The sequence below is a fragment of the Gallintestinimicrobium propionicum genome (genome assembly GCF_025567525.1).
Taxonomy (GTDB): domain Bacteria; phylum Bacillota; class Clostridia; order Lachnospirales; family Lachnospiraceae; genus Gallintestinimicrobium; species Gallintestinimicrobium propionicum.
This window is the reverse complement of record NZ_JAOQJY010000019.1, coordinates 1-57,671: the sequence shown is the minus strand read 5'-3', so window position 1 is coordinate 57,671 and position 57,671 is coordinate 1. Positions and strand designations below refer to the sequence as shown.

The window sequence follows — 57,671 nt, the reverse complement described above, 5'->3', positions numbered from 1 at the left end:
ATATTCTTTTTTCGACAGCTTGGCGTCCTCTTTGGAGATCGCGCCCTCTGCAACTGCCAGAATTGTAAATCTGCTGCCGCGGTTATGCCGTTCGTTGATTTTTTCCACAATCTTGTCGATATCGTAAGGAATTTCCGGAACCAGAATGATGTCCGCGCCGCCCGCGATACCGGCATTTAAGGTCAGCCAGCCAACCTTGTGTCCCATAACTTCTACGATAAATACGCGTCCATGGGATGCCGCCGTCGTATGGATGCAATCCAGCGCATCTGTTGCGATGTTGACCGCGCTCTGGAAGCCAAAGGTCATATCCGTTCCCCAGAGATCGTTGTCGATGGTCTTGGGCAGCGTTACAATGTTCAGGCCTTCCTGACGCAGCAGGTTCGCTGTCTTATGTGTGCCGTTGCCGCCGAGGATTACCAGGCAGTCCAGCTGCAGCTTATAATAGGTCTGTTTCATCGCCGCCACTTTGTCGACACCGTCTGCGCCGGGCTCACGGATCAGCTTGTAAGGAGTACGGCTGCTGCCAAGGATTGTGCCGCCCTTTGTCAGAATACCCGAAAAATCGTCATAGGTCATCAGACGGAACTTTCCGTAGATCAGTCCCTGATAACCGTCCTGAAAGCCATAGATTTCAACGTCTTCCGTGCTGTTGTAAAGCACCTTTGCCACGCCTCTCATCGCTGCATTCAGTGCCTGACAGTCACCGCCGCTGGTCAGCATACCTATTCTCTTCATCCCAAAGTCCTCCTTCTCTGTGCTGCGCCCTCTGCAGCCATCATTTAACTAGAATTATATAATATTTTAAAAATATGTACAAGTGACTGTAAAATTTTCGCTTGCATATTAGAGATTTTTCGGCTAGAATGATGATGTTGTAAAAATATATGGAGAAGTACCCAAGTGGCTGAAGGGTCCGGCTTCGAACACCGGTAGGCTGTAACAGGCGCGAGGGTTCAAATCCCTCCTTCTCCGTACCATGGGGCTGGGTTCGTTTTATGAACCCAGCCCTTTTGCGCACCCTTGCCACCCGGCAGGCATACTCTAATAGCAAATCACCTGCCGCCAAAGCCGATTCTTATGACTTTCTTATGGATAATCCCCGAGGCCGCGTTTCTCGCCCTCTCCCTTTCCCTGGATACATTTGTCGCCGGGCTTTCCTACGGAAGCAGCAAAATCCGTCTTCCTCTGGTCTGCGCTGTCACTGTCAGCCTGGTCTGCTCGGGTGTCCTCTGCCTTTCCATGCTTGCCGGATCCCTCGTCCGTCCATTTCTTTCCCCTATCGCAGCCCGACTGATCTGCTTTTTACTGCTTGTCTGCATGGGCACCCTTCGGATTCTCGATCAAGCGATCAAATCCTTTCTGTGCCGTCACGATGGCTTTTCCAGAAATTTCATGTTCCGTGCCCTGCATTTCCAGTTTTTTCTCTCCGTCTACGCCGATCCCTGCAAGGCGGATGCCGACGCCTCCAAAAGCCTTTCTGTCCCGGAATCCGTCTGCCTCGCCCTCGCGATGTCCTTAGACGGTGCTGCAGCAGGCTTCGGTGCAGCCCTCGGGAATCTAAATCCTGTCGCCGTTCTTTTCTTTTCCCTCCTATTCGGATTTACAGCAATACAAGGCGGCTTCCTGCTTGGAAACCGCCTTGCACAAAAAACTCATTTTTCTGTTGACTGGCTCTCCGGAGCCCTGCTGATTCTGCTGGCATTTTTGCGGCTGATCTGAAGCAGAGACTGTGTGTTCTCTTACTTTCCGGATAAATAAACCGCACAGGATGCGCCCGGCAGGATAATTTCGTCTTTACGGATCAGTTCTTTTCCGTTCCAGGCAAAAATAACCAGCGTGCCTTCTTTATTGCATGCATTGACGATCAGATCCGTCCCCGGAATCTGCAGAAGATGCCGAGGCCAGTTGCCCGTCGCCCATTCGCCGAGGTAACGCAGCTTTCCGTCTATCGAAAATGCAGACAACGTATTCGCGCCGCGGTTGCAGACAATCACCGTCTTCTCATCCGCCATGCAGATTGTTCCCGGATAGTTTGTTCCGTCAAATCTGCTCGTCTTTACACACTCGCTACAGCCACCGTTTTCCCAGCGGCGCAGCGTACCTCCCAGCTCCTGAGCGCTGAGCAGCTTTCCGGATTCTTTCTCCGGCAGCAGCTGACGCGGTCCCTCACCGGTCGGCAAAACCAGCGCTTCCAGTTCTTTTTCCGGCAGTCCGTCTTTTAACTCGTAACGGTAAATCCGGTCACAGCCAAGATCTGCAAGGTACAGAATGTTATCCTGCTCGCTGACCCAGTGCGCATGCGGGCAGATTTTTTCTGTCTGTGCATCGATCATGCCAGCACCCGGACTGCGATGCCAACGGATTTTCTCGAGATCATAATCCACTGCAAAGAAATCCCCGGTTCCATAGCAGCTCGCATACAATGCCTTTTTCCCGGCATACAGATGGCACAGCTCTCCACCCGGAAGGAAAATCTTTTTGCCGGTCGGGACAGGAATCCCATCTTCCGAAAGGCGGTACTGATAAATGTAAGCGTGTTTTTCTCCGACCAGTTCCGCAACTGTATACAGGAAGCCTCCATGCAGCAGGCTAAAGGACGGACTGTCTCCCTGCCGGATTCCGCCGGTTATTTCTGTATGCACTTCCCCGGTTTCCGTATTTTCAAAAAGCTTTACCGCAAGCAGGTCACTGCCCGTTTCTGCACCGTAACCGCTGCAAAGCAGCCTGATTTCCTGTTCCATGATTCCTCTCATTTCCGCGCACGCTTTTTGCGCATGCCGAGTTTGTGTCACGTGTGCGCAGACACAAATCTCACGATTGAAAAATTATATTTTTCAATCTTCCTCCGTCAGGTCAGATCCAGATCGGTGTCAAGCCACCAGCGCAGGACATCCTGGATCTTCGCATCCCAGTATTTCCACTGATGGTCGCCGCTGGATTCTTCCAGCTTCATCTCGTAGCCAAGCTCTTTCATATATTCCCATGCTCTCTTATTTCCCTCGTACAGGAAATCCTCCGTGCCGCACCAGCTGTAGAGTCTGGGAATCGGTTTCCCGGAGGTCTTGAGCTTCTTTGCAAGCGCCATCAGATCGTTATCAGAGCCTTCCAGCTGCTCCAGAGAACCATAAATTCCTCTGAACAGAGCGGCATCCCGGGTATCGCCATCCAGATGTCTTCCAACATCCTCTATAATATCCAGACAGCCGGACAGAGATGCTGCTGCTCCAAATGTCTCACTTGCACCAAGGCCAAGCTTCCATGCGCCGTAGCCACCCATCGACAGGCCTGCTGCCAGATTGTCTTCTTTTTTATCCGACATCTGCGGGAAAAATTCTCTGCAGATTTTTGGCAGTTCCTCGGAAATATAGGTCCAATAACGCATTCCGTAGGTTGTATCGGTATAAAATGCAAGATGTGTGGTGGGCATAACAACTGCAATCCCAAGCTGGCTCACATAACGCTCGATAGAGGTTCTGCGCTGCCAGATTGTCTGATCGTCGCTCATTCCATGCAGAAGATACATGGTTTTTAACTTACCTTCCGCACCTTTTCCCTCCATTCCGATCTGTCCGTTTGTCTGCTGCGACAGAATCACGTCCGCTGACGTACACATCCCCAGTACATCAGAAAAGAAATTCACATGTAAAAGTGCCATTTTTATCCTCCTCTTTTTGCCCTTTCAGGGTTATTCTCATGCAATTATTATCTTCTTCCCTCCCGCTTTCGTCAAGATAGTTTCGAGAAGCGACTTTTTTAAAAAAAGATTGACAAATTCTGACAATTCCATGTAGAATAGAACACGGATTTCGGAGAATTCCGTATTCCTGCCCAGATAGCTCAGTTGGTAGAGCAGAGGACTGAAAATCCTCGTGTCACTGGTTCGATTCCGGTTCTGGGCATTTTTTATTTGAATTTTAAAAAGGTTTCAACTCTGTACGGAGCTGAAACCTTTTTTGGTGGGTGAAGCATTTTTCTATGGAAAAGGACAACAAGTACACCGTCTCGTTTTGCGCATCATTGTCCAAACTTAGTGTAAACTCTTTTTCTATAATCGGCAACTTAAATTCTATGGATTTCAGCCACTGACCATTCTCTTTGCGTTCTTCGTAAATCTGCACATTATCCACTAACTGCGACAGGAACTCCCGTTTCTCTACTTCGTTCATTTGAGCATACAATTTATCAAAGAAAATGAGTGCCTTATAAATGTTATCCCCTGTAATCTTATCTGCCAGCAGAGAGCGTTTCTTAGCCTTTGCAGATACCAGCAATTCCTCTGCCTTGCGGTCAAAAAATTTGACCACAAGTTATATTTGTTTATCCGTCAGCAAAAGTAATCTATCTATTACCGGATGAATAATTGCGGTTTCTATAATCTGGTTAATTGCACAAAGTTTCTTTCCAGCATCTTTACTGGATGCTCCGCAGTGATAAACCAGTTCTGTCTCCTCACCATAATCAAGTACAATTAACCTGTCATGACAATCGGGATTAGGCTTAATTTGAAGAGAAGGATATTCATTTTGAAAATCTGTCACTAAAGATTTTGTAAGAAACCCCTTCCCACCTTTTCCATTTTCTGTGAACAAAACAACCTCCACACCATCAGCCTTCTGAGAAAGATGTTGTAATGACTTTGCATTCATATAATCATCTACAACATAGATTGATTTCTTTGCTTGCTGATAGATTTCTATGTAAGCAATGTCAGCCTCTAACTTCTGTCCTTTATAAATCACAAAATTCTTTTTGTCTTTATCGGTAATAAAATTATCTGCTAAGATATTCACATCTTTTTGAATTGAATCTACCTTATTCTCCATTCGGTCCTGCCTCTCCGTTATTGTTCCAACCTTTGCTGTTAAAAGATCCATTTCATTTCTGGTAACAAACTGCTGATTCTGCCTAATATAGTGACGCATCTCCCTAAAAGTACGCATAATAAATATACTCTGTTGTTCCGCTAATTTTCCACGAAGAACTGTTGCAAGCATATAAATTCCTTGCTCTGTAAATGCGTATGGTAAATATCTACGTCCGCCTTCCTGTCCAGCAAAAAATCCTTTTTCCGTGAGGTCACAATTTGTGACCTCACGGAATCAATTTCACCATTAGATAGTCGAAACATAAAATCTTCCGGAAATCTTTCTATATTTCTTTTTACTTGTTGATTTAACTTTTTTACTTCATAGCCATAAATTTCTGCCAAATCTTTATCCAACATTACCTGCTGTCCACGAATTATATACACTTTACTACGAATATCATCTGTAGTAATCAATTCTTTTGTTTCTTCCATTCTTCCTCCAAACAAATCTGTTGCAATTTCTATAAGCTGCTTATATCGTTCCATTATCGTGAAGCCACAAATTGGGATTTCACAGGTTAATCCTCCACTATACTCTCCATCTGCTCCAACTTCTGCAAGGCTTTCATATACGCCATTAATCTTTTATACTGCTCATCTCCAAGGCTGTGAATCTGTTTCAAAATTCTAATATCCGCTCTGGTAACTTCATAATCCATATCTGCATCTTTGTATTCTGGATCAATTCCTTTTCCTGTCAAAAGCTGTTCGGGAGTAATCTCCAATGCATCACATATAGATAACAGGCAGTCCGCTTTGGGATTTGTCTTTTTCTTCTTCCAGTCACTAATGTTACTTGTTGCAATCCCGGTCCTTTTTGATAGTTCCAACTGAGTCATGTTCTTCTTTTCCATCATATAAAAAATTCTTTCACTGATAATCATGATTTTTCCTCCATCAACATTCCGTATATATCCGTATTTATAAATTTATTCATCCGTCTATACGGTCATATTATCATGCTGCAACTTTTCTTTCAATAGAGATTTTTGTATTTCTGAACTTTGTTATATTCTTCTCTTTATATAGCTCCGTGTACAACTGTCTTATTCTTTCCCTACGAAGATAAAAATCCGGATCAGGCAAATTATCCAAGTCCATTGCTTCCGCATACTTTGCTACCATTTCTCCAATAAAATTTGCTAAATTGCTCCATACATCTCTTTCTTTTAAAACCATTCAAATTTGTAAATATTTCCTAAATGCTTTTGTGAACTTTTTCCTTCAAAAACATTACAAATTGATATTTGGTTTTTTGAAAATTATTGTTCTCAAGTTTCTATCAAATCGAGTAGAAGGCGGTGATTAGCCGCCGTCCTCTCACACTACCGTGCATACCGTTCGGTACACGGCAGTTTCAATAGTTAGCGTGCATGGACTGATAGGCTGTGGCTAAATCATAAAAGCCCCAGTTTATCAGCCTTTCTTTATTCAGCGCCCAAATCACAGCTTTGTTATTACTGATATACCAATACATTCGTAAAGTAAACGCACCATAGCAAGTACCTTTTTCCATCCGTTTATATCTGCAATAATAGTCTCATACTATACACAGTCAAAAAAGTTCAGTACTGAACTTTTTTGACCAGCGTCAGGAGGTTAGACTATGAGCACTCAAACCAGTTTCGTTGCAGAACAGTTTCGACTACAGCAATGGGCAAATCAGATCAAGGACTGTCAGAACCGTCCCTCTGATATGAAAGTGGATGCCTGGTGCCAGGAGCATGGCATAACAAAAGCAAATTATTACTATCGCCTGCGGCGAGTCCGGGAAGCCTGTCTGGAACTCTGTGAACCGTCCCCTTCTTTCGTGGAACTCACAGCATCTACAGAAAGTATGCCGATTAAAGGCTCCCATACACATTCCTCTGTAGCTGCAGCACTTCATACAGAAAGCGGAATCACGATAGCTCTCTATAATGACGCTTCACCGGAGTTCCTCAGAAATCTGATAGGAGCAGCCAGCCATGCTGAATGATGCTTCAGGATTTCAGAAAATATATCTTGCTACCGGATACACGGATCTGCGCAGAGGCATGGAAGGACTGGCAAACATCATTCGTTTCCATTTCCATTTAGATCCCTATGACAGAAATACCCTGTTCCTGTTCTGCGGCAAGAGAACATACCGTATCAAGGGACTCCTGTTGGAGGAAGATGGTTTCCTGTTATTGTACAAACGGTTAGATACCGGTGCTTTCAACTGGTCAAGGAGCAAAGAAGAAGCACTGGCAATTACTCCGGAACAGTACGCGATGCTCATGCAGGGACTGGAGATTGTTGCCAGACACCCGATAGAGCAGACAGAGGATTCGAAGAAACTCTTTTAAGTTTTGTCCATTTCGCAGAAATTTTTTGTGGACAGTTTTATCTCGCTGGACTTGCAGTCCGCTGTTTATTCACAATGATTCTGTTCTGTCACCCATGCGGCTGGGAAGGCAGGGCAATTGTGGACAACAGTACTGAAAATCTGAAAGGAAGCAGTGATTGCTCAGGTTTTCAGTACTGTTCCACCGTCATAATGACGAAGGGAAAACAGCCACCGGCTGGCGGAAATGTGGCATATCTGCTATAATGGCTCCAATAAGAAAAGGAGCTCCACTATGGCAGTCAGATACACCGAAGAACAATTGAATACCGTTGACAAGTCCCTTCTGATCCAGATGGTTCTGAACCAGCAGGAACAGTTGGAGACCCTAACCGCCGAAGTCCGTTCCCTCAATAGGAAGATGCAGCTGATGATGGAGCAGATGGTTCTGGCAAACAGAAACTGATACTTTAGTAAATGGAATTTTCAGAGTATAATGAGTTTATTAGAAAATTGAAAGCGGGTGGTTATCATGACATTAGATAGTGTTTTGACAGGTATTGTAACAGGTGTTGTAGCATCCATTATTATAATAGTGATGCAGACAATCTTTGATTACATTAAGCGAAAGAAATATGAGATGTTTCATTTTTATGAGTTCGATTCATTTGATATAGATGAATGTGCACCTCCTGAATATTTAAGGGAATCAGGCAATGCAGGACATACAAAAGTCAAAATGGAACTTCCATTTGATATGAAATGTGTTCAAGTATTTCTTAAGAACGGGCTGATTTATGAAGATTTTAATGTTCCTGCTAATTCGCCAATTTGGATTTGTTGTGATTGTAGTATCGATGATTTACTCGGGTCTGATGAAGAAATTGGTTTTACAATGAAGTGTATAACAACTCAGAATGAAAAGAGAGAATACGAGTATAAAAAGATTTATACCATGTTAGAAAAACCTATTCGATATGCACTCAAACTTAAGAAGCAGCATTTCACTCTAGCAACAGAATTACATTGATCAAAAAATGTTAGCCTCGGTGGAGAAATCCATCGACTCCCAAAACTGCGGATCCATTAAATTCAGTTCCGTATCCATATCTTCTGCTGTCGCAATTACAGTTGGGACCTTCACAATGACTGTCATGGTAACCGTTCGTATCATATTTTGTATAATCATTATTCATAAATCCCATCCTCTCTCTCTAATAGATGTTCATGTTTATTTGTTAATATAAAAATAGCACACTTGTAGTCCAATAAAAAGGACTCATAAGTCGTGCTATCTAAACTAAGTTCAATTGTCCAATTCCCGATTGGATAATTTCATTCTCTCCGTCTTTGTAAGCCATATAGAACTGCCGCATTCCCGCAATATTGCTTCTTGAGAAACCTCTTCCGTATTCTTCTGTCAAATATAATGACAAGGAATCCAGGACTTTTGCTCCATACTTAGCTCTTTCTGCTCCCTGTTGTTCCTGCTCTACAATATATCTTCCCAGCAAAAAACTGGTAAGAACCGTAATTGCATTTGCTATTTGTCCCATATTACTTCTGAACTCTTTCCACAACACCGCTAACAAGTCCCTCAACCGCAGTCAGTTTTTTCTTATGAGAATTTACAGTATATGCCGGCTGAAACAAGTCTGTATTTATTGCATTTTCCTCATCTTTCTTTTCTTCCGCTTCATTTTCCGACCATTCATAGAGTACTGCTGCCATATGCTTGCAGTTTCTACCATCTAATGCATAAGGACATGAACAATACATATCTGTAACTTCTCCATTACTTAAGGATATCTCTACTTCATAGTCCTCTGAACCTATTACATCGGCTCTTATAATATCATCTGATATTTCATATTAACACCATCTTTTTTCAATAATCAAATGATGAAAAAATGCAATTTCTTTATATCCATCCATATCAGACACCCTCATCTCTATCTCCACCATTTTATCCTGCCAGTCAGTGTCCTTATGAATCTCCTGATTTTGTTGCATATCCCAGAAGGTTCTCATACCAAGTGTCTTCGTAATCACAAGTTCCGGACACCATTTCTCAATATCTGCATCCTCATAATAATGAATAGCTCCATATTTGGAAGTCATCCCATCATTTCCATCAAGCAAGCTATGTGCATGCTCAAAATCATTTAAAAGTACAACCATCTGCATAACTCTTCCTGCACGGTTATGTTTCACAATCGAAATCTTTCCATCCGTTTTCAGAACCCTCGCAAACTGCCTAACAATATCCTCTCTGTCCTGTGCATACTCTAATACATTGTGGCAGATAATCATATCAAAGGACTCATCAGCAAATCTGCGCAGTTCATCAGTACTTCCGGTAATTTGTGTATACTGGTTATCTGCCCATCCTTCCTTTACACTATCTTCATCAGGTTCAATGGCTGTTACATCATTATGCTCTGCCAAATAATTTGCAGTTACTCCGATACCACTGCCGAAATCAAGTATCTTCTTATCACAAATGTCTCCTAATTGTTTCCAGACAATTCGCTTCATGAGACATTCCCAAGGTTGTAACTCTGTCATTTTTTTACTCACCATACCAGCTCCATTTCATCTTCCATTTTCGCAAAGCCGTATCTCTCATACAACGGTCGTCCCATATACGTTGCCTCTAATGCAATCTGTAGCACACCCTGTTCCTTCGCATCCTTTACCAGCAAATCCAATGTGTGAATTGCAATTCCCTGTCTTCTATATTCCGGTGCAGCATACATATTCATAATATACGCCTTTTTACCAGTCGGATTATGATATGTCGGCATCACCTGATAAAAACTGACACCACCTGCACCGACAAATGCCCCGTTATCATACACCAAATATGCAATATGCTCTCCTGTTTCCAACGCACGCCTATAATATGCATATGATTCTTTCTCCACAACGAACATATCCTCATCATCTGGCAACTTATTTGCTGCACGAAGCACAATTATTCTTGTTCTTACCAATTCATCGATATCTTCCATTGTTGCTCTTTTATATACAAATTTTTGTATCATTCTTCACCTCTGTCACTACCTCAAAACTCCGGCAATTCCAAAAATATAACCTCATTCTCATTTGCTACACCTGTATATATTTTGTCTGAATACTGTCCTATTGAACAATAATGATTCATAACATACCTTGCTGTGTATGGCATTTCCAGTTCATCCAATTGTTTTAGAGAAAACCAGTTCAATTCTCCTTCATTCGAGACCAAATCATCACTAACTTCTTCATTAAGCATTGCGAAAAAATAGTAATTTTGTCTTATCTCCCCTTTCGTTCTTCGTAAGGTAACATATCTAAGAGAAAGATTCCGAATATTATCTTCACAAAGTCCTAGTTCCTCATTCATCTCTCTTAATACACAAGCCTTTGCATCATTTAGCTCAAATTCTTCAAAATGACCTCCGGCAGAACCTGTCCATACATCACTTACAACTCTTCCGCCCTTTCTGAATAAGAGCAGTACTTTATCATCCTTTAATAAGTAAATTGACGTCATATTTCTTAACTTTCCTGTCATAACTCAAACACTCACTTTCTGCCCCAATGATTTAGGTGTATACATATTTCATATATCAATCCACTGTATAAATGCGGTTTTATCTGAACTGTTATAACCGGCATTTCGATAGAAATTCAATGTACTTTCTTCCTTTGAACCTGTAAGCAACATCATCTTGTAGCAATGATTCTCTTCTGCAATTTTCTTGGCAAAATTTAGGCAATCTGCAGCATAACCTTTCTTTCGATACGCCCCATGTGTTACCACATTTTCATCCAATCTATATCTTAAAGTTCCATCAGCCCGTTTTCATCAAAGTAATAAATATTCTCTTTTTTATAACCATACTTTGAATCTGGAAATGATATGTGCGGTTCAAATGTAAAATACTTCACATCGCCAAGCTTCGTCACATTACCTTTTTCAATGTAAACTCTATCACCTTTGGTTTTTACAATGGAATGCCCCAGATTGCCCATAAAATCAAGATTCAAAAATCCATTTTCTACGATGTACTTATTCATATGATAGTACAATTCCTCACAGGTTGTTTCCTTCGTGGCAAAACGCAATAATTCTATATGTAATTTTTCTTCCATCTGCAGACCGCTTTTCCATTCCGGATTTTCAATCAGCCCTATTTCCTCTACAACCTTACCATTTTCCACAATAATAGTTCTCGCATAGTCTCCCCAGATATTACCTGCCTGCGGACTTAAATCAATGGTTATAATATCGTTATTTCCTATAACTCTATCCGAAGTTACATACTGCTTACCAGATACAGAAACAGTTGTTTCATCTCCTGCAAATACAAATGCACCAACATCCCAATACCAGAACGAATCTGCACCCAACTCTAACAGTTTTTCCTCACATAACTTTCGAATCTCGAGTAAATTCATTCCCGGCTTGATAATTTTCTTTATGTATTCTATAGTCTGTTTCGCTGCCAGCTGTATCCGACTGTAAGACTGCTTTTCTATCTGCAGATACTTTTCAATCAATTTAGGCTGAATCAGTGGATAAGTCCAGTTTTGTGGCAACTCATCCATAAGTTCAACCTTCTCCATCTCACTTTCCAGCTTACCAGAAAATTCCGTTATTTCTGCAAAACATAATAATCCAAATGTTTCCTCACCGGTCTCATTTACACTATTCTTACCCGTAACGGAATAAACGCATATTGGCTTAATATCAAACCGGATAGCACCTGTTTCTTCCTGAAGTTCTCTCTTGGCAGTTTCCAAAATATCTTCTCCAACTTCACGATGACCTCCCGGAGCCTCATAGGTATCTCGCTCCTTATGTTTGCAAAATACCCATTTGCCATTGCTCAGTGAAATAATTACTGCAAATTTCAATAGTGAATCATCTACTGTATCGTAAAATTTTACTTCCAACATATCACTTTTCTCCTTCCCATTCTGCCATAAACTCTTCAAGAAAGTCCTCCATAACATCTTCCCACCAGCTTTAAGAATTTCTTATCATTCATCTGCTCATTCGTAACATACTCCCCATCGCAAAATAGCGCATAAGTCGTGATCGGTGTTGGTACATTCTGAGCATCCTTCCTGCTTTCGATCTTCACAGCCTTGAATGGAATGCCATTCTTCTGAGCGGTTTCTTCCAGGATTGGTACATACTTTGCATTGAAAGGACATTGGTTTGTATAATAAAGAACATAGCCACGTTCATTTATATGAGGATGTTTTGCACATTCCTTGAACACCGGTGGCTCAGTTTTCTCTTCAAATGGCAGATACCATAGCTGGATTCCATTATCAGCCTCATCACAAGCTTCAAATCCTTTATATTTTAGAAACTTCGGATCGGCCAGAAATGGCTTTTTCCTTGCTGCCGCAAGAATACATAGGCCTTCCTTCCCCTTTTCTTTGCTATCCTCAATACACTCGGAAAGTAAGTCACTTGAATATCCATGACCTTTGAAAGATCCAGACACCCACAAACAATTAATATACATATAACCAGGTGCTTCGATTGGATTCCATGCACACTCCGCAGGTATGTACTCAATAAAGCACTTGCCGCGTTCTACACTCTTAAGAAACACAAGACCTTCATCAAATCTATCCGCAAGCCATGCCTTCTTTGATGATACCTGAATATCTTTATTGTTGGAAATGGCACAGCAAATGTGCTCCTTTTCAAGATTTTCTTTCGTAACTCTAATATATTCCATACCTTTAAGCCTTCCTTATCGGATGTCTGACCACAGTCTTCAGTTTCTCCGGCGCCACCTTCCGCGCATCACTCAGATAAATCTCGTGGTGCATTCTCTGATCCGTTATATCAAGTGTATATCCCTGTTCTTCCATAAATCTGTGCATTGCATCTACCGTAGCAGGCTCATCGTCATACGCTCCGATATGCATACACTGTACACATAAGCCCTCCTCATAGGAAAAAAACTCAACCTTAGAAAAATCCTGTTTTTTCTTTGCCGTAGCTTTCCTGACAGCCCAGTCGAAATCTTCCCTGGTAACAAAATCTGGCAAGCGAATAACAGAGATCCACTTAAAATCTTCCTTACGAGCATAATCAATTCCGGATACTCCGTCTCGCCTGCCGGTTCGGTCGGTTCGCAGCATGGCGTCCCCCGGACGCCGCTCACCCTGCCACCAGAATCCCTCTAATGGCGGCACGACATAATCGAAATATCCATCAATCTGATGATCTTCCTTTTTGCTCATTTTAATCGTAAATGCAATTCCATACAGAAGGCCGATAGCCTGCTTATATTCTCCATCTTCATCATTTGGATTGCCGCTTCCTCTCACTGCTATATAATTCATTTTCGGGACTCTGACAATAGACGGTGTTCCCTTCGGCATATAAAATTCCTTGTATTCCTTTTTATAATCAAACATCATTTTCCTAATCCTCCATAGATTTTTATTATTTCCTCTGCATTCCTGCGAATAATGCCCCGCACTTCTTCCGGCTCAAGCACCTCTACTTTTGCTCCAAATGTCATAAGCCATGTCACAAGGTTTTCCATATCCGTATAGTCTGCTGAAAAGAGCAGCCTTCCATCGTCTGTTTCTGTAAAGCAGTTCGGTCCAAATTCTTCAACCAGCCGCCACTTCATATTCGGTGTGAAAAGAGCTTTTACCTTTATCCCACCCGGAAATATCTTCTCATTTGACAAATCCGGCATTGGTACATCTCTGCACAGAAATCCACGGTCCGTTTCAACAACACAATCCATACGGTTCAGTTTGAACAGCCTGTAATCTTTACGTTCTAAACACCACCCCCATACATACCAGCTCGACCACTGGAAAACCAGATAATATGGTTCTACCCTTCGCTTGCTCTCTCCGGACGGAGCATAATACTTAAATCGTATGATGCGCCTGTTTTCTATTGCACTCTGTATTACCTCGATCTTTGGAGCAAGAGAACCCTTATACCATGAAGATAAGTCAATCAGCATAGAGTCTCTTCCACTGATGAACTCTGATGATCCGGTCTGGATTTTCTCCATCAGCTGACTGTAGTATCTGCTTCCGCTCACACTGTCAAGACTCCGCAAACCCGCAAGAATCATCTGCATATCTTTGGAACTCAAAATCGTCCTGTCCATACGATATCCATCCATAATACTAATACCACCGCCGGTACCCTGTGCAGTTTTTATAGGAATACCCGCTTTACAAAGATCTTCAATATCCCGATTTATTGTCCTTCGAGATACCTCAAATCTTTCTGCCAGTTCAGGAGCCGTTGTCTTTTCTTCCTGCAGTAAGATTGACAATATACCGATAAGTCTATCTATTTTCATCGTTTCTTACACTCCATACATATCATACTTGATTCAACACGACAGCTATATGTCGTGTTTATTATATCCGCGAAATTTTTTTCTGTATACAATAGAATGCACGCTCCGCAAACATTCTATTGTCATAAACAAAAAGCCTCCGAACATCAGGTTTTATTCCCAATGTCCGAAGGTCCAATAGCATTAGTTAAATTCTCTCTTTCTTATAAGCCGAATTTTCTTAAGTTCATATACCCGAGACTTCAAATCTGCGATTGCCTCTTCCACTTCATCCTCTGCAATAACAGAGTTGTATTTGGCTATTCCGTAATCCTCAACGATGCTTGTTATTCTAGCCCCGGCATCCTTGGAAGAAGCACCACACAGAAAGACTCTCTCATTCGCCGTTCCATAATCCAACACGATAAACCGATCATGGAATATGCCACCAGTCTTCTTCATTGACAGTTTTACAGTTGGCTATTCCTTACGGAAATCCGTATATTCTATGTTGTGAAATTTATTATTTCCAACATTATCGCTGAATAAAATAATATCTACTCCTGTCGGAGAATTCTTAAGATGCACCAGCGTTCTTAATCCAATGTAATTATCAACGACATATATTGATGACTTTGCCTGCCTGTAAACAGACTCGTAAACCTCATCTGCACTACTAAATTTTGCATTAAACATAAGCCATTTTTCATCATCATCTGAAATAAAACTGTTCATCATATCCGCAAGTTCAGATTTCGTCACTACAGAAATATCAAGCAGTCTTGCAATTGGTGCCAGCAGTTCAATATCCGGCTTGGAATTACTATTCTCCCATTTGCTTCATCTCCTAAAAAATTCAAAAGCTTTTGTATACTCAGCATCTCAGATTCATATAGATTACTTGCTATCCCTGATACCTTATTCTTTCTACCAGCGTTTCCTTTTTCAGATTACTGCTTAAAACGCAGGAAAGTACAATCTGCAACAGACCGACCAAAAAAATCATAATAAAAATTGGTACGATTGGAACATGATAGATATTCATTCCAAATATTCCATTATGTTTTGCATAGGAAAAAAGTGCATAGCCGAGCGGCAGACCAATGATCAAAGCTACGCATATGGTACCAACCGTAAAAATCAGTCCCTGTAACTGCAGGCATAAATTTAATTGTTTATTTGTCATACCCACAGCCTGTAATATACCATATTCCTGCTTTTTTGTCGTAATATTCATGATCATGGTATTCGCCATATTCATAAACCCGATGAGTCCTACAATAGCCATAAACAGATAACAGCCAAGCTTCATCATGCTGCTTGCAAATTCGGCAGATTGTAACTGCGCATGATAAGTATCCATTTTTATATGCGAAGTATTAGAAATCAAAGTATTCAGACTTTGTTCTACAGATGCCACATCTTTTTTATCACAGTCCACCCACAGATAGCCATAGGCTGTTCCTCTCGGATTCATGGAACGATATACACCTTCCGGAATGACAAGATAAGTGTCCGCACTTACAAAAGATCCTGCAATCTTTCCCTGATAGGTATAGGTTTCACTTCCATTCTCAAAGTCAAATGCAATGGATTCACCCGGAGCATATCCATCTTGTTCCATCCACGTTGACCAACCAAAGAAAATTTCACCATTCTTTACCGCCTGATCATAGTCCATAGAGCCAATATCCCCGTCCTGGCGCATAAAATCAAAATCATTTTTACTCACAATATCAGCCGGAAATCTTGTTCCGTTCAGATTTACAGAGACAATCTCTCTCGTCATGACATCTGTCACTCCTGGAATGCTTTTGATTTCTTCAATCATTGAATCATTCAATGGATTATCCGTCAGAATCGTATCCAGATTATTCTCCGGATATCTTTCATCGTACTCAGCAGAATAGTCAAGCTGCAGTTCAAATTGTCCATGATTAACGGAAAGACGTGCTTCATGCTCCGTATCAATATTTCCTACATAATTAGAGATAATCACAAACAATGCGCAGGAAAGCCCCAGTGTGAGGATGGTACCAATGGTTCTTTTTGGATTACCCGTTATATTTGCCATTGCCATAGAAAACACGGTGACATTTTTTCTGCCATTTCGTTTTCTTTTTTTGTGTGTTTCTGCATTTTCTAAATACCGTGTTGCTTCGATAGGTGAAATCCGTGAAACAATTTTCATTGGTTTACGCAGCGCCAAAGCAACGGTAAAAAATGACACGAAAATACATAGAAGCATAACAGGCAGGGAAAACAGTGGCATCTGCTGATTTTGGACTCCCATAGAGCCCGTTCCGGTTGATACAAGGTTTCCCTGTTCTACCAGCCAGTTAAAACCGCATTTTGCAATCAGAAAACCAAGAAGCAATCCAACCGGTATTGAAAAAATTGTCAAAAACATACCCTCTCTGAAGATCAGTTGTTTCATCTGCTTTTTTGTCGCTCCCAGAGCCTTGATTTTTCCATACTCCTGTATCTTGTTGACAATACCGACCTGAAAAATATTATAAATGACCACAACAGAGAAAAGTACAATTGCAAGAATCAAAACCCCGCATACCGCAATCGTTTCATAACTCGGCTGCAAGACCCATTGCAAATAGAGATCATTGACTATAACGTTTTTTTCTTCGATTCCACAAGCTGCTGCAATCTGCTTTATAACCGGTTCAATATTATTCATAGATACATTTGCAGAATCGTTTAACGTAAAATAGATATTATACTGTCTGTCATTCTCTGCGGCGTGCTCATCATAAAACTCCTGTGACCCGAAAGCAACATAAGATGCCTCGATGGTATACTCATCCCGATCATATAGGATTCCGCTGACAACAAACTCTTCCGGCTTATATTCTGACTGCATCCCTGCGCGGTAATCCAGTGTAACCGTATCTCCGACCTTTACATCATCATATCCCATTGCACGAAAAAAAGCTCTTCCGGCGGCAATTTCCTGCATTTTTTCCGGATACTTTCCTTCCTTTAACTCATATTCCTTATTATAGGGAAGCATTTTTCTTGCAGTCTCATCCATGCAGACAAACCCGCCTTTTTCATTGCCTTTTATGATGCCTTCTGTACACATAATTCCTATTACATCTATTTCTGCACGGCGGCTTACTTCCTTTAACTGCGAGGCATCTGCTGCGACAAACAGACCATAATTGCTTCCATATGAGCCTGCCGCCTGACTTTTCTGCAAACGTATCATTCCATTTCCCACAGTACTGATAATCACAAGCAGCATCGTGGTCAGACATATGGACATCATAATCAGTATACTTCTTGTCTTGTTCTTTTTGTCATTGCTATATGCAATCCTGCTTATTGTCTTCATCTGAAATCCACCACCTGTCCGTCCTCAATCACCAGAATACGGTCAGCGACCTGTGCAATTTCGTCATCATGGGTAATCATTACAATTGTCTGTCCATATTTTTTTGCTGTCATCTTAAGCAGAGCGATTACCTCATCACTGGTCTTAGAATCAAGATTTCCTGTCGGCTCATCTGCAAATATAATTTCCGGACGATTCACCAGTGCTCTTGCAATTGCTACTCTCTGCTGCTGTCCTCCGGATAACTGATTTGGCAGATTATAAATCCGGTTTTCAATCCCCAGAGTTGCAATAATATCATTTACATACGCTTCATCCACTTTTCTTCCATCCAGCCCCAGTGGCAGTACAATATTTTCCCAGACATTAACAGATGAAACCAGATTAAATGCCTGAAAAACAAATCCGATTTTTCTTCTGCGGAAAACAGCAAGGGCATCTTCCTTCATCCTGTATAAATCTTTCCCTGCTAAAGTAACACTGCCTTTTGTCGGGGTGTCTAGCCCTCCAAGCATATGAAGTAATGTACTTTTACCGGAACCTGACTTTCCAACAATTGCGACAAATTCTCCCTGCTCAATCTGAATGTCCACCTGATTGACCGCTTTGACCTGATTCTCACCTGCGCCATAAAACTTACAAAGCTGCTTGGTTTCTAATATCACACTCATGTGTTGCCTCCTTTTCATCCTATATCCAAATTGTATCAGGGCAATCTTTCATTTCACTTTCAAAAAACGAGCAGAAGTCTTACAGAATTGTAAGATTTCTGCTCACTTAAAATTTAACCAACATATGGTAATTGAATCACAAACGTGCTTCCTTTTTTCTTTTTGCCGGAGGTTACCGTAATCGTACCTGCGTGTTTTTCGATAATTTCTCTCGATAGAAAAAGTCCGATTCCTGTACCACTCTTTTCCATGACCTCCTTGGAACTTCCTCTGTAAAATCGTTGAAAAATTTTGTGATACTCATTCTGCGGAATACCAATTCCCTGATCCTCAATTTCCATTCTTACAAGATCGTTTCTTTTTTGTAACCGGATAAATATTTTTGAACCACACGGACTGTACTTGATTGCATTATCTAAAACGTTGATCACAGCTTCACCAAGCCACCTTTTATCCTGCATAATCGTGCATGTTTCCAGCTCTTTTTCATAGTCAAAAACGAATTCAATTTCTTTTTCATCCGCTTTAGGATAAGTGCGGTTCACAGCAGATATGACAGTATCCATAAGCGTAAGTTTTTTCTTATTCATCTGAATCAATCCAGTTTCCATCTTGGATATTTCAAGAAGCGACTGCAATAATGTCTCCAGTCCATCCAGAGCACTCCGACAACGGATACGAAACTCCTCCTGTTCTGTGGCACTTAAGTCATTCTGCATCAGCACACTAAAACATGTATCCAAAGCTGCAACCGGTGTCTTTAACTGGTGAGAAATATCAGAAACCATTTCTTTCGTGCTCTCTTTTTCTTCCCGTGCTTCTTCCTTTAGCAACTGAATATGATGTCCGATTGCTTCAAGCTGGTCATTCAATTTTTCCAGTTCTGCTGGATTTTCCGTTTTCAGTAAAGCATCAAATTTATTTTCACGGAATCTGATCAGAATTTCTTCCAACTGGTCTAAAATTTTCTGATGACACGCATCTTCTTTTTTCTTCCAATAAAGTAAAAAAGTCAAAAGAAGCACGCATATCACAGTGCTTACAGCACCGGTCACCATAACCTGATGCCGGAATTGCGAATAAAATGCATTCCCTTTATTCCCCCAGTATCCATATTGCTCCAATAATCGCCTTCCCTGTTCGTTAGTTTCAATATCCTTATCCTTAAGCAATTCCGAAACAGCATCCAGCCCGGAAAATTCTTCCTTTGCAGCAATGTCTGTCATAAGATTCATTTTATATTTATAATCTTCATAAAACACATACGTGGTAAAGCAATTTAATATTGCAAACAATACTATGACAGGCACTACTAAGGAGAGCACTACTGTAATCTTCTTGCGATATCTCTTTGTCACTGCCCTACTTCCTGATTCCATATATACCCAAGACCTCTGATATTTTTTATATAGACCGGTGCAGCCGGATTGTCTTCAATTTTCTCACGGAGTCTTCTGATATTGACAGCGATTGTATTTTCATCCACAAAATCCCCTTCCAGATCAAACACATTTTCCAATATTTGTGTTTTTGAAAGAATCTTTTTCGGATTCTGAAGAAAAAAAGTCAGCATTTTCAACTCCGTTTTTGTCAGACTGATTTCACGACTCTTTATCAAGACTTTCATTTCTCCTGCGATAAATACGATATCTCCCGAAATCATCTTTCCGGCTTCCGTTTTCTCCTGTCTGCGGCGGAAATGTGCTTCTATTTTCAAAAGAAGTACCGAAAGACTAAACGGCTTTGTAATATAATCATCTGCCCCTGCTTCATATCCCATGACCTGATCCATCTCCTGATCTAGTGCTGTAAGACAAATAATGTATGTATTATAATTGCATCTCATCCACCTTACAAATTCCAGTCCATTCCCATCCGGAAGATTCACATCACAAATGGTAACATCCACATTATTATCACTTGCAATTCTTTTCGCTTTTTTCACTGATTCTGCTGAAAAAACCTCATATCCGGATTTTTTCAGTGAGAATGTAATTCCACGATTTAAATTTTCATCATCTTCAACCACGAGTATACCTGGCATAGCATCTGCACCTCTCTTTATTAACTATTCATCTTAAAATGCTTCAATGCCTCCACAATTGCACTCTCTTTATCTTCTGGACACTGCGGTTGCCTGCTATCTTCATTTTTAGGTAAACAATAGAATGCACGCTCTGCGAGCATTCTATTGTCATGAATTAGGACTTGAAACAAGTTCCAAGTCTGTCGCGGCAGTCGTCGAATTGCCCTGCAAGCAGTCCATTCTCCTCGTTGCAACGCGCAAATTCTTTCCAACCTCAATTCCGCATTTTCTCTTTACCTGTGAGATATACAGATTGGAAACCTTCATGGAGTTAACACCCTCAATGTCCGCTTTTGCAGTTTCAATATCCACTTTACGTTTCAATAACATTCTAAAACTTCTTCCAACAACGCTCTTTTAAGAATGCGCCAATGACCTCTAGTGGCTCACCTTCATAATATTGCACCAATAACTTCTTAAATTCCGGTACATCCTTTTCCGGTATAACTAAAAATCCCATACCTTGTGCAATCAGATAATGATTGGCAAAAATAACCGATGCTCGCTTATTTCCATCTTTGAACACCTGCGTTTTCATACAGTACATACATAACTCAATCGCTATCTCTATTGGCTCTTTATCCTGACTTCTAATTTCATCTATTCGCTCGATAACCACTGTTTCAATAGGTAATGGTGGTACATAGTTTGTTCCGCCTATCTGCACAGGAATACCACGAATACGACCTCCATCATAAAAGAAACCTTCATTAACCAACTTTGCAATATGACAAAGCATATGATAATTACTTTCACTCTGAATCACATCTCTATCTAAGATAAATTCCCAGGCGTGTTTCAAATTAAGAATCTTCTGCACATCCGTAGCCGATACCCCATGGACTTGTCCATTCTCGATAATATCCTCCGTTTGCGGAAATGTCGTTGCGACACCTTCTAACACTGCCTGATCATAAATGTTCGCTTTCAAATTTGCTCTGGCAAAATCCAAATTTTGTAATACTCTCGCTGAAAGTTCTTTATCTTCGTAACCAAATGCCGCTAAATCTTTATTGATTTTACGAATGGCTTTATTTAAATCTTTGCGTTCCTTGGCATTACGCAAAAGTAACTGATATAGTTCATCTGAATATACGTCTACATAAGTAGAGGTCAATTTACCTGCTGCTCGCTTACGCATATACAAATATTTTGAACCATTTGATTCCTTAATTTCCGGATTTCCATCATATGGCATCAGATTAAGCCTCGCCTGTATATCCGCTTTTTGCTGTAATAATTCTTGAATTTCTGAATAATTTGCTCCCATTCATTTCACCTCTCTCTTTTTAGGGAACTTTTATGCTATATATTATATTAAAAGGTTCCCTAATTATCAAGAATTGTTTAGGGAACTTTTCGACATGTTGTTTGTCGCAAAAGTTCCCTATTATTAAATTTAGTGCACCAAAAGGATTGCTATACAAATAAACATAACAAAAAATTTAACCTTACCGCATTACTTCTTAATATCTTGTGCTTTTAGTAATCTGATTTGATGCTAGAATATAAATAGTACAAGCCAAAATGAGAAATTCCAAATACATATTAACATGGTACAATAGAGACATGCTGAAGGAGGATCTCATATGGCAATGCAACATGACAAACAATTTAAACTTGATGCAATCCGGTATTATCAAGACATTTATCTCGAAGTGTCTGAGAAGACGGAAGCTGCCCAAAAGGCTGGACGCCGGTTTTCCGTCTCCGGAATGTTGAAATTTTTAGGTGTCTCACGTTCAGGATATCGTGCATGGCTCCACCGCGTGCCTTCTGATACAGAAAAACGCCGTGAATCTGTAAAAGTAAAAATACAGGATATATATGATGATTCCAAGCAGAACTACGGTGCTCCGAAAATCACTGTAGAATTGCGGAAAACCGGTGAAGTCATTTCGGAAAGAACTGTTGGTACATACATGCGTCAAATGGGAATCCGTGCCCAGTGGAGCAAGCCATGGACAATTACCACAAAAGATTCTGATTTCAGCACTGAATTACAAAATATCCTCGATGAGCAGTTTAATCCTGACCGCCCGAATGCCGTCTGGTGTTCGGATATCACCTACATCTGGACAATAGACGGATTTGTCTATCTGACCAGTATTATGGATTTATTTTCCAAAAAAATCATAGCATGGACACTTTCAAAAACACTGGAAGTATCCTGCGTGATTGATACGATAAACAAAGCCAAAGCTCGCCGAAATATCGACCAGCCATTGATCATTCACTTTGATCGTGGCAGTCAGTACGTTGCGACGGAATATAAAAAAGTAACAGAAAATATGCAGCGTAGTTACTCAAAGAAAGCATTTCCGTGGGATAATGCCTGCATTGAATCCTTCCATTCGATTATCAAACGTGAATGGCTCAACCGCTTTAAAATTCACGATTACAAGCAGGCATACCGCTTGATTTTCGAATATCTGGAAGCTTTCTACAATACGAAACGAATTCATAGCCATTGTAACTATATGTCACCAAATGAATTCGAACGATTGTATAAAAGAACACACACTGAGGCTGAGCTTCTGGCGGGTTAAAATGGGAAAAGTTTCTCATTTTAACTTGTACTAAATCTTGACATAGGACCAGGCAGCCTATCTTCTGAACTGTGAAAATGAGAAACTGCCAAAGGAAACGATAGTGGCCTTTGAATAACGAGGGAGTGAGATATATGGAGCAATTACTGATTGTTGAAGATGATATCGGTTTGAATCAAGGCTTATGCAAAGCACTGAAAGCAGATGCTCGGCAGATCATTTCCTGCCAAGACCTAAAAACGGCGAAGGAGCAGCTGCTTTGCGGCGGTGTGTCCCTGATCCTGTTGGATATCAACCTGCCGGATGGCAGTGGGCTTGAGCTGCTCCGGGAGGTCAAGGAAAACATGCCCGGGATTCCTGTTATTCTGCTGACTGCCAATGACACCGATCTGGACATCGTAGACGGACTGGAGAGAGGTGCTGATGATTACATCACCAAGCCCTTTTCTCTTTCGGTTTTGCGGGCAAGGGTGAATACCCAACTGCGAAAGCAAGCGTCAAGCCATAAAAATGCGCCGATCCATATTGATCTATTTCACTTTGACTTTGAGGATATGACCTTTTATGTGGAAGATTCAAAAGTGGAATTGAGTAAAACAGAACAAAAATTACTGCGTCTGCTTGTTGAAAACCGTGGTCGAACCATGACCCGTGGAGACCTTGTCGACCGGATCTGGACAGATGGCGCAGAATATGTGGATGAAAATGCTTTGTCTGTTACGATCAAGCGTCTGAGGGATAAGCTTGGCGCACAGAAATACATTAAAACCGTCTATGGAATCGGTTATAGCTGGGTGACAAAAGATGAATAAAACAGGCATTGTGATCCTGCTGCTGTGTTTTCTGGCGGCGGCAGCTATTGTATTATGGGAGCGGAGAAAGACCAGAAAAACGATGGAAGAAATCGAAAGAATGCTGGACGCTGCCATGACCGGCTCCTTTTCTGAAACCAATTTTGATGAAAGCCGGCAGTCTGCTTTGGAAACGAAGTTTGCACACTATCTTTCTGCCGCAGAAGCATCTTCTCGAAATGTAGCGCAGGAAAAAGACAAAATCAAAACCTTGATTGCGGACATTTCCCACCAGACGAAAACGCCGATTGCAAATCTGCTGTTATACAGCGAGCTTTTGATGGAGGAAACTCTGCCTGCATCGGCGAAGGCAAATGTGGAGGCGCTGTACAAACAATCGGAAAAGCTGCGATTTCTGATCGATTCTCTCGTAAAGCTTTCCAGACTGGAAAACGGGATCATTTCACTCTCCCCTCAGCAAGCAGCGCTGCAGCCGCTGCTTGAAAGCGTAGTAGAACAATATGCCGCCAAGGCTTCTGAAAAAGGATTGTCTTTGCAAATGCAGGATACAGATGCTTTTGCTGTATTCGACTTCAAATGGACAGCGGAAGCGCTGGCTAATATCGTAGACAACGCCATCAAATATACAGAGCATGGCACCATTACTATTTCTGCCGTAAGCTATGAAATGTTTGCAAGGATCGATATATCGGATACCGGTTTAGGCATACCGGAAACTGAGCAAGCGAAGATATTTGCTCGCTTTTACCGCTCAAATAGTGTGCAGAAACAAGAAGGAGTCGGCATCGGCTTATACCTTGCCCGACAGATCATATCCGGCGAGGGCGGTTATATCAAGGTTGCTTCCGTTCCGGGAAAAGGAAGTACGTTTTCCATATTTCTGCCGAAATAACAACAATTCTATCAAAACTGTTAGATTTCATTTTTCGCCGGAAAGAATGTGGAAAGATTCCTATGCGATAATCTGTATGTATCAAAGGATCATTTTCTTTCATACATACAGATTTTTTCATGGAGGTACTCATTTATGGAAGTTTTACAGGCAAAAAACCTGAAAAAGATTTATGGCTCCGGCAATAACGCAGTTCATGCGTTGGATGGAGTTGATTTAAGTGTAAAGAAGGGCGAATTTGTTGCAATTGTCGGCACATCCGGCTCCGGCAAATCCACGCTGCTGCACATGCTGGGCGGGCTGGATCGCCCTACAAGCGGCACGGTCATGGTGGACGGACAGGATATTTTCTCCCTGAAGGAGGAAGCGCTGACCATCTTCCGCCGCAGGAAAATCGGCTTTGTGTTCCAAGCATATAATCTTGTTCCGGTGCTGAATGTGTATGAAAATATTGTTCTACCCATTGAGCTGGACGGTGGCAAGGTCAATAAGGATTTCGTACAGCAGATTGTACAGACACTTGGGCTGGATGATCGTCTGGATGCGCTGCCCAATCAGCTCTCAGGCGGTCAACAGCAGCGGGTAGCCATTGCCCGTGCGCTGGCGGCAGCACCCGCTATCATTCTGGCAGATGAACCCACCGGCAATCTGGATTCCAAAACCAGCCAGGATGTATTGAGCCTTTTGAAAGTCACCAGTCAAAAGTTCGCCCAGACAATCGTAATGATCACTCACAACGAAGAAATTGCGCAGATGGCAGACCGCATTATCCGTATCGAAGATGGTCGGATCGTCTCCCAAAACTAACGGGAGGTGGCTACGATGAATGTCAAAAACAGAAAATGTATTCGAAAGCTCAGCTTAAAATCTCTTTATGCGAACCGTCGCCGCAATCTGATCGCTATTTTTGCCATTGCGCTGACAACGCTGCTATTTACGTCCATGTTCACCATTGTCTTGTCACTGAACGCCAGTTATGAAACCTACCAGTTTCGGCAGGTAGGCGGCTATGCACACGGTACCTTTAAAGATGTTTCCCCCGAGCAGGCGGAACGTATCGCTGCCCACCCAAAGGTGAAGGCTACGGGGGCACGGAAGGTAATCGGTATCACTGCGGAGGGGGTCTTTGCCAAAATACCGGCAGAGATCAGCTACATGGATGCCAACTGCACTAAATGGAGCTATGCAACCCCTACTACCGGACGGATGCCCGAAAGCGGCAAAGAGGTAGCCATGGATACGGCAGCGTTGCAGCTGCTTGGCGTAACGCCGGAGCTGGGCGCCGAGGTCACGGTTTCCTATTCCATTACGGACAAGGATCAAACCGCCTTTACTGTAACAGATACCTTTACGCTGGTGGGCTATTGGGACTATGATGAACTAATGCCTGTTCATTACATCAACATCAGCCGTGATTACGCAGATGACATCGAAGCGCAGGCAGTGAAAACAGGTTTACAGCCTTTCCGCACCGATTTGAATGTCATGCTGGCCTCCGGCACAAACATTCAAGGGCAGATGGAGCAGGTGGATACCGATCTTGGTTACACATGGGACAGCTATACCGATCCCAACAGCGTCCGGATCGGCGTCAACTGGGGATATACCTCATCCCAGCTGGAGTCGAAGCTTGATCCGGAACTTGTGATCGCCATAGCAGCTTTTTTGCTGCTGGTGATTTTCACTGGGTATCTTATCATCTATAACATTTTCCAGATCTCTGTTGTAGGGGATATCCGGTTTTACGGACTTCTGAAAACCATTGGCACAACGCCCCGGCAGCTCAAACGTATCATTCGCCAGCAGGCACTTCTGCTTTGTCTGATCGGCATTCCGGCAGGGCTGCTGCTGGGCTACGGCATCGGCGCTGTTCTGGTACCTGTTGTCTTGCGCTCCACCCAGTTGGGGGTGGGCATCACTACCATCAGCACCTCGCCTGTGATCTTTGTTGGCTCCGTGCTGTTTGCTCTGCTGACAGTGCTCTTGTCCTGCTCCAAGCCCGGAAAAATGGCAGCCAAGGTTTCTCCGGTGGAGGCTACCAAATATACGGATGCGATGCAGACGAAGAAAAAACGGCGCAGTACCCGGGGAGCGAAGCTCCATCAGATGGCCTTTGCCAATCTGGGACGAAACAAGAAAAAGACGGTACTGGTGGTGGTGTCTCTGGCACTGTCGGTGACACTGTTCAATGCGCTGTGTGCCTTTGTGGGCGGCTTCAGCATGGAGAAGTATGTATCCACCATGACCTGCGCCGATTTTATCGTCAGCACGCCCGACTATTTCCGTTACAACCCGGCAGATGAATTCATCACGCCAGAACAGATCGAGGAGATCGCAGCAAACACAAAGGCCAGTCTTTCCGGCACGGGATATGCTGTGCGAAAAATCGCCTACCTGTGGATGACGGAGGATGCTCTGCGGCAGGACTATGCAAGGTACGAAAGCGCCGAGCAGTTGGACAGCCATATGAGCCGTCTGGAGCACCGGGGCAATATGGTGATGGGAGATACCAGAATCGAGGCTCTGGATAACAGTCTGTTTGACAAGCTGCAAGTGCTCGACGGAGATATTTCTCCTATGCTGGAGCCGGACAATAACGCCATTGCCATTGCGGTTTCCTTAGATGACTACGGCAATCTGCCCAATCCTGAATACTACCCCAAGGTGGGAGACACAATCACCGCTACCTATGCGGATGATGTGAAATATATCGACAGCCTCACCGGAGAACTCCGCACCGAAGATACACCGGAGGAGTACCTTCAGGCAAAATTGTATGGAGCCAGAGATGTAGAGTACACGGTCTGCGCCTTGGTAGAACTTCCGAATTCCATGAGTTATCGTTATGGTGGTATTGGATATGACGTAGTTTTGTCTGTGGACACCGCACAGAGGGACAGCGGTGGTGCAGCCATTCCGATGCTCTACCTGTTCGACACAGCGGACGAAGTTGACGAGGCCGAAGCAGAGCAATATCTATCGAAGCTCACTGCCGGTGAGTTTTCGCCCTTGATGTATGAAAGCAAGGCCACGGCTCGCTCTGAATTTGCTCAGTACCGGCAGATGTTCCTTCTGATAGGTGGTATCCTCTGTGCTATCATTGGGCTGGTGGGACTCTTAAATTTCTTCAACGCCATGATGACCGGTATTCTTTCCCGCCGCCGTGAATTTGCTGTGCTTCAGGCTGTAGGAATGACGAACCGGCAGCTCAAAACCATGCTGATCTACGAGGGATTGTTTTACGCAATGTCCTCCGTGGCGGTGGCTTTTATTCTGTCGCTGGCGGTGGGACCTCTTGCGGGAAAAATGCTGGGCATTATGTTCTGGTTCTTTGAGTATCGATTCACCATTCTGCCTGTCCTGCTGACAATTCCGGTATTTCTTCTGCTGGGGTGGCTGATCCCCTGCATGATGTATGACAACGCAGCAAAATGCAGTGTTGTAGAGCAATTAAGGGATGCTCAATAACTGTTAAGCAAAAAACGGCCCTCTGCCAATGAAAAGGCAGAGGGCTGCGTTTTAATCTAAGGGTTTACATTCAGTTACAGTTTTTAGATAAATTTTGGGATCACCGTTCAATATCAAGTCTGCATATCCAATCGGATCATTGTAAATCAGATAGTCCAGCTCTGACCGCTGATACATATTGTCTGCAACCTCGTTCTCCACGGCGATGGTGTCAATGGCAATCATGCTCGAGTCGCCCTCGCCCTTGGAAAGTAATACAGCCGTCTCAACATGCGTGGACGAGGGGAAATGGATGCAAAGGATGCTAACGTATCCTGGTTCTACTTTGCCAAAACACACAAAGATCTACCTATTGTTCTCATACTTCATGAGATTTTTCCTTACATTTTTAAATTCCAATAGCCACTTCGTGCTGTTCCAACCCTCTCTAACACATTCATTTCTGCCAGTTCTTTTATATTTTTCTTAACTGCTCTTGCTGTAATTCCTAATCGTTCTGCCATCACAGTTTGTGTTATCTTTGAATTATCTGCAATCATATTTACGATTTTCTGTTGTGTTGCATTCAATTTCATTGGTGAACTTTTTGGTGAACTTTTTGGTGAACTTTGGTGAACTTCACTATACGACGGTCTGTATAAGTTCACTCTAAAACTATCTCCAATTTCTTTTAATTCCGGTTCCTTGATTCCATATTCCCGACAGGAACTAAACATTCTCTTTACACCAGTTCCCCAGCTTTCAATAATTCTCATTCTGCTAAATACTTCAGCAATACAGCGATTGCGAATTTTAGAGCCGCCTTCTTTTATCTGTTCTATCGTCAAACCTCCACACAACATTCCTGGCGAAGTAATTTCAACTCTGTCATCATAAACTGCGACCTGCACACATGCCCTGTCCAAAAAATTTCGATGTGTCGTAGCATTTACGATTGCTTCCCTAATTGCTTCTGTAGGCAATTCATACGAATCCGTTCTGACCAATCCATTTATTTCTGCTCCCAGATTAATATGTTTCAAAACGAATTTGTAAGCTTCTTCAATTTGTTCATAAAGCGGTCCTTCAAAATCTCTTTTATCAATAAAAACAACTCTTTCAACACCTTTGAATAATGCACACTGTATTTTAACAAATGGGAACGGGTTATTTGTAAGCATTACAAAAGCATTTGTAGGAACCAGCGTTCCCTCCAAATTCTTGATTACTCCCCAGTTAATCAAATTTTGAACTGTTACATCACGAACCTTTTCTTTTTCTGCTTTCGTCTTTGCCGCATCTACCATATACTTTTTGATAGCAGCACATAATTTTTCTGCCTGTTCTGCATCATACTTTTGTTCAACACAGACCATTTCGTCAAAAGAACGATTTGTTCCCTGAAAATCCAAATCCTTAATTATTGTGTCATCTGCCGGTCTTGATGTTCCTGATACTCTGATAAATGTCCCTGACTCTTTTCCAAGTGTTTTGATGTAATAAGGTCTATTTGCACCCGGATAAATTTCTACCACAATAACACATTTCCCCTCAATCGTATCAACTCCAATATTAGGAAAAATTTGCGGGTAACACATATCTGAAATTGTATTTGTTATTCCATCAATTATTTTAAACACCTCATTAGGATCAACACCCACAATCTCATGACTTTTATCATCAACACCAATAATAATCTTTCCACCTGCTGTATTAGCAAAAGCTACAACACTTTTTATATACTTTTCGCTCTTTTTAGGTACCTCTACCTTAAATTCTATATTGGATGATTCCCCCGCTTTGATTTCATCTGCTAACATGCTTTCCTCCACGCTTGAATCAATATAATTACAGCACATACGTCTTCTGTCAATATAACAATATAAACTCACGAATTTTCGAAAATATATGTTCTCGATATCTTTACTTCTCAATCATACTCCAAAATATTTAAAACAAGATATTTTGCAAACTCACAACTTGTATAAGAAGCATATTTCTGAAAATCATCACCTTTTTTTTCATCCGCAAAATCACTTATTGATTTCAGGCAAATAGGTATTACGCTATTATCAATACCATAATTTGCAGCATAAAATACACCATATGATTCCATATCTAAGCCCACTGTTTTTCTTGAATGCTGCATTATCATATCATCTACAATTTTTGAATTACCAACCACCGCCGCACCACAAGCTAACGGCCCTAACACCAAATTCAAATCATGACTAATTGTTTGGCCTTTAAACTCCCTCTTTATTCCAAACAATTGTTGTGCGTAATCTCTTCTTAAAATACTCTCCATTCCTGAATCCAGTAAAATATGCTTAGGATCTGGTGAGAAAATAGCTTCCCCATTCTCCCCTGTTATGTATTTACCATTTGAATAATTCCAAACTTCAGTAGCTACTATTATATCCCCCAGATTTTTCCCTGAGCCTATACCAGCCGCAATTCCAACCATAATTAAATACTTTGGATGAAAATGATGTATTATATTTAGTGATAATGTTGAAGCTGCAGCCATTCCCATTTCTCTTTGTTGTGCATATACCACTTTTATATTTTTACCATTTGCCACTATATTTGCAAGATAATAATCTGTTGTATCGCTATCAAAATTTACTCGTTGGAAATCATGCTCTTTGAATGCATATTTTAAAGCTTCCATTTCGTTATTGACCGCACATATAATTGCAACATCACTTTTTTTAACATCTGAAAAACGCTCAATTGATTTCTCATATTTAAGAGCATATCGAATTTTATTTTTTATTACATTTTCCCATTCTACAGACTGTTCATCATATTTTAGTACCAGAAATTCTAGATTCTTTCCTAATTCCTTACATTTTTCTTGTAATGCATCATGCTCTGTCAAAATAATTATTTCCTTAGGTATCAATATCGAATCTGTCTCTAAGATTTCATCAATAAATTCCAACCCAGCGATTTCCGAGTCATCTTCCTCCCCTATGCATTCAGCTATTTTCAAATCCAACACAACCAAATCATATCTTATACTTTTCATTTGATCTTTAGCTGACTTCAAATCCAATACATGTTCTATTGAATCTGAAACCAACTCGTCAATTGTATTGATAACTGAATGTAGTCTTTTCAACTTCTTACTTTCATCATCTACTAATAGTATCTTCATTTCATCGTACCTCAAATATTCTTCAAATAATTTTCCAGTTCTGTTTTCCACTCTAATGATGATTCATCATAATGAATACAGCCCAGATAATAATTTGAATAATTCTCTTTCATTTGGTCATCAAGTTGCTCAAGATTTATTTTTTTTGTGTCATCCTCAATCACATCAAAAGCTGTGATAACCAATACTTTTACAGACAGTTCTTTCCTATCTATTTCATCTAAAATTTCAATACCGCCAAATGCCTCAAACTCATTTAGTTCTTCATCTTCCCCATTTATATCATAAAGTGGCAAACTCATATCTAATAAAACTATATCAAACTTGCCATTTCTTAATGCTAGCATACCTCCCATCAAAGAATTTACAACACTAATATTTTCAACACCTAACTCATCTTTTAAATAAGTTACTATATTGCTTTGCTTAACATTTTCATCTTCAACAAATAAAACTTTCATCTCTCTCCTTTCTATGCCATGATATTGGTAATTCCAATGAAGACAGAAATGCCAAATAAATTTTCTTCAATTTGGTACCATATTGCGTATGCAGCATCAATATTATACTGAAACGTTTTATACAACTTATAAAGTCCGGTTCCGCCCTCACTCTGTGAATATTTTTTTACAGTTTCTGTATTTTTTGTATTTGCAAAAATCACCCCTACCTTATCCCTTAATACATTTATATCTATATCCTCGCTAAGTGTATTGGAAATAGATAATTCTAAGAATCCGAGATCATCTACTTTAATTCTCTTTTTTTCGAATTCATCTTTTAATTCCTCTAATACAGCTTCATCACACACTTTATTTACATCAATATCAATTTCTAACTTCGAATAATCTGATATTCCCGAATGCTCTAATGCATTGTTTATCATAATATTCACAGCATCTACGAAATAAGGGAAATTTTCACCTTTGTATAGATTAGTATCACTAATATTTTTCTTCAAATTTATTTCTGCCATACCACCATTAAGCTGAGAAATAATTTCCAAACAAGTATCTACTAAATCGTCCATCGTGAAATCCAAATAAGTTACATCTTTTTTTTCAAATACATTTGCGAACTCTATTGTCTTTCCACCAATTTGAGATTTGCATAAATTTATGCTACTCGAAATCGATTTTACAGCATCCCTTACATCCTCATTCTTTATGTTTCCAACACTGCATGCTAATGCATTTAACTCTGCTTGGAAATAGTTCAAAAGATCTTCCTGTATTTTCTTTTTCAAAACAACAAAATAGTTAAGCGTATACTGCCATAAAAGATCAATAACCTGATCGTAAAAAGTATTAAAATCAATTATGTTATCCATATCAATTAGAAGAAGTTGATTGACACACATAGTAAAATCCAATAAGGCATTGTTTTCTTCTTTATATCTTATACTCAACCATTCTTTTTTTATTTCATCTACCTTTTTCTCAATATCGGCCGTAAATAATGACAAACATTTTTTAACTTTTCGGCTTCCCTTTGAATTTTCCGGTAAAATATGATCCCAATATTCATTTATTAGATATTCACTACTATCATTTTTTTCTTTTTTGGAAAGCAAATTATACTCTTGAAAAATTGTCGTTAATTGGTTTTTACAATAACCATGCCTTATTCTAGAACTCAGAAAGGTATTTAATCCATATTTTTCATTAAATAAAAATTCTTCTGTTATTGTTGTAATTATCCCTTTTAGTATTACCATTTTCTGAGAATATGTAGCATTATTTCGTATTTTATCATTAATATCATCGACAATTTTTTTCAAATCGCTTATGTATTCAGTGCTATATATATCATATGTCATTAACTCTTCATCCAAGTTCTTGACAGATAAATATCTATTGAAATCTTCTCTTAATGCTAATTCATTCTCCTTTTTAATGTTTTCCGTATCTACAAAAACTCTACTTTGATTAATCTGCTTAATTCGATCTTTAATACTACGTTGCTTAGTAATTGCAGTAATCTCAGCATAATATTTCTTCTTATTCTCTGAGTCTAACACAATTAAATTTTGAAGTATTTCTATTCTGATTTCCTCTACTCTGTTTCCTTCCGGATTCAAAATAATATCTCTTTTTATAAGATGCTGTATACATACCCTATCTAAAAATGTAACCAACGCAGGCCCTTTTTCTTCTCGTTCAATTACATCTTTTATAGATTTAAAATTATTATAATCCATATAATTTGAATACGCTATTCTTTGCTTCTTATAATCACTAGGCATACTTAAATAAACAAACACCACATAATTAAGATTTTTCTTAATTTCCTTAGTTAAATGATGCCTAATATTATCACTTGATCTTTGAATGTCGATTCTTCTTTGTAGATTATGATTTTTTAATATCGCATTTGTAATACATCTTACCTCTGATAAATAATCTTCACTATTTTCAAAAATAGTTATTTGTCGACGTAAGATTCTTTCTAAAAAGTAATTATTATCCTTGTTGATTTTATCAAGAGTTTTTATCGCATTTACATTATCCCCCTGCTGTATATATCTATCCGTTTCAAAAAGTAATTTTCTATTCTTATCTGATAATTGATCTGAAAGTTCTCCCATTCCATATTTAAACAAAAACAGTTGATAGGTTATCGGACACACATTTTTAAAAATTTCCAAAAATGCTTCCCTATTTGATATACAATTAAAACTCATCAAATTAGGAGAAATACACATATCATTAATTGCCGACATAAAACTCAATCTTTTTCTACTTTGCATAGATGTTTTTCTTGCTATAAACCCAATTACTTTATATTCCCAGCTTGTCCCTCTAACAACTTTTATATATGAAAACAATTTTTGTATTGCATCTGCTTCATATTCATTAACCATATATGCATTATACAACCAGCGATACACCCCATCATCAAAATGTGGTTCTTCATTAAGGAAAATATATGATTTTACCAATAAAATTATACACTGAAAATCCTGCGGTCTTCTTTCCAGATATTTATTACACTCTTCTATATAATTTTTATAATTGCCACTAGTATATGTCTCTAACAAAGAATAATATTCCAGTTGTTCTCCCGTAATTGGTTTAGGCTTTGTTATCAAAGAAAGATTCGCCAATCTAAAATCATCTAACTTCAATTCATAATTATCTACTTCACCTTCTACAAATCTCATCTGATCCGATATGACAAATGATTCATACATATCTATGATGGAAAATTGCGAATCAAACATAAGGGCAATTTCAATTTCTTCAATATCAAATTCCCTTTCCACATTGAATTTAAAGTTAATATATTTTCGAATAATCTCATTATCCTGAAGGTCTTCGTTATAACTATCTATTTTTTTCTTAAAGGATGTATAGCTGGTGTTTTCTTCTGCGAAATAACTTTCTAGTTCAAACAATGTATTTAACATAATATTATCACTAGCCTGAGTTTGAATTTCATCCAAGTACTTTTTATTTTTCTCTAATCCATAGATTTTTTCGTACAGAAGCATCTTTTTTGATATACTCCATACCGACAGTCCTACTTCTGCTTCTATTTCTGTTAAAACATTTAATGCCAACTCATATTCCTGCAAAAAAAGGTGCTTTTCAAATTCAGTCTTTAACTCCACATATTTTTCGATTTTATAAATATATTTATTAAAAATTGACATATAATACTTTCTTAAAAAGTCAATTTGAATATCAGAATTTAATACTAATTTTTTACTACACATATCTTGAATGCTCTGCGGAAATAATATCTTATCCATACGTTTCTTCATAGATATGTTGTTATCAACCGTTCGCAAAATTCTTGATATATCGTCTTCCTCTGAGAAGAAGACTATTTTATAAAACTTATTTTTATAAGTTATTTTCTCTTTGGCAAAATCAAATAAATATTTTCTTCTATATTCTCTGTTCATCTGCGCATTCCCCATCTACACCGTAAAACATCTCATGTAAGATGCTATCGTTTCGTGTATCAATACCATTATTTTCCCCTACAGAAAAATATTACAATCAACAACTATTGTGATATTCTACCATATTTCAGCTCACTTTTCTATCCATAAAGCCTCGATTTTGCACGTTTTTTCGATATGTTTAATTTTAATTCTATTAAATCCTAAAACTGTAATCTATTTTCTTTATTCGCTTACGCCAACAATAAAATGCCCGGCAGCCACTCCAGGCACTTTATTCTTGTCACAAGTCGGCAGGAATAACTTATTAACTTATCTTTATTCAGTTGTCATCTCCGTCCCCTCTTACATTTCTCTGATTTCCTGCTCCATCACGATACCCGATTTAAACTGTATCATCAGCCGCTCCTTTGAAATCACCTTTATTTGGCTGATCAGCATCCGTACAAGACCATCGTCATATTCCACAAGCTGGCAGGAGGTATGGTTCAGGAACCGGTCCATCTCATTGACCCGCTGTTCATAATTTTCCGCAAGCCGTCGCGACACGTTCTCCTTTTTCTGTGCTTCCTTCAGCTCATTGATTTCATCTGAAATCTTTCGATACCGTTCATCGAATTCATCTGTGTATGCCCCCTGTTTGGCATTTTCCATAACAAGGGCAACCATTTCATCCTGTTTCTTTTTGATTTTCTCATCATACTCGTCCGGTCCTTTTTTATAGCTGCCGATTACCCGGATGACATTCTGCCGGAAAGCATCTACAAAATCTCCATTATCGCCTGTAATTTTCTGCATGGCCTCCATGATGGCATTATGTAATGCCTCCTCTTCCAGTGTGGGGAAATCCTTGCATTTTTTCGTGCCATTCTCCAATCGGTTGGTGCAGCGCCAGACGATTTTCTTCTTCTCATTTCTCGACCAGGTGACACGACGGTAATCCCGGTCGCATTCCCCACAGATGACAATTCCCGTTAGTGCATACATGGATGAATATTTGCTTTGCTGGTTTTTCTTTCTGGATACTGCGGGCTTCCACATAGATGCACGGCGTGCTATTTCTTCCTGCACCTGATAAAAAAGCTCCTTGGAGATAATCGCTTCATGGTCATCCTCGACATAATACTGAGGGACAATTCCATTATTCATCACCTTCCGTTTTGTCAGGAAGTCTACTGTATATGTTTTCTGCAGCAGGGCATCTCCCATATACTTTTCATTGGACAGCATCCGGCGGACCACCGTTTCTTCCCATTTATCCAGTCCTGTTGCTGTTTTGATTCCCTGTGCTCCCAGATATCTTGCAATCTTCTCAGCAGATAAGCCCTCAAGGTAAAGCCGGAATACCAGTTTTACTACTTCCACTTCTTCCGGGACAATGACCAGCTCGCCTTCCGAGTTCTTTGTGTAGCCCATAAATTTATTATGGTTGACCATGACCTTGCCCTTTTCAAAGCGCCGTACAATCCCCCATTTTACGTTCTCACTGATGTTACGGCTCTCTTCCTGGGCCAGACTGCTCAGGATTGTAATCAGGATTTCTCCGGTGCCGTCCAGCGTATTGATATTTTCTTTTTCAAAGATTACCGCGATATTTTTCTCTTTCAGCTTCCGGATCGTCATCAGGGAGTCTACGGTGTTTCTTGCAAACCGGCTGACTGACTTTGTGATGATGATGTCGATTTTTCCATCCAGCGCATCCTTTATCATCGCATTGAAATCCGACCGTTTCTTCGTATTCGTGCCGCTTTTCCCGTCATCGGCATAAATACCTGCCAGAGTCCAGCTGTCCGTCCGTTTGATCTTTTCCGAATAATGCTCTACCTGTGCTTCATAGCTGCCATCCTGTTCATCAAGGTCTGTACTGACCCTGCAGTATGCCGCGATACGCAGGCGCTTTTCCACCAACGGAGTTGCACGGTCATATCCTGCTTCGCCGGTATAATGGCTATTTTCTTAGCTGTCATCGCCATTTTTCTCTCCTTTCCGATCCGCTGTGGGACCATAATAAACTGTAACACTGCTTCCATTGGAGAAAAACACTTTTGTTGAATTATCTTTATATACCACAATCTGCTGAATCAGTTCCCGGTACAGTTCCTCATCGAATTCTTTCAGATATGCCCTTCAGTGCCTCTTTCATCTTTTCCGTCTGCAGCTCCTCATCCTGAATTTCCAGCGTCTGGTAACGCTCTGCTGCTCTTTCAAGCAGAAGCTCCATCAAGTTATCCGCGCCCTCCGCTTTTACCTGCTTCACCTGACGCTCCAGTCTCCGATAATCGGCACTCACCTTCTTTTCTTTCGGAGCTACTTTGATCAGCTTGGGCTTTTTCATAATCTGATTGATTGCATCCACACATACCTGTTTTACCTGCTCGTCTGTGATGAATCCTCCGGCGCAGAACAGCCGGTTTTGTTGGATATAATTTTTGCATTTCCACTTAGGTTCCACCTTCTTCTCTTTCGGCGGCATGTAATGATGATAGTCCGCACCGCATGTGCCGCACACCAGCACTCCACTGAAAAGCAGCTTTTCCGGCTGCAGTTTTCTATATTTGCCATGACCATACTGCACCTTCCTATGCGCTCTCCGTTTCTGGATCCGTTCAAACAAATCCTGTTCAATGATCTGCGGATAATACTTTGTCCCCAGGTAATTATGATTTTCCAGGATTTTTCCAACTGCCACATGGGTCCAGGCTACCCTGTCATGGGAATTCGGTATCTTTCTGTCAATCAACACCTGCGCAATCCTGCCGGTAGATATCCCGCTGTCATATTCCTGAAAAATCCATTTCACTGTTTTGCTGTGTTCTTCGTTTATCACGATCTTCCCGTCTGAAATCTCATATCCGATTGGAGTATGCCACTGCATCCGCTTTTCCTCCTTCCTTTTCTATAAAGGTCAGTCCATTCTGTATGTAAAAAACAATCTCTCGCTCCTTTGTGATATGGATTTCCTTTACCATCAGATTGAACAAATCATCCCGGAACTCTTCCAGCAGCCCCCCTTCGTCCTGAAGCAGCCGGATAAGCCGTTCTGTGCTTGCAATCTCTTTTATCCCCGGCCGTTTGCTGTGAAGTAATGCCTTTCTTCGTTTACAGTCCAGCAGCCTGAGACCAATATCATTGTTTTTTTCGTAAAAAAGAGCAGAGTCCATATATCCTTTCCTCATTACCTGACTCAGGATCAGCCTCTGCTCGTTCAAATCGTTTATCTCTTTATTCAGTTCTTCTACCGCTTCAGACTCCTGCTGGCCTTCCACCATCTCACACAGTTCTCTCAGCAGCGGTTCCAATATTATTATCAAGCACTCTCTAGCAAACTCATTCTCTGTTTTTCAAGCAAATTGAAAGAAGTCTCAGCATAACCAAATCTGACGTATTTTCCATCAGATTGTTTTATCCTGAGACTTCTTGTGTTATCATATTTCCTTGTAGCTCGAAAATAAAAAAGCAGAAATCTCCCCGACCAAAGTTTGACTTCTGCTTTCAACCAACACATAGTACTGGCTACGCCTCACTATGCACACGATTATGATAACAGTTGAAACAGAAAACTACAACCATATTTCTCAGGATTTTTATAATAATACGATAAATTCTCTTGATCTGGCACTTATTCCATGCACTTGCGGACATTCAGGGTGCCTGATCCATCATGGCGTTTACAAACGCAGCATCCAGCTCGCTGATACGCTAATTACGCTCTCTGTGATCCGGATATACTGTAAAGAGTGTGGTCATACACATGCTCTCCTTCTTTCCTCCATGGTTCCCTATTTCCAGATTCCTCTCCAGCTATACGTCAACACGATTATTGCCGCTGAGCATCAGACTGGCTTTGCCTCTCTATTGGACGGACGGGTCTGCGTTGATGAAAACAACCTGAAATCCATTCTCAGGAACTACCGTCTCCACTGGTGCGAACGGTTACGGGCGGTATCCCTCTGTTTGACAGATTTGTCCAGGCTGGTTTCCGGATGTTTCTCACACTTTTCCAGGCAGTTCATGCAGATTAAAACCACCAGGAACATACTTTTTGTTCCACCCACATAACCTTACACGACAGCCTTCATACTTTCCAGTATCCTTGTGAAAAAGGAGGTTTAACACTATGAAACAGGAAAAACAACAGGAAATCGCTCTGATGCGGTACAGAACGATTGCTCCGCTTATCGCAGGTCTTGATGAAAACTATCCCAGCAAGTCTGCTTTTTACACGGAAATCTCTGCAAAAGGAATTCTCGGACCTGATGGAAAACTTCACAATTATGCCCCCGCTACCATCGAAAAATGGTATCTGAACTACCAGAAGCACGGATTTGATGGTTTCATTCCGAAAGGTCGTTCCGATGCAGGTATGAGCAGGAAGCTGGATGATGAACTTCAGGAAAGAATCCGCTACTTCAAGTCCAACTATCCCCGCATGTCCGCAGCAGTCATCTACAGACAGCTGAAATCAGATGGTTCCGTGATTCACGGACAGGTGTCAGAATCTACCGTCTGCCGCTTTGTAAATCAGTTGCAGAACGAACTTAGGCAGACTCCGAACAAGGATATGAGGCGTTATGAACGTCCGCATATCAATGAGGTCTGGTGTGGAGACAGCAGTGTCGGTCCCCGCCTTACCGATGAGAGCGGCAAAAAGCACCGTGTTTATATCATCGCACTCATTGATGATGCCAGCAGGTTCATCACCGGGATTGATGTCTTTTATAATGATAACTTCATCAATCTTTTATCCGTTATGAAATCAGCGGTTGCCAAGTACGGGCGCCCGAAGGTATTCAACTTCGATAACGGCAAGTCTTATAAAAACAAACAGATGGAACTGCTCGCCGCAAGGATTGGCTCCACACTCAGCTACTGCCAGCCTTACACCCCTACCGGCAAAGCCAAGATTGAACGCTGGTTCCGTACCATGAAAGACCAGTGGATGGCTTCTCTTGATATGCGGGATTTTCATTCCCTTGATCAGCTGCGTGGCAGCCTGTTTGCATTTGTACAGCAGTATAACCAGTCCCCTCATTCCTCCCTTCATGGAATGTCGCCGCAGGACAGGTTCTTTAAAGAACCGAAACAGATCCGCCGCCTTTCCGATGACGACATCGCCAAAGACTTTCTTCTGGAAATCGAGCGTCGCGTCTCTGCTGACAGTGTCATCGTCATCGACCAGATTGAATACGAAGTGGATTACCGGTTTGCACGCCAGCGCATCCGTCTTCGCTATTCCCCTGATATGAAGGAAATTTTCATCGTGGAGACTGGTGGGGCATTGACTCCCATCCGCCTTCTCAACAAGACAGAGAATGCCGAAATCAAACGTGAAAAAGTACGCTTATGCAAAGGAGACGATTAACCATGGATTACACAGCAAGATATGGGCTGGAGTTCAACCCGTTCTTAAAAAACTCAAAAGAAGTCCTTGTTGAAACGCAGGAATACAAGGAAACCATATTCCGCCTTAACTACCTGCTTGCAACAAAAGGCTTCGGACTTCTTACCGGAAGCGCTGGAAGAGGCAAGACTACTGCCGTCCGCAGCTGGGCTTCCGGGCTTAACTCTTCCCTTTATAAGGTCGTCTATTCCAGCCTTTCCACCCTGACTGTGAATGATTTTTACCGTAACCTTGCATTACAGCTTGGTGCACAGCCCGCTTTTCGAAAAACAGACAACTTTCGGATCATACAGGAAGAAATTACCCGGTCTGTCCTTGAAAAACGTCAGACACCGGTCATTATCATCGATGAGGCGAATTACATCGGAAATGCTGTGCTCAACGACCTGAAGATGCTGTTCAACTTTGAAATGGATTCCAGGGACAGGGCTGTCATCCTGCTTTCCGGTTTACCCCAGCTCAACAGCACCCTTCGTTTGAGCATCCATGAACCTTTTCGCCAGAGGATTGTCATGAATTATAACCTTGAGGGCATGACAAAAGCAGAAGAACATTCCTATATAAATGCCAAACTCAAAGGTGCTGGCTGTACCCAGACTGTATTTGAGGAGAATGCCCTTGAAGCAATCCTGAATGCAGCCAATGGTACTCCACGTATGATCAACAAGCTATGCAACGCAAGCCTTTTAGTTGGAAACAGCGCAAACTTAAATATCATAACCGCCGATGCAGTCATGCAGGCTATCAATGACTGTGAGCTCGGTTAACTCTGGAACCATCATGTAATCTGCATGATGGTTCTTCTGCATAAAATACCATGACGGAATGCCCGAAAATATTTTGCCTTATGACATCTTCAAACATTGAAATATACCTGTTTTAATCTGACGAATGAAGCAGCGTTTAATTTGCCGGATAACACCTCACATCGCTTTATATCCATTTTCATTATCTCTAATAATTCTGTATTCATCTCTCTTCCTCCCAAAATCACATTGAAATTATATCATTTAATTTTCTCAAATCTTCTTCAACATCACGGTCTGTCCAGCAAGAACTAATATTTTTCCTTTTACACATTTCTGCTTTTGTATCTCCGAAAGCACTCCTTGTTTTTTCGAGATTTTTTTCTGTTACATTTTTCCCTATTGCATTCCTTCTCCAACCACAAAAATATATTTTAGCCTCTTCTTCAATATTTCTCCTTTTAGCGGCAACTCCTAATACTTCTCTATAATTCGGACGCATTTTAAATTCCTTTGGTATTCTTCTATTCAATGCTTCAAAAAAATCAAATGGAACAAACTTATGTGTTGGGTCGTATTTTATTTCAAGATATGCTATCAGTTTTTTATAATCCGCAATGAAGCTTTGGGTTTTATAGCCTTTTTCTATCTCAAGTTCGAATACTTTTGGTGATAATCCTAATGTTGTTAAATACAAACGATATGGAATTATATCTGTCAAAAAAATGCAACTAAAAATTTTTCCATTAAATTCAAATGGAAAAGTTGCTCTTTCTTCCCCTTTTGCTATCATATCTTTGTGCAATAACTTTAAAGCTGTAAATTCAAACATCTTCACCCAATCACCCTACTTTCGTTTTTTATATCAATTTCTTTTACAAACTATTTTGCCAAAAAGTATCCTTTCGCCAAATTATATATCATCCGTTCCCCAAAGCCTATCCCCTGGGGTAAATCAATTCCCTCATAGCCACTCTGCGGAAACTGAAACACACATCTATTTTTCTTCCAAAATTGCAGAAACCTTTGATTTACTGCGGTTTTCGGGACAGAAGGCAAACAGTCTCCACATGTGTTGAGGGTGTGAAACAGATTCCTGAAAAGCAGATTTTGTCCCTGACGGGAACCGATTACTCGCCTAAAATCCATTCATAGTTTTACTTTTATATCTTTACTCTAGGTTCAAAGTATTTTCATAATTCTTAATATCTTTCTTTTAACCTTTCGTTGCAAACTATATACTTATCACATTAAACTACTAATTTCTTCCTTGGTATTTCCTATATATTCAATCATATAAACCTTTCCCTAAACAACACTTTTTAAATTTCTTTCCGCTTCCACAAGGACACAAATCGTTTCTTCCGGTTTTCAACTTCTTTGATGGCATACCCAATTCTGCTGGCCTATGTCCTTTATCGATCAATGCAAATTCTTTTATCTTATACAGATATTCTGCAATCACCAAGATTGCCTGGAATAAGTGTAATGCTTCGTTTTCAAATTCCAAAAGGTATTCTGTCCTACTCTTCAATCTATCTTTAGGATCTGGTATATATGTTATTTGTTGAGAAATCGCATCATATTTAACATCATTATGTCCTATTGCATTGCGCAATTTCGCATTAATGATAACCTGCAAATACTCCGTATAAATTTCTTCACTATCACATAAGTGATATCTATTTGCTTTGGAAAGCCCAAAGAAATCGTCCAAAGAATTAACTCTTCTTTCTAATCCAGGTTTGACTTTCTTGAAATTTCCTCGAAACTTTATGTTGTTTAACGCAACTGGTAAAATTAATATATTTCCCAAAGCTTCATATACATCTAAATAAAACTGTTTTACCAAATCAAAACTGCTTGTTGTCGATCCTTCCTCTGCAAAGTCGATGCTATCTGCTTTACAAAACTGAGTAGCAAATGCTGGGATCAAGTATTGATAAACCTCAATAAACTCGCTCAGCATTTGATAGATTGTAGATTGCAAATCTTCCAATCTATATCCTTCATGAGCATTTAAATACTCTATCAATTCTCTTATCTGATCAAAATCCAACTTTAGCACACTATCACTTACTTCATGTTCTGAAATAACATCATCCCTCAACGGTGTAATAAATCCCATAATCTCTACCAGATGCACCGCTCTTAAAATTTCCAACTCATTAGTTCCTGGAGCAAACTGCTCTGGAATCAGTTTCTTCACCTCTTGAATTAGATAGCCTTTATTTCCGTTCTGAGACAAATCCAATATTCTTTTATATTGTGCCCAGTTCTGTGCAGTTTCCATTAATCTGGATACACTTCTTGTAAATTTCTCATATCCATTATTCTCCTGCATTCGACTTTGGTTTCTCATAAATGGAGATGGTACAAACTCTCTCTCATCAGTACTTAGCTTTTTAGTTGGAAATTCTCCGGAACATTCAACAACATAATCTGCCGATTCATCCTCTCTTAGAATTTCTGCATTCTCAAAACTGAATTCCAATCCCGGCATATCCTGCCCTATTTTAACTTTTCCATTTAAAGAAATCCCACATTTTCTACACGCTACGACAATTGGATGTTCCTCCTGCCAACCAACTTGTAACCTGACTCGTGTTATACTGCCACAGACATGACATCTTATAAAACAATTGTATACCACCCCATGTTCCTCCTCGTGTAGTCTATTTTAATATCATTCCAAATTTTCTTTCACCCATATTTAATCACTCTTCTGGGCAAGAACATTCAACACCACATTTTCTCCAAAATTTAGCCGTTGCCAAATTCGGTGGTTCTACACGAATATCTCTTGGATTGATGCTGTTCATATCAAAAAATTGTTTTATGATTTTCTCACCCATTCCCTGATTTCTCATAAAAGGTACAACTTCTAAACATGAAATATTATACTTTCCACTCTGTTCAATAAAGTAGTATAAAAATGCAGTTATATTTCCAAAACTGTCTTTTATTTTCCACAAATAAGCATTATTCCTCCAGACAAAATCTGGTAAAATAAATTCCCATGCTAATATCAATTTGTATTCTTTTTTGTATATTTTAATTTCCTCACTATAACATTTTTCAAATTGGAATAAATCCGTTTTTTCCATACTACTTTCTTTTACTATTGTACACGTTTCCAAATATTTATTTATATGAAAATCTTGCTCCTCATGTGACAATTTTGGTTTTTCACCAAACAGCGACTCATACATCTTAGCACTCTCAGGAGTATAATCAATAACACTATGCACTAATCTCTGTTTGAACCTCTCGACCCAAATTTCTCCATGAAGTGGCAGCCAATAATTAACTATATCAAAAGCACTCCATTTCTCAATCTGCCCATCGTATAATTTCATTTCAAATAAAATCTTTTTAATCTGTTCTTTTTGAACAGCATCCACTATAATATATTCTTTTTTTGTCCATCCCGAAACTCTATAAACACTACATTCAATAGGCATAATTGGCTTTTTATACCAATACTCATGTGTTAGTGCTGCATCTGGCACAAGTCCTTCTTCATATAGTTTATTCCAACCGACCAGATTTGGATCATCTTCATTAATTTTAACCTTATAAACTCTAACCAATCCTACTTCATCATCAAATTTGTTTACGATTTCCGCTGATTTAAGACATTCCAGAATACTAGGCGCTAAACAGATTCTCTTTTCTGTATAATTCTCACCTATTTCTGTTTCATCTGGTATCTTGGGAATCAAAATACTCTGAATTGGTTTCTCTAGTGATGTTATATGATATAAAATCACTTTTTCTCCTCCGCTTACATATTTGATTCTTAAACTTAAACCTTCCCGTTAAGCAATTATAATACGCTTTAACTAATAAAAGGGTTACCACCTTCCGGCAACCCTTCTATCATTTTTTACTACAAAATCAATCTTATTTGTAATTTATCACTAAATCAAGCCCCTCTTTTACCCGCCAATGCACGAACCTCCTCTACAGATAACTGAGAAATCTCAGCAATCTCCTCAAAAGACATCGCACCTTTTTTCAAAAGTCTGCTTGCCACTTCTTTTCTTTCCGCTAACCGTGCTGCCAAAGCAGCCTCATCCCGCATATCTTCCATCGCCTTACACATAGCTGCCACTCCTTTCTCATCTTCCTTGAAATATCTTACACGTTCAGCCAATGTTCTATACTTTATATCCTTCGCATTTGTACAGGAAAAATCATGCATCAGGGTCCCTATGGGCGATTCATCCCGGTATTCGCCATTCACATATAAAATATGTGCCTCATCGCCAAAGTTCTCACCAGTTTCTTTGATTACCCGGTCAATATGATAAATCGGTTTTCCCTTTCCCAGCACATCATGCTCTGTAATAAAGATTACATAAGTTTCCACCAGATTTTCCAGCTTTTCTCCCGGCTCAGTCACATTAGCATCGATCAAACTGCTGTGATATCTGGCTCTCTTTGCTCCCGCACCGCGATCTGCTCTCTGGATTTCTACATTATATCTTTTTCCGGCATGATCCGTCGCATAAATATCAAAAATAATTGATCTGCCCTGCAGATTTTTAAGCTGATGCTGGATTGCTACCTTTTCCACCTTCAAATCATCTCTGCCAAGCACAATCTGCAGCACCAGTTCCGTACATTCGATATTTTCCTCAAAACATTTTGACATAAAGTCATCATCCATCAGACGAAATCCACGGATTCTCTGCAGATCTTCCGGTCTGAACTTTTCTTCCCAATCCTTACTCATCTCTCTGCTTCCTTTCTCTGCCTGTTTTTATCAGAAGCATATACTTTCCCTATCATACTTAAATTTTATCACAGGCACACTTCTGTTGCAAGGTTCGCTCTGCCTCATTTTATGTTTAGATTTTATATTTTTAACCCGACGGTTCCCGTATTTCTTTCCTGATATCAATTTCTAATTTTCCCACTTATCCAGCCTCTGCACCATCACGATCCCCGACCGGAACTGAAGCTCGATCTTATTCTGATTAATAACCTTAACCGTCTGGATCAGCCTCCACACCAGATCATTATCAAATTCCCTGCTCAGTACCCCTGCTTTCCTTATATAATCGTCCACCTCTCCAGCTCTCTGATCATAGGCTTCTGCCAGACGTTGTTCCTTCCTGGACTGTTCTTTTCTCTTTCTCAACTCCTTCAGATGCGCCGTAACTCTCCGGTATTCCCGATCAAAATCTTCCTCTCCGCAGTTTCCTTTGGCACTTTCCTCAATCAGCGACATCAGATGCTTCTCCAGTTCCTGAATCTCTGTATTGTATTCTGTCGGTTTTGCTTTGTTTCCATAGCTTCCGATAATCCGGATCACGTTTTCACGGAATGCCTGCACAAATTCGCCCTGATCCTCTACCACCTTGCCAATTGCCATCATGATGGCTTCATGAAGGATTTCCTCTTTTAATGTCGGGGAATTTTTACACCGCTCGGAACCATGTTTCAACCGGTTATCACATCTCCACACAGCGCTTTTCTTTCCATATTTAGACCACACCTGCCTCCGGTAGGGCTGTCCGCATTCTGCGCAGATCATCAGACCCGACAGCGCATACTTGCCGCTGTACTTACTCTTCTCCTCTCCCCTCTTTTTCTTGATGGCTGCCCGGTAAATATTTCCTCGTCTGGCTTTCTCCTCCTGTACCCGGTAAAATAATTCTTTTGGTATGATGGCTTCATGGTCATCCTCTATATAATACTGGGGAACAATCCCCTTATTGACTACCTTCTTCTTCGTCAGAAAATCTACGGTATAGGTCTTCTGCAGGAGGGCATCCCCCATGTATTTCTCATTGGTCAGCATCTTATCAATCACGGTTGCCTGCCATACGGTATTGCCGGTCACTGTCCTGATCCCCTCTGATTCCAGGATTCTTTTAATCCTATAGCTGCTGTTCCCCTCCAGAAAAAGCCTGTATATTCTCCGCACCAGTTCCGCCTCTTCCGGTACTACCACCAGATTTCCGTCCTTATCCTTCGTATATCCAAGGAACTTATTGTGGTTGACAATAACCTGTCCTGCTTCAAACCGTCTCACAATTCCCCAGTGACAGTTTTCGCTGATATTCCGGCTTTCCTCCTGTGCCTGGCTGCTCAGGATCGTAATCAGCAGTTCCCCGCTTCCCTCCAGAGTGTTAATCCCCTCTTTTTCAAAAAATACAGCAATGTTCTTTTCTTTTAGCTTCCGGATATTTGTCAGGGAGTCTACGGTATTTCTGGCAAAACGGCTGATGGATTTTGTAATGACCATGTCAATCTTTCCTGCCATGCAGTCATCGATCATGGACTGGAAATCCGCTCTTTTTCTGGTACTTGTCGCGCTCTTTCCGTCATCTGCATAAATCCCTGCCAGTTTCCAGTTCGGATTGCTTTTGATTTTCTCTGTATAATATTGTACCTGAGCTTCATAACTGGATTCCTGCTGTTCCATCAGGGTGCTGACACGGCAGTAGGCTGCCACCCGAAGGGTTCGCATTTGCGGCCGGATGCTCCGGTCATACGCCGGTTTTGCCGGTATGATCGATATGTTCTTTTTTATACTTGCCTCCATCACTGCTTCCCGCCTCCATCTTCTTTTATCTGGATTACGACTCCATTCTTCATATGTACATCCATGGTTCCATTCTTAAAAACCATGATTTTCTCCACTGTCTTTTGAAAGCATTTTTCATTAAAATATTCCTGTTTTCCACCTCTGCACAGGATTTCTTCAATCTTCCTTCCATAATAAGCGCGGCTTTCTATCTCTGCAGATTGATACTGTTCCATTGCCCTCTCGTAAAGCAATGTTTTGATCTCTTCTGCCGAAAACTCTTCAATCTGCAGAAGTTCTTCAATCTGTCTTGTCAGCTTCCTGTATTTGGGTGTTTCCACTGCTGCGCTCTCTTTCTGAACCTCCTGTGCCAGTTCCGGATGCTCCACCACCAGATTCATGGCTGTTAGTGCTGCATTTTTTATCTGCTCCTCTGACAGAATCCGGTTTCCGCAGGATACCTTCCTCCCATTCTGATACTTGGAACATTTCCAGCACCATTTATCTTCTCCGGGCTTTTGCCGCTTCTTCGCATATTTTCGATATTCTAATCCACACGTTCCGCAAAAGATCTTTCCATTCAAAATGCCCTTGCCTGCATGACTGTTTGGATGATACCTGCGTCCCAGCTGGCTGGTTCTATTTTCCCGTCTCTCCTGTACCTGCAGAAACAACTCCTTTGAAATAATTGGCGGATAATATTCATCCCCGCAATATCTTGGGTTCTTCAGCAAATTTCCGATAGAGGCATGACTCCATGAAGGATGTCCGTTTGCATTCAGCACTCCCAACTCTGTCATCCACTTTGCAATTCCATAAGTGGTAGATCCTTCCAAATAATCCCGAAAAATACGTTGTACCAACTCTGCCTCTTCCGGGACAACCTCTGCCCTGCCATTTTGAATTCGATATCCGATTGGAAAACGCTTTTGCCGTTTAATTCCTGCCATCTTCCAATCCCCCTTCCTCCAATGACTCTTCCAGCTCCAATCCATTTTTCAGGCAGAACCGGATTTTCTGCCCCGGATATACCGTTGCATGGTCAATGATCATCAAAAATGCTTCTTCTTCATAATTTTCCATTCTGGTTGGGCGGCTCCGAAATACAGTCAGCAGATATTCTGTTTGCATGATCTCCTGTTCAAAGAACTGATCCGCCTCTAAAAGCTGCCGCCTATGGATTAGCGTTTCCAATTCTGAATCCAGCTGGTTCCGCCTTTCTATAAAAACAGCAGAGCCAATATTGCCGTCCACCAGGACCTGCCGCAACATGTAGCTCTGCTTTCTCAATTCCTCTATTTGATAATTTAACTTCCGAATCTCCCTTTCCTGCTTTGGATCTCTTGGGACTGCTTTAAGCCCAGCCAGTAAAGGCATCAATATTTCCTCATAATTTCCTGCCATCCGGTTCCACATCTTGGTAAACAAACGTTCAATATTTTCTTCTCGGATTGCCTTTTGACCACAGGCTTTCCTATCCTGAATATGTTTATGGCAGCACCACTGGACTTTTTCATAAGATTTTCCTATGTATAGTTTTTGCCTGCGGAATATGCTGCCGCACACCCCACACCGAATCCGGCTGCTAAATGCATAACGGTTCTGATATGCCTCTGAGTCCTTGACACACTGCTGTTCCTTTCGATATGTACAGAGCTTACGAACTGCTTCCGCTTCTTCTCTGCTGATAATAGGTTCATGGTTATCCCTGATCAGATATTGAGGAAGTTCTCCATGGTTCCGTTTCGTTCTAAATGGTATACCTTCTGTAGTACAAGTCTTCTGTAAAAGCAGATCCCCTTCGTAAACCGGATTTTTAAGAATTTCTTTGACGGTTCCCTCCTGCCATCCATTTGACTTCCGGCTAGTAGGGATTCCCTCCTTCTGTAAGCTCTGAGCAATTGTATAGGAACCCATTCCCCCCAGATATGCTTCAAAAATCCTCCGTACTACTGCCGCTTCCTTCGGTTCAATGATCAGATTTCCATCTGGATCTTTACAATATCCATACGCAGGATCACTGATAATAAAGGTACCATTTTGAAATCTCCGTACCACAGACCATCTGACATTTGCAGAAATATTCTCTGATTCCCCTTGCGCAATGGAACTTAAGATAGTAAGAAGCTGTTCACTTTTTTCAGAAAGGGTATCAACCCGTTCCTTTTCAAAATATATTCCTATTCCAAGAGCCTTTAATTCACGAATCGCCTGAATACTGTCTACCGTATTTCTTGCAAATCGTGTGACTGATTTTGTGATAATATAATCATGCTGTCCCCGCCGGCAGTCCTGCATCATCTTCTGAAATTCATCCCGACCATTCAACTTTGTTCCGCTCCTGTCCTCATCCGCATAGATACCTGAAAAAATCCAGTTGTTTCGCTCTCCAATGAGCCGACTGTAGTATGCCACTTGAGCTTCCAGCGAATGCTTCTGATCTTCAGAATCTGTGCTGATCCTGCAATATGCACAAACTCGTTTTTCCTGTGTTTGTTCAAGGGACTGTATGGTACGGACCGGATCAATCCGTGTGACTTTCTTTTCCTTTTTTACCATCACTTTCCTTTTCCTCCATCTTCAGATATACCCTCTTTAAAATTCCCCCTCCTGTTAGCACCACACAATACCACAATTTTTGCTGGATATCTAGTGCTTTCAGCATATACTTTGGAAAGTTCCGGTTTAAATGTTAGACGGTTTAAAGCATCAATTTTTTCATACTCCTCCGGCAATAAAAAACCATTTTTCAACATCAGATCCAACAGCTTCACAGCCAGCTTATAACTTAATTCCCTGCTCTCTTTTTTCTCCAAACTAAACCCCTCCTAATTTTTTCTCAATGCTGGGTGGAGGAATCATCTGCTTTTGCTGCTTCCATATACCGTCAAAATATTATCTTAACCAGATCTCCATCCCGTATTCCGCCCATGTCACTGCCTGATCCTCTTCCCCAAAGTATTGGTCTGCCGCTTTTTTATCTACCTCCAGCACCTTTGTCGCTTTCTCTCCTGCCGATAACAATGCTGTCAGATGCTGCTCTATCTCCCGACGCATTTCCTCATCCTTACAAGAACTGATTTTTCCACTTGCTGCACGCAGCACCATTCTATCCCTCATATCCGTCACAGACATCCACTCCATCTCTGTCCCATACTTTCTGAACAATGCCGCCAGATTTTCCGGCTCCAGAGACACTACTTTTTCCAGGGTTTTTCTTGCTTTCGCATCAAAAAGATAGGCGTACCCAATACTGCCTGATTCTAAAATTTCATGGATTTTCTTTTCTTCCCCTTTGTTCATCCCTTTTGTGCCTCCCGTCACTTTCTATTACATATGCAGAAACTGCTCATATTCCACCTGTTCCCTGCCAAACTCCTCTTCAATCCCACTATCATCAAACAGCCCTAAGCTGACCGCCATTGCATATTCCACATCTTTCATCCTACCAGCTTCCAAATGCCCTATGTATTCGCCCAACCTGCTTTTATCCAGCACCCGGATCTGTTCCAGCAGCACCATTGACGTTCTTCCAATTCCAGCTTCCCCTGCATACACCGTCACATGGATCGGAAGATTATGTTTCCCCGTCTTGGCCGTCATCGGTGCAATAATGACCGTACTACTAAAATAATTTCCTTTATCATTTTGTAAGATCATCACAGGCCGTACCCCGCCCTGTTCGCTTCCAACTGTCGGCTGCAGATCTGCCCAGTAAACATCACCCCTCTTGATCATCCTTTCTCCTTCCTGCACAGCCTTTGAAACGGCGGCGGCTAAAACCGCCGCCATTATCTATATCAACTGCCGTGCCTGTTCTTCATCAACAGTTTCCTCAATATCCCTATTTGACACTACATCCCGGGATCGGACGCTCTGCGCCCTTGGGCGGCAGTCATAAACCAGCCATGGCTTCTGGCTGTCATGGGTTTTATGCCCCTCCGAGGTTCTCCCCGAGCCGCCCTCATTGCGTGTTCCCGCACCCGCGTGCAGGGCTGTGACTGGACGGAAGTATCATAATAGGCTGTTCAGGTCATTGCAAACAGCCCGCCACAGGCTGACCAGGGATGGATTGTTTCCGCTCTGCATCTTTGATGTCATCTTGTTTAACAGGCATCTTTCCTGCCTGCAGATGGTCGCCGCGCCTCCTCCGCCATGCTTTCCCTTCCGGGCTGAACAGCTAACGTATTTATGCTGCCGGTTATGGACTTGTCAATGTTCGCTCTCCCGCCGCATGTCCTGCTTACACGCCGGAAAATATCTGGAGTTTTTTCCTCCTACTTATATCCACGTTGGGAAAGCCTTCTGACAACCCTAAAATGACAAATTCTGTAAAATTTTTCTCAGTTTCTGCAAAATCCTCCCCCTCTGCTTATTTATGGCATTCTGTGAAACACAAAGCTCCCCTGCCAGCTCCCTCTCACTGCGTCCGCAAAAAAACAGCTGGATAATCAGGTATTGTTCCCGTTTTTCCAGCTGTCTGATCGCTCTGTGCAATTTTTCATATTGAAGTCTGCTACATATTTCCGCCTCAATATCCTGTTCCCCTCTGTCCGGGAACAGCCCCGCTTCCATCATCCTGTCAAGGGAATCCTCCCTTCCGGGCAGAATGCTTACTCTTCCTGTTTTTCGGTCAAGTACCGCCTGTTCTGCTTTCAGATCGTATTCCTGATACTGCATCTTCCTTTCTGTTTCCTTCAAAACTGAAATGATTTCTTCACTGGCCTCCGGATACATCTTCCGAAAATCCGGCAGCCTGCCTGCTTTCGCCATAGAGTTCCTCCATGTCTTTAAAACAGAACAGGCACGCCAAATAATTTTCATTCGTATATTTCCTCCATTATTTTATGGATTCTAAATTGATACACGGTCCTCCTCATTCCGTCTCTTCTTCCAATAAAAACCCTTCACTTATTAGCCGTTAAAGAAAGGAAAGTGCCAAAAATACAAATAATTTTGTTTACATTATTTCTAATATTCTCTTTTTGATCTCACCACTGCCGGATAATAATAGCTTTTTACACAAGAGAACCACTTATGTCAAAATTACAACTTCTATTTATCAGAACTGTACACTGCTGAACGTACCATAAAAAAACCAGGCAAGAAACCTTTAAAACAAGATTTCTTACCTGGTTTACATTTTTGTCAGAATAAAGCTATCTTTAAATCATCCTAAATAGTAGCTTTATAATACCAGATGCACCTAGGAATATAATCTCTGAGGTATACATAATAATCGCCTAAGTGCTTACCGCCTTTCGTTACACTTACCTGAACCAAACTATCTCCTGCATAAATTTTAAAAGATTTTTGACCATCATCTCCGGAACCTGAATCTCCAGGGCGATAGTTGTAAGGTGTTATATAATATGGTGTCGAATCGGTAACGATATCATGATACAGCGTATCATTACTGAGCACTGTATATAATGTTGAGAAAAGAATATCTTCTTTTTCTGAAAGAGTCGGAAAATATAAATTTTTCAACAAAACATCCGTTCCCGGAACAAATATATCCACCGCATTATAGATAAGCTGCTTTAACGTAACATCTTCGCCATTGCGCTCCATATCTGCGTATTTCATTAAATATGAAAGTACGGAACCTACCGTGCCAAAAAAACTTGACGCAAACTCTGCAAGTTTACCTCCTCCATTCAGTGCCTTAATCCTCTCAGCAGTATATTTTTCATAATGTTCTACTTTTAAAGTATATTTTTCCTCTGGACTCTGAGTTGGAAAAGGGAAAATAAAGCGACCTTTATCATCTCCAAAATTCTCATAGCAGTACTGATATTCATCCTTACGCCTAATTTCCTGAAGATCAAATTTGATGGAATTAACCGTATCCTTCGCCTTTTCTTCTTCTTTAAGCCGATAATTGATACATTCTAGTGCGATCTCAATATTACGATCTTTTTCGCTAAGAACAGCATTATCCATTTTAAAGAGAGAAGTCGATTCAGGTTCTGGAACTTCTTCCGGATCAAATGGCGCCATTTTTCTATAATTTTTGGATACGATCAAATTATCTATTTCAATAGTACTTCCATTGACCGTGTACTTTACTGTAGAAATTTGATCAAACATCCAATTAGACGGAAGTAAATATCCTAAATTTCCGCTATAACCAGTTGACATATCCGACACAAAGCTGCTTATAGCATAGCCTTTATCGCTTACCTGTATACATACATTTCTTGGTCCATAAACACCAACTTTGTAATTTTTAGGATTACGTCCTGTATCAGAAAACAATTTAAAAACAGCTTCAAAATAAGGAAGAATGCTATTTTTAATATCTGTTTCCAGCGCATCAAAATCGACGCAAAAATAAATGGTAGTCCTTGAAGGAAATCCTAATTTCTGGGCATTTGAAATTGCAGTAGCAGCATCTGTGCGTCCTTTAGCAGATGTAAAATAGCCACTATGGTTACCTTCTGTCTGGTAAATCGGAAAAATATCCATTCCGGTTTCTGTAATAATTTCAATTTCTTCGCGCTTTAAACGTTTCCAAAGACCGCCACCGATATATCTGCCAATAACTTTACGTCCATCTGCTGCTAATGCGCTGGCAATTTCTTTTGTTAATGGATGTGCACGATCACATCCTGTTCCCTTTCTATTAGGATTTCCTGAACTGGTCAAAAGGGAAGCCCACGTGTCTTTCCCGGCAATTCCATCAGCAATAAGTCCTACAAATTCCTGAAATTCTTTAACAGCTCTTTCAGCACCAGCTCCAAAAACACCGTCAAGTTGATTTGGATTAAATTTATTACAACAAAGGGCATATTGTAAAATGAGAACAACTGATTTAGATGCAGCCCCACCACGCTTAATAGTAGGACATTTTGACATCGTCCCGCTGCCAAAAACACCATCTACTGTTTCTCCAATTTCATGCTGCAGCGCTCGTATAAGTCCCTTATTTGTAAATTTTCCATAAATCCCATTACATGGAATAAGGTCCATGTAATTACTGTAAGAACGATTTAATGCCTGCTGAATCGTTCGGATTTGATGATCACCTTTTTCTTCATCAAGTCGAAAATTCTCGGTATTAAGAATCGCTTTTAAAAGTTTAGGTGTGATATTTCCTGTAGTAGATATAAAACCTGCATCTGTTTCAAATTCCCTTACTTTTTCAATCATACCACTACCATAAATCCCGTCGAATCCTTTGGGATTATAGTCCTTGCAATATAAACCGCCCTGTGCGATATACACTTTATTACGATTCGTCTGCACACTGGTGTCCAACGATGGCGAAATCGTTCCAATGGCAGCTAAAGACCCCGATCCAAGAACACCATCAACCTTTACACCAGCTTCAATCTGAAGCCCTCTGATCAACGCTTTAATCGTTGAATTTCCAGTGAGACCATCCTCTGTGACAGCCGGGAAATCCGGGTGATTCCCATAGGTCAAATTTAACCATTTTTGCACTTCTAAAACTTTCAAATCCATTTTTATTTCTCCTTCTTATTTATTTTAGCTGCGCAGCTATAAATAAATAAGAACTTATGTAAAAAATTGTAAACATAAAAAATAATTAAAAACAGAGAAATGATTTTGAATCATTTCTCTGTTAAAAAATTTTCCCATTAGGGTTAATCAACCAATATATGTTATTTCTCCAGATTGAATATCCTGACATTTAAGCTGACTATTCGAATCCAAATAATAAATATGATCATTTAATATATCAAAATGTTCATAATCTTCAGATTTAGAGAAAAGAATTTCAAAATCTTCTGTTTGAAAAGAAATCCTACCAACATAAGCCTTTTCATCCTTTTCATAAAATCCATATAAGTAATCATCATCAAATGTGATAAAATCAAAATGTTCTTCATTCCGATTCCACAGAATCTTTTCTCGTTTACCATCAAGTGACATAAGATGAATCCTATCATGTTGATGCTCATCAAAAAATACAAGTCCCCAATTAGTCGCTATGCATTTATCATAACATTTTCCATATTCAATAATTTCTCCTCTTCTTTCGGAAAAATTAAACCGATAGGCTCTCATAAATCGTATATCTGTATTGCCAGACATTGAAGCATGGACAGAAAAGAAATTTGTACCATTCCAATATTTCCGACTAAAACAGGTATCAATGAGGTCTACACTAAAAGATAAATCCCAATAAGGGTCGTTTTTTACACTTTCTGGATAGGAAATCTTATATCGGTATCTGCTGTTATATTCCTGATAATTCGTAGTTTCATCAAACGGTACCAATTCCAGTATTTCTCCATTTTCGTCCAAAAGAGCCTCCTGCACACACCCTGATTCCGCAAAAAAATAGATATGATTTTCGCCATTCCATTGTTCAAATGTAATTTTATATATTGCCTCCTCACTGTCACAGAGCGTCGAAATTTCATGTGTATTCAAATTAAGTCGCTTTACTAGATTATCACAGCTGTAATACAAATCTCCATTAAATTCATCTCCCATTCCGATACATCCAACATCAATCAATTCCCACCCTTTCGTATCATCTTTTTGAGCATAGAGTCCATCCGGAGTAGCAGCATATGTTGTTTCATTAAAATGTTTTACATAAGAATTAAAGGGATTATTGATAATATATTCATATTCAGGCGCCTCAAAAATATCATCTGGCAAAATGATATCTTCTTCTGCATTATCTACAGATACTGTAGATTCAACTGCATTTGGCATCGAACAACTAGTTAATAATCCTGCGATCAGTATAAAAAAAAATGTCAACCATTCATTTTTCATATTTTTTATCATCCCTTTCACTTCGCTCATGGCACAAATAAGTTCTGAAAATGTCGTGCCCACCCTTCTTTATTTTATAATTCTTGTATATAATAGTAATATATCACCAAACGCAAAATCCTGAAATACTCTTTTCTTTTTTTCCCATCATATCTGATCTCATAACTTTTTATAAATCTCAAGAAATATTCCTTAAACTTCCATATCACATGTTTCAATATTTACCTTTTTCTACTTCCTCACGAATTTTTTTATATATTTTTCCCTTTCTATAATTCAAAGTTGATCTTGAAATATTTAATTCCTCTGCTATTCTTTTTTCACTCAATCCTTCCCAGAATATCTTTTGCAACACAATCTTTTCCCATATATCTAAACGATGTATTGCCACATATAATTTTTCTAAATCAATCTCCTTTTCAATAATACTCCATACTGTATCATCTGTCGAAATCTCTATTCCTTTTTCCCAAAGAGACTCTAGCGAAATTTCTCTAACTAATTTATTTTTTCCTCCTTTTTGCTTTATTCCTCCCCATTTTAAATCAAACATGAAATATTTCTCTTTTCTTTTTCCATAATAATATTCTCTATACACTTTATAATCCACTTCCATTAATTCACCATTAATTCTAATATAAAACTTCTTCATTATATCCCCCCTATATGTCTACAAATATTTAAAGTTATAGTAAGGATTTTTTCTTATCATCTGTCGTTATATTTTCTGACGATTTTGTATCTTTCTCTGATTATTCCGGGGATCTCTGAGCCACCTGTCCGGACTTTGAGAGCCACCATTCCGGAGAATGAGCGCCATATATTCCGGTAATTC

General features: G+C 40.5%; 59 protein-coding genes, 2 tRNA genes and 1 pseudogene (1 of these 62 running past the window's edge). 14 read left to right on the top strand and 48 right to left on the bottom strand.

Features of this window, described 5'->3' with window-relative positions; all coding sequences use genetic code 11:
• Positions 1–738: the 5' portion of a 6-phosphofructokinase gene (locus OCV62_RS13565; RefSeq protein WP_021915397.1), read on the bottom strand. The gene continues 336 nt to the left of window position 1, outside the view; only the first 738 of its 1,074 coding nucleotides appear in the window; it begins with the start codon at positions 736–738; the stop codon falls past the left edge of the window.
• A 151-nt stretch (positions 739–889) separates the two neighbouring features.
• Between OCV62_RS13565 and OCV62_RS13560 the strand changes: the two genes are divergently transcribed.
• Together OCV62_RS13560 and OCV62_RS13555 are read left to right on the top strand one after the other, a co-directional pair.
• Positions 890–975 (top strand) — tRNA-Ser (locus OCV62_RS13560).
• 105 nt (positions 976–1,080) lie between these two features.
• Positions 1,081–1,722 carry a manganese efflux pump gene (locus OCV62_RS13555; RefSeq protein WP_262587275.1) on the top strand — a complete coding sequence of 214 codons (642 nt, stop codon included), beginning with the start codon at positions 1,081–1,083 and terminating at the stop codon, positions 1,720–1,722.
• A gap of 20 nt (positions 1,723–1,742) precedes the next feature.
• On the opposite strand, the gene OCV62_RS13550 is transcribed toward OCV62_RS13555, so the two are convergent.
• A complete protein-coding gene (locus tag OCV62_RS13550; RefSeq protein ID WP_262587274.1) occupies positions 1,743–2,756 on the bottom strand; it encodes a lactonase family protein in 1,014 nt (337 codons plus the stop codon).
• A 95-nt stretch (positions 2,757–2,851) separates the two neighbouring features.
• Entirely contained in the window at positions 2,852–3,658 is an 807-nt protein-coding gene (locus OCV62_RS13545) for an alpha/beta hydrolase (RefSeq protein ID WP_262587272.1), read from the bottom strand.
• 171 nt (positions 3,659–3,829) lie between these two features.
• Between OCV62_RS13545 and OCV62_RS13540 the strand changes: the two genes are divergently transcribed.
• Positions 3,830–3,902 (top strand) — tRNA-Phe (locus OCV62_RS13540).
• A 15-nt stretch (positions 3,903–3,917) separates the two neighbouring features.
• Here the strand turns inward: OCV62_RS13540 and OCV62_RS13535 are convergent.
• The 5 genes from OCV62_RS13535 to OCV62_RS13515 form a co-directional block, all read right to left on the bottom strand.
• Positions 3,918–4,307, bottom strand: coding sequence for a hypothetical protein (locus OCV62_RS13535; protein WP_021915414.1), 390 nt, complete (start codon positions 4,305–4,307; stop codon positions 3,918–3,920).
• 3 nt (positions 4,308–4,310) lie between these two features.
• Positions 4,311–4,997, bottom strand: a complete 687-nt coding sequence (locus tag OCV62_RS13530; protein ID WP_021915415.1) for an oRF6N domain — start codon at positions 4,995–4,997, stop codon at positions 4,311–4,313.
• Positions 4,967–5,356 (bottom strand): ORF6N domain-containing protein, encoded by a 390-nt coding sequence (locus OCV62_RS13525; RefSeq protein WP_262587269.1) that lies wholly within the window; start codon positions 5,354–5,356, stop codon positions 4,967–4,969. The genes OCV62_RS13530 and OCV62_RS13525 overlap by 31 nt, the downstream gene beginning before the upstream one ends.
• Positions 5,357–5,388: 32 nt before the next feature.
• Entirely contained in the window at positions 5,389–5,754 is a 366-nt protein-coding gene (locus tag OCV62_RS13520) for a helix-turn-helix domain-containing protein (RefSeq protein WP_021915417.1), read from the bottom strand.
• A gap of 73 nt (positions 5,755–5,827) precedes the next feature.
• The gene (locus OCV62_RS13515; RefSeq protein ID WP_262587266.1) at positions 5,828–6,049 is read right to left on the bottom strand and encodes a hypothetical protein; all 222 of its coding nucleotides are present in this window, start codon (positions 6,047–6,049) and stop codon (positions 5,828–5,830) included.
• A gap of 427 nt (positions 6,050–6,476) precedes the next feature.
• Between OCV62_RS13515 and tnpA the strand changes: the two genes are divergently transcribed.
• From tnpA to OCV62_RS13495, 4 genes are all read left to right on the top strand, one after another.
• A complete protein-coding gene (gene tnpA, locus OCV62_RS13510; RefSeq protein WP_262587264.1) occupies positions 6,477–6,848 on the top strand; it encodes an IS66 family insertion sequence element accessory protein TnpA in 372 nt (123 codons plus the stop codon).
• Positions 6,838–7,200, top strand: a complete 363-nt coding sequence (gene tnpB, locus OCV62_RS13505; RefSeq protein ID WP_021915557.1) for an IS66 family insertion sequence element accessory protein TnpB — start codon at positions 6,838–6,840, stop codon at positions 7,198–7,200. Before tnpA ends, tnpB begins: the two co-directional genes overlap by 11 nt.
• A 273-nt stretch (positions 7,201–7,473) precedes the next feature.
• Entirely contained in the window at positions 7,474–7,644 is a 171-nt protein-coding gene (locus tag OCV62_RS13500; RefSeq protein ID WP_262587262.1) for a hypothetical protein, read from the top strand.
• Between the two features lie 66 nt (positions 7,645–7,710).
• The gene (locus OCV62_RS13495) at positions 7,711–8,208 is read left to right on the top strand and encodes a hypothetical protein (protein ID WP_262587260.1); all 498 of its coding nucleotides are present in this window, start codon (positions 7,711–7,713) and stop codon (positions 8,206–8,208) included.
• On the opposite strand, the gene OCV62_RS13490 is transcribed toward OCV62_RS13495, so the two are convergent.
• The 18 genes and pseudogenes from OCV62_RS13490 to OCV62_RS13405 all read right to left on the bottom strand — a co-directional run bounded on the left by OCV62_RS13490 (position 8,209) and on the right by OCV62_RS13405 (position 21,885).
• Positions 8,209–8,352, bottom strand: a complete 144-nt coding sequence (locus tag OCV62_RS13490) for a hypothetical protein (protein WP_262587259.1) — start codon at positions 8,350–8,352, stop codon at positions 8,209–8,211.
• Between the two features lie 121 nt (positions 8,353–8,473).
• Complete coding sequence (locus tag OCV62_RS13485; protein ID WP_262587258.1) at positions 8,474–8,761, bottom strand: DUF1016 N-terminal domain-containing protein; 288 nt, start codon at positions 8,759–8,761, stop codon at positions 8,474–8,476.
• Positions 8,736–8,987 carry an SWIM zinc finger family protein gene (locus OCV62_RS13480; protein ID WP_330667395.1) on the bottom strand — a complete coding sequence of 84 codons (252 nt, stop codon included), beginning with the start codon at positions 8,985–8,987 and terminating at the stop codon, positions 8,736–8,738. The genes OCV62_RS13485 and OCV62_RS13480 overlap by 26 nt, the downstream gene beginning before the upstream one ends.
• A gap of 63 nt (positions 8,988–9,050) precedes the next feature.
• Positions 9,051–9,761 carry a class I SAM-dependent methyltransferase gene (locus tag OCV62_RS13475; RefSeq protein ID WP_262587254.1) on the bottom strand — a complete coding sequence of 237 codons (711 nt, stop codon included), beginning with the start codon at positions 9,759–9,761 and terminating at the stop codon, positions 9,051–9,053.
• The gene (locus OCV62_RS13470) at positions 9,755–10,225 is read right to left on the bottom strand and encodes a GNAT family N-acetyltransferase (RefSeq protein WP_262587253.1); all 471 of its coding nucleotides are present in this window, start codon (positions 10,223–10,225) and stop codon (positions 9,755–9,757) included. The genes OCV62_RS13475 and OCV62_RS13470 overlap by 7 nt, the downstream gene beginning before the upstream one ends.
• 20 nt (positions 10,226–10,245) lie before the next feature.
• Positions 10,246–10,737: an NUDIX domain-containing protein gene (locus tag OCV62_RS13465; RefSeq protein WP_262587251.1), complete on the bottom strand. Its 492-nt coding sequence runs from the start codon at positions 10,735–10,737 to the stop codon at positions 10,246–10,248.
• A gap of 48 nt (positions 10,738–10,785) precedes the next feature.
• Positions 10,786–10,998 carry a GNAT family N-acetyltransferase gene (locus OCV62_RS13460; RefSeq protein WP_118763448.1) on the bottom strand — a complete coding sequence of 71 codons (213 nt, stop codon included), beginning with the start codon at positions 10,996–10,998 and terminating at the stop codon, positions 10,786–10,788.
• 8 nt (positions 10,999–11,006) lie between these two features.
• Positions 11,007–12,125 carry a M24 family metallopeptidase gene (locus tag OCV62_RS13455; RefSeq protein ID WP_262587250.1) on the bottom strand — a complete coding sequence of 373 codons (1,119 nt, stop codon included), beginning with the start codon at positions 12,123–12,125 and terminating at the stop codon, positions 11,007–11,009.
• Between the two features lie 35 nt (positions 12,126–12,160).
• Positions 12,161–12,925, bottom strand: coding sequence for an N-acetyltransferase (locus OCV62_RS13450; RefSeq protein ID WP_262587248.1), 765 nt, complete (start codon positions 12,923–12,925; stop codon positions 12,161–12,163).
• Positions 12,926–12,929: 4 nt separating this feature from the next.
• Positions 12,930–13,616 carry a GyrI-like domain-containing protein gene (locus tag OCV62_RS13445; RefSeq protein WP_262587246.1) on the bottom strand — a complete coding sequence of 229 codons (687 nt, stop codon included), beginning with the start codon at positions 13,614–13,616 and terminating at the stop codon, positions 12,930–12,932.
• Complete coding sequence (locus tag OCV62_RS13440) at positions 13,613–14,530, bottom strand: helix-turn-helix transcriptional regulator (protein WP_262587244.1); 918 nt, start codon at positions 14,528–14,530, stop codon at positions 13,613–13,615. Before OCV62_RS13440 ends, OCV62_RS13445 begins: the two co-directional genes overlap by 4 nt.
• Positions 14,531–14,713: 183 nt before the next feature.
• A pseudogene (locus tag OCV62_RS18535) lies at positions 14,714–15,348 on the bottom strand (hypothetical protein); the annotation flags it as partial.
• A gap of 65 nt (positions 15,349–15,413) precedes the next feature.
• A complete protein-coding gene (locus OCV62_RS13430) occupies positions 15,414–17,858 on the bottom strand; it encodes an ABC transporter permease (protein ID WP_262587242.1) in 2,445 nt (814 codons plus the stop codon).
• Positions 17,855–18,529, bottom strand: a complete 675-nt coding sequence (locus OCV62_RS13425) for an ABC transporter ATP-binding protein (RefSeq protein ID WP_006426335.1) — start codon at positions 18,527–18,529, stop codon at positions 17,855–17,857. The genes OCV62_RS13430 and OCV62_RS13425 overlap by 4 nt, the downstream gene beginning before the upstream one ends.
• Before the next feature lie 113 nt (positions 18,530–18,642).
• Entirely contained in the window at positions 18,643–19,908 is a 1,266-nt protein-coding gene (locus OCV62_RS13420; protein WP_262587241.1) for a sensor histidine kinase, read from the bottom strand.
• Positions 19,884–20,573, bottom strand: coding sequence for a response regulator transcription factor (locus tag OCV62_RS13415; protein WP_262587240.1), 690 nt, complete (start codon positions 20,571–20,573; stop codon positions 19,884–19,886). The genes OCV62_RS13420 and OCV62_RS13415 overlap by 25 nt, the downstream gene beginning before the upstream one ends.
• Positions 20,574–20,723: 150 nt before the next feature.
• Positions 20,724–20,945 carry a hypothetical protein gene (locus OCV62_RS13410; protein ID WP_262587239.1) on the bottom strand — a complete coding sequence of 74 codons (222 nt, stop codon included), beginning with the start codon at positions 20,943–20,945 and terminating at the stop codon, positions 20,724–20,726.
• 1 nt (position 20,946) lies between these two features.
• The gene (locus tag OCV62_RS13405) at positions 20,947–21,885 is read right to left on the bottom strand and encodes a DUF6788 family protein (protein WP_262587238.1); all 939 of its coding nucleotides are present in this window, start codon (positions 21,883–21,885) and stop codon (positions 20,947–20,949) included.
• Positions 21,886–22,204: 319 nt separating this feature from the next.
• Here OCV62_RS13405 and OCV62_RS13400 point away from each other — a divergent pair, with 319 nt between their 5' ends.
• The 5 genes from OCV62_RS13400 (at position 22,205) to OCV62_RS13380 (ending at position 28,336) form a co-directional block, all read left to right on the top strand.
• Positions 22,205–23,164, top strand: a complete 960-nt coding sequence (locus tag OCV62_RS13400) for an IS3 family transposase (protein WP_262587237.1) — start codon at positions 22,205–22,207, stop codon at positions 23,162–23,164.
• A gap of 134 nt (positions 23,165–23,298) precedes the next feature.
• Positions 23,299–23,976 carry a response regulator transcription factor gene (locus tag OCV62_RS13395; protein WP_262587236.1) on the top strand — a complete coding sequence of 226 codons (678 nt, stop codon included), beginning with the start codon at positions 23,299–23,301 and terminating at the stop codon, positions 23,974–23,976.
• Positions 23,969–24,868 carry a sensor histidine kinase gene (locus tag OCV62_RS13390; protein WP_262587234.1) on the top strand — a complete coding sequence of 300 codons (900 nt, stop codon included), beginning with the start codon at positions 23,969–23,971 and terminating at the stop codon, positions 24,866–24,868. Before OCV62_RS13395 ends, OCV62_RS13390 begins: the two co-directional genes overlap by 8 nt.
• 135 nt (positions 24,869–25,003) lie before the next feature.
• Complete coding sequence (locus OCV62_RS13385) at positions 25,004–25,675, top strand: ABC transporter ATP-binding protein (RefSeq protein ID WP_006858253.1); 672 nt, start codon at positions 25,004–25,006, stop codon at positions 25,673–25,675.
• A gap of 15 nt (positions 25,676–25,690) precedes the next feature.
• Entirely contained in the window at positions 25,691–28,336 is a 2,646-nt protein-coding gene (locus OCV62_RS13380; protein ID WP_262587233.1) for an ABC transporter permease, read from the top strand.
• Between the two features lie 51 nt (positions 28,337–28,387).
• Here OCV62_RS13380 and OCV62_RS13375 read toward each other — a convergent pair whose 3' ends face one another.
• From OCV62_RS13375 to OCV62_RS13340, 8 genes are all read right to left on the bottom strand, one after another.
• Positions 28,388–28,561 (bottom strand): DUF6061 family protein, encoded by a 174-nt coding sequence (locus tag OCV62_RS13375; protein ID WP_330667388.1) that lies wholly within the window; start codon positions 28,559–28,561, stop codon positions 28,388–28,390.
• A gap of 155 nt (positions 28,562–28,716) precedes the next feature.
• Positions 28,717–30,135: an ATP-binding protein gene (locus tag OCV62_RS13370; RefSeq protein ID WP_262587232.1), complete on the bottom strand. Its 1,419-nt coding sequence runs from the start codon at positions 30,133–30,135 to the stop codon at positions 28,717–28,719.
• Between the two features lie 110 nt (positions 30,136–30,245).
• A complete protein-coding gene (locus OCV62_RS13365; protein ID WP_262587231.1) occupies positions 30,246–31,478 on the bottom strand; it encodes a 5'-methylthioadenosine/S-adenosylhomocysteine nucleosidase family protein in 1,233 nt (410 codons plus the stop codon).
• 11 nt (positions 31,479–31,489) lie between these two features.
• The gene (locus OCV62_RS13360) at positions 31,490–31,939 is read right to left on the bottom strand and encodes a response regulator (protein ID WP_262587230.1); all 450 of its coding nucleotides are present in this window, start codon (positions 31,937–31,939) and stop codon (positions 31,490–31,492) included.
• Positions 31,940–31,950: 11 nt separating this feature from the next.
• A complete protein-coding gene (locus OCV62_RS13355; RefSeq protein ID WP_262587229.1) occupies positions 31,951–35,388 on the bottom strand; it encodes a hypothetical protein in 3,438 nt (1,145 codons plus the stop codon).
• A gap of 345 nt (positions 35,389–35,733) precedes the next feature.
• Complete coding sequence (locus OCV62_RS13350) at positions 35,734–37,293, bottom strand: recombinase family protein (RefSeq protein ID WP_330667393.1); 1,560 nt, start codon at positions 37,291–37,293, stop codon at positions 35,734–35,736.
• A gap of 196 nt (positions 37,294–37,489) precedes the next feature.
• Positions 37,490–38,263, bottom strand: coding sequence for a recombinase family protein (locus OCV62_RS13345; protein ID WP_262587228.1), 774 nt, complete (start codon positions 38,261–38,263; stop codon positions 37,490–37,492).
• On the bottom strand, positions 38,235–38,687 hold the full coding sequence (locus OCV62_RS13340; RefSeq protein WP_262587227.1) for a hypothetical protein: 453 nt from the start codon (positions 38,685–38,687) through the stop codon (positions 38,235–38,237). Before OCV62_RS13340 ends, OCV62_RS13345 begins: the two co-directional genes overlap by 29 nt.
• An 818-nt stretch (positions 38,688–39,505) precedes the next feature.
• Here OCV62_RS13340 and OCV62_RS13335 point away from each other — a divergent pair.
• Complete coding sequence (locus tag OCV62_RS13335; protein ID WP_262587226.1) at positions 39,506–40,750, top strand: DDE-type integrase/transposase/recombinase; 1,245 nt, start codon at positions 39,506–39,508, stop codon at positions 40,748–40,750.
• A 2-nt stretch (positions 40,751–40,752) separates the two neighbouring features.
• A complete protein-coding gene (locus tag OCV62_RS13330; protein ID WP_262587225.1) occupies positions 40,753–41,556 on the top strand; it encodes an ExeA family protein in 804 nt (267 codons plus the stop codon).
• A gap of 223 nt (positions 41,557–41,779) precedes the next feature.
• On the opposite strand, the gene OCV62_RS13325 is transcribed toward OCV62_RS13330, so the two are convergent.
• From OCV62_RS13325 to OCV62_RS13260, 14 genes are all read right to left on the bottom strand, one after another.
• Entirely contained in the window at positions 41,780–42,367 is a 588-nt protein-coding gene (locus tag OCV62_RS13325) for a DUF6037 family protein (RefSeq protein ID WP_262587224.1), read from the bottom strand.
• A gap of 456 nt (positions 42,368–42,823) precedes the next feature.
• Positions 42,824–44,188, bottom strand: a complete 1,365-nt coding sequence (locus OCV62_RS13320) for an SEC-C metal-binding domain-containing protein (RefSeq protein ID WP_262587223.1) — start codon at positions 44,186–44,188, stop codon at positions 42,824–42,826.
• Between the two features lie 64 nt (positions 44,189–44,252).
• Positions 44,253–45,308, bottom strand: a complete 1,056-nt coding sequence (locus OCV62_RS13315; RefSeq protein WP_262587222.1) for a hypothetical protein — start codon at positions 45,306–45,308, stop codon at positions 44,253–44,255.
• 155 nt (positions 45,309–45,463) lie between these two features.
• Positions 45,464–46,276, bottom strand: a complete 813-nt coding sequence (locus tag OCV62_RS13310; RefSeq protein WP_262587221.1) for a PD-(D/E)XK nuclease family transposase — start codon at positions 46,274–46,276, stop codon at positions 45,464–45,466.
• Between the two features lie 171 nt (positions 46,277–46,447).
• Positions 46,448–48,094 (bottom strand): recombinase family protein, encoded by a 1,647-nt coding sequence (locus OCV62_RS13305; RefSeq protein ID WP_262587219.1) that lies wholly within the window; start codon positions 48,092–48,094, stop codon positions 46,448–46,450.
• Positions 48,094–49,026, bottom strand: a complete 933-nt coding sequence (locus OCV62_RS13300) for a recombinase family protein (protein WP_262587217.1) — start codon at positions 49,024–49,026, stop codon at positions 48,094–48,096. The genes OCV62_RS13305 and OCV62_RS13300 overlap by 1 nt, the downstream gene beginning before the upstream one ends.
• A complete protein-coding gene (locus OCV62_RS13295; protein ID WP_262587290.1) occupies positions 49,013–50,635 on the bottom strand; it encodes a recombinase family protein in 1,623 nt (540 codons plus the stop codon). The genes OCV62_RS13300 and OCV62_RS13295 overlap by 14 nt, the downstream gene beginning before the upstream one ends.
• Positions 50,635–50,892, bottom strand: a complete 258-nt coding sequence (locus OCV62_RS18305; protein WP_262587216.1) for an SHOCT domain-containing protein — start codon at positions 50,890–50,892, stop codon at positions 50,635–50,637. Before OCV62_RS18305 ends, OCV62_RS13295 begins: the two co-directional genes overlap by 1 nt.
• A 79-nt stretch (positions 50,893–50,971) precedes the next feature.
• On the bottom strand, positions 50,972–51,379 hold the full coding sequence (locus OCV62_RS13285) for a hypothetical protein (RefSeq protein ID WP_262587214.1): 408 nt from the start codon (positions 51,377–51,379) through the stop codon (positions 50,972–50,974).
• Between the two features lie 27 nt (positions 51,380–51,406).
• Positions 51,407–51,868, bottom strand: coding sequence for a type II toxin-antitoxin system PemK/MazF family toxin (locus OCV62_RS13280; RefSeq protein ID WP_288837196.1), 462 nt, complete (start codon positions 51,866–51,868; stop codon positions 51,407–51,409).
• A 522-nt stretch (positions 51,869–52,390) separates the two neighbouring features.
• A complete protein-coding gene (locus OCV62_RS13275; protein WP_262587210.1) occupies positions 52,391–52,900 on the bottom strand; it encodes a sigma-70 RNA polymerase sigma factor region 4 domain-containing protein in 510 nt (169 codons plus the stop codon).
• Positions 52,901–53,251: 351 nt separating this feature from the next.
• Positions 53,252–55,546, bottom strand: a complete 2,295-nt coding sequence (locus OCV62_RS13270; RefSeq protein WP_262587207.1) for a glycoside hydrolase domain-containing protein — start codon at positions 55,544–55,546, stop codon at positions 53,252–53,254.
• 147 nt (positions 55,547–55,693) lie between these two features.
• A complete protein-coding gene (locus OCV62_RS13265) occupies positions 55,694–56,866 on the bottom strand; it encodes a hypothetical protein (protein ID WP_262587205.1) in 1,173 nt (390 codons plus the stop codon).
• 184 nt (positions 56,867–57,050) lie between these two features.
• On the bottom strand, positions 57,051–57,488 hold the full coding sequence (locus OCV62_RS13260; protein WP_021915587.1) for an RNA polymerase sigma factor: 438 nt from the start codon (positions 57,486–57,488) through the stop codon (positions 57,051–57,053).
• Positions 57,489–57,671 lie beyond the last annotated feature (183 nt).

What these genes read in the sequence shown, in the direction of transcription:
- OCV62_RS13280 (WP_288837196.1), bottom strand. Translation starts at nt 51,868, where the DNA reads ATGGCGGCGGTTTTAGCCGCCGCCGTTTCAAAGGCTGTGCAGGAAGGA.
- OCV62_RS13445 (WP_262587246.1), bottom strand. Translation starts at nt 13,616, where the DNA reads ATGATGTTTGATTATAAAAAGGAATACAAGGAATTTTATATGCCGAAG.
- OCV62_RS13420 (WP_262587241.1), bottom strand. Translation starts at nt 19,908, where the DNA reads ATGGAATCAGGAAGTAGGGCAGTGACAAAGAGATATCGCAAGAAGATT.
- OCV62_RS13300 (WP_262587217.1), bottom strand. Translation starts at nt 49,026, where the DNA reads ATGGCAGGAATTAAACGGCAAAAGCGTTTTCCAATCGGATATCGAATT.
- tnpA (WP_262587264.1), top strand. Translation starts at nt 6,477, where the DNA reads ATGAGCACTCAAACCAGTTTCGTTGCAGAACAGTTTCGACTACAGCAA.
- tnpB (WP_021915557.1), top strand. Translation starts at nt 6,838, where the DNA reads ATGCTGAATGATGCTTCAGGATTTCAGAAAATATATCTTGCTACCGGA.
- OCV62_RS13530 (WP_021915415.1), bottom strand. Translation starts at nt 4,997, where the DNA reads ATGCTTGCAACAGTTCTTCGTGGAAAATTAGCGGAACAACAGAGTATA.
- OCV62_RS13375 (WP_330667388.1), bottom strand. Translation starts at nt 28,561, where the DNA reads ATGATTGCCATTGACACCATCGCCGTGGAGAACGAGGTTGCAGACAAT.
- OCV62_RS13260 (WP_021915587.1), bottom strand. Translation starts at nt 57,488, where the DNA reads ATGAAGAAGTTTTATATTAGAATTAATGGTGAATTAATGGAAGTGGAT.
- OCV62_RS13455 (WP_262587250.1), bottom strand. Translation starts at nt 12,125, where the DNA reads ATGTTGGAAGTAAAATTTTACGATACAGTAGATGATTCACTATTGAAA.
- OCV62_RS13415 (WP_262587240.1), bottom strand. Translation starts at nt 20,573, where the DNA reads ATGCCAGGTATACTCGTGGTTGAAGATGATGAAAATTTAAATCGTGGA.
- OCV62_RS13330 (WP_262587225.1), top strand. Translation starts at nt 40,753, where the DNA reads ATGGATTACACAGCAAGATATGGGCTGGAGTTCAACCCGTTCTTAAAA.
- OCV62_RS13345 (WP_262587228.1), bottom strand. Translation starts at nt 38,263, where the DNA reads ATGCAGTGGCATACTCCAATCGGATATGAGATTTCAGACGGGAAGATC.
- OCV62_RS13295 (WP_262587290.1), bottom strand. Translation starts at nt 50,635, where the DNA reads ATGGTAAAAAAGGAAAAGAAAGTCACACGGATTGATCCGGTCCGTACC.
- OCV62_RS13555 (WP_262587275.1), top strand. Translation starts at nt 1,081, where the DNA reads ATGACTTTCTTATGGATAATCCCCGAGGCCGCGTTTCTCGCCCTCTCC.
- OCV62_RS13360 (WP_262587230.1), bottom strand. Translation starts at nt 31,939, where the DNA reads ATGAAAGTTTTATTTGTTGAAGATGAAAATGTTAAGCAAAGCAATATA.
- OCV62_RS13525 (WP_262587269.1), bottom strand. Translation starts at nt 5,356, where the DNA reads ATGGAACGATATAAGCAGCTTATAGAAATTGCAACAGATTTGTTTGGA.
- OCV62_RS13450 (WP_262587248.1), bottom strand. Translation starts at nt 12,925, where the DNA reads ATGGAATATATTAGAGTTACGAAAGAAAATCTTGAAAAGGAGCACATT.
- OCV62_RS13515 (WP_262587266.1), bottom strand. Translation starts at nt 6,049, where the DNA reads ATGGTTTTAAAAGAAAGAGATGTATGGAGCAATTTAGCAAATTTTATT.
- OCV62_RS13275 (WP_262587210.1), bottom strand. Translation starts at nt 52,900, where the DNA reads ATGAAAATTATTTGGCGTGCCTGTTCTGTTTTAAAGACATGGAGGAAC.
- OCV62_RS13440 (WP_262587244.1), bottom strand. Translation starts at nt 14,530, where the DNA reads ATGAAAATAGATAGACTTATCGGTATATTGTCAATCTTACTGCAGGAA.
- OCV62_RS13520 (WP_021915417.1), bottom strand. Translation starts at nt 5,754, where the DNA reads ATGATTATCAGTGAAAGAATTTTTTATATGATGGAAAAGAAGAACATG.
- OCV62_RS13475 (WP_262587254.1), bottom strand. Translation starts at nt 9,761, where the DNA reads ATGGTGAGTAAAAAAATGACAGAGTTACAACCTTGGGAATGTCTCATG.
- OCV62_RS13495 (WP_262587260.1), top strand. Translation starts at nt 7,711, where the DNA reads ATGACATTAGATAGTGTTTTGACAGGTATTGTAACAGGTGTTGTAGCA.
- OCV62_RS13365 (WP_262587231.1), bottom strand. Translation starts at nt 31,478, where the DNA reads ATGAAGATACTATTAGTAGATGATGAAAGTAAGAAGTTGAAAAGACTA.
- OCV62_RS13490 (WP_262587259.1), bottom strand. Translation starts at nt 8,352, where the DNA reads ATGATACGAACGGTTACCATGACAGTCATTGTGAAGGTCCCAACTGTA.
- OCV62_RS13465 (WP_262587251.1), bottom strand. Translation starts at nt 10,737, where the DNA reads ATGACAGGAAAGTTAAGAAATATGACGTCAATTTACTTATTAAAGGAT.
- OCV62_RS13545 (WP_262587272.1), bottom strand. Translation starts at nt 3,658, where the DNA reads ATGGCACTTTTACATGTGAATTTCTTTTCTGATGTACTGGGGATGTGT.
- OCV62_RS13310 (WP_262587221.1), bottom strand. Translation starts at nt 46,276, where the DNA reads ATGAGTAAGGATTGGGAAGAAAAGTTCAGACCGGAAGATCTGCAGAGA.
- OCV62_RS13285 (WP_262587214.1), bottom strand. Translation starts at nt 51,379, where the DNA reads ATGAACAAAGGGGAAGAAAAGAAAATCCATGAAATTTTAGAATCAGGC.
- OCV62_RS13355 (WP_262587229.1), bottom strand. Translation starts at nt 35,388, where the DNA reads ATGAACAGAGAATATAGAAGAAAATATTTATTTGATTTTGCCAAAGAG.
- OCV62_RS13395 (WP_262587236.1), top strand. Translation starts at nt 23,299, where the DNA reads ATGGAGCAATTACTGATTGTTGAAGATGATATCGGTTTGAATCAAGGC.
- OCV62_RS13405 (WP_262587238.1), bottom strand. Translation starts at nt 21,885, where the DNA reads ATGGGAGCAAATTATTCAGAAATTCAAGAATTATTACAGCAAAAAGCG.
- OCV62_RS13380 (WP_262587233.1), top strand. Translation starts at nt 25,691, where the DNA reads ATGAATGTCAAAAACAGAAAATGTATTCGAAAGCTCAGCTTAAAATCT.
- OCV62_RS13410 (WP_262587239.1), bottom strand. Translation starts at nt 20,945, where the DNA reads ATGTTATTGAAACGTAAAGTGGATATTGAAACTGCAAAAGCGGACATT.
- OCV62_RS13430 (WP_262587242.1), bottom strand. Translation starts at nt 17,858, where the DNA reads ATGAAGACAATAAGCAGGATTGCATATAGCAATGACAAAAAGAACAAG.
- OCV62_RS13335 (WP_262587226.1), top strand. Translation starts at nt 39,506, where the DNA reads ATGAAACAGGAAAAACAACAGGAAATCGCTCTGATGCGGTACAGAACG.
- OCV62_RS13500 (WP_262587262.1), top strand. Translation starts at nt 7,474, where the DNA reads ATGGCAGTCAGATACACCGAAGAACAATTGAATACCGTTGACAAGTCC.
- OCV62_RS13550 (WP_262587274.1), bottom strand. Translation starts at nt 2,756, where the DNA reads ATGAGAGGAATCATGGAACAGGAAATCAGGCTGCTTTGCAGCGGTTAC.
- OCV62_RS13270 (WP_262587207.1), bottom strand. Translation starts at nt 55,546, where the DNA reads ATGGATTTGAAAGTTTTAGAAGTGCAAAAATGGTTAAATTTGACCTAT.
- OCV62_RS13390 (WP_262587234.1), top strand. Translation starts at nt 23,969, where the DNA reads ATGAATAAAACAGGCATTGTGATCCTGCTGCTGTGTTTTCTGGCGGCG.
- OCV62_RS13370 (WP_262587232.1), bottom strand. Translation starts at nt 30,135, where the DNA reads ATGTTAGCAGATGAAATCAAAGCGGGGGAATCATCCAATATAGAATTT.
- OCV62_RS13385 (WP_006858253.1), top strand. Translation starts at nt 25,004, where the DNA reads ATGGAAGTTTTACAGGCAAAAAACCTGAAAAAGATTTATGGCTCCGGC.
- OCV62_RS13325 (WP_262587224.1), bottom strand. Translation starts at nt 42,367, where the DNA reads ATGTTTGAATTTACAGCTTTAAAGTTATTGCACAAAGATATGATAGCA.
- OCV62_RS13425 (WP_006426335.1), bottom strand. Translation starts at nt 18,529, where the DNA reads ATGAGTGTGATATTAGAAACCAAGCAGCTTTGTAAGTTTTATGGCGCA.
- OCV62_RS13305 (WP_262587219.1), bottom strand. Translation starts at nt 48,094, where the DNA reads ATGGAGGCAAGTATAAAAAAGAACATATCGATCATACCGGCAAAACCG.
- OCV62_RS13400 (WP_262587237.1), top strand. Translation starts at nt 22,205, where the DNA reads ATGGCAATGCAACATGACAAACAATTTAAACTTGATGCAATCCGGTAT.
- OCV62_RS13470 (WP_262587253.1), bottom strand. Translation starts at nt 10,225, where the DNA reads ATGATACAAAAATTTGTATATAAAAGAGCAACAATGGAAGATATCGAT.
- OCV62_RS13265 (WP_262587205.1), bottom strand. Translation starts at nt 56,866, where the DNA reads ATGAGCGAAGTGAAAGGGATGATAAAAAATATGAAAAATGAATGGTTG.